The 50744-nt window shown below is 44.4% G+C and carries 29 protein-coding genes, 1 pseudogene and 8 riboswitches; of the genes and pseudogenes, 14 read left to right on the forward strand and 16 right to left on the reverse strand.

What is annotated here, in order from left to right; all coding sequences use genetic code 11:
- The 5 genes and pseudogenes from NBH16_RS17355 to NBH16_RS17375 all read left to right on the forward strand — a co-directional run.
- Positions 1 to 189: pseudogene (locus NBH16_RS17355) on the forward strand (hypothetical protein); the annotation flags it as partial.
- 17 nt (positions 190 to 206) lie between these two features.
- Entirely contained in the window at positions 207 to 2588 is a 2382-nt protein-coding gene (locus NBH16_RS17360; protein WP_083434092.1) for a TonB-dependent receptor, read from the forward strand.
- Between the two features lie 63 nt (positions 2589 to 2651).
- A complete protein-coding gene (locus NBH16_RS17365) occupies positions 2652 to 4067 on the forward strand; it encodes a DUF4374 domain-containing protein (RefSeq protein ID WP_044545610.1) in 1416 nt (471 codons plus the stop codon).
- Positions 4068 to 4076: 9 nt separating this feature from the next.
- Positions 4077 to 4907: an alpha/beta hydrolase gene (locus tag NBH16_RS17370; protein ID WP_122145070.1), complete on the forward strand. Its 831-nt coding sequence runs from the start codon at positions 4077 to 4079 to the stop codon at positions 4905 to 4907.
- Positions 4904 to 6007 (forward strand): PepSY-associated TM helix domain-containing protein, encoded by a 1104-nt coding sequence (locus NBH16_RS17375; RefSeq protein ID WP_250788909.1) that lies wholly within the window; start codon positions 4904 to 4906, stop codon positions 6005 to 6007. The genes NBH16_RS17370 and NBH16_RS17375 overlap by 4 nt, the downstream gene beginning before the upstream one ends.
- Positions 6008 to 6121: 114 nt before the next feature.
- On the opposite strand, the gene fldA is transcribed toward NBH16_RS17375, so the two are convergent.
- Positions 6122 to 6631 (reverse strand): flavodoxin FldA, encoded by a 510-nt coding sequence (gene fldA / locus NBH16_RS17380; RefSeq protein ID WP_005859688.1) that lies wholly within the window; start codon positions 6629 to 6631, stop codon positions 6122 to 6124.
- A gap of 171 nt (positions 6632 to 6802) precedes the next feature.
- A riboswitch (cobalamin riboswitch) is annotated at positions 6803 to 7005 on the forward strand.
- Positions 7006 to 7212: 207 nt separating this feature from the next.
- On the opposite strand from fldA, the gene NBH16_RS17385 reads away from it, so the two are divergent.
- From NBH16_RS17385 to NBH16_RS17415, 7 genes are all read left to right on the forward strand, one after another.
- Complete coding sequence (locus NBH16_RS17385) at positions 7213 to 8880, forward strand: Ig-like domain-containing protein (RefSeq protein ID WP_229040457.1); 1668 nt, start codon at positions 7213 to 7215, stop codon at positions 8878 to 8880.
- Positions 8881 to 8897: 17 nt separating this feature from the next.
- The gene (locus tag NBH16_RS17390) at positions 8898 to 12986 is read left to right on the forward strand and encodes a DUF5074 domain-containing protein (protein ID WP_250788910.1); all 4089 of its coding nucleotides are present in this window, start codon (positions 8898 to 8900) and stop codon (positions 12984 to 12986) included.
- A 148-nt stretch (positions 12987 to 13134) separates the two neighbouring features.
- Positions 13135 to 14178 carry a PHP domain-containing protein gene (locus tag NBH16_RS17395; RefSeq protein WP_009016831.1) on the forward strand — a complete coding sequence of 348 codons (1044 nt, stop codon included), beginning with the start codon at positions 13135 to 13137 and terminating at the stop codon, positions 14176 to 14178.
- Between the two features lie 338 nt (positions 14179 to 14516).
- Positions 14517 to 14720, forward strand: a riboswitch (cobalamin riboswitch).
- Between the two features lie 200 nt (positions 14721 to 14920).
- On the forward strand, positions 14921 to 16588 hold the full coding sequence (locus NBH16_RS17400; RefSeq protein WP_009016832.1) for an Ig-like domain-containing protein: 1668 nt from the start codon (positions 14921 to 14923) through the stop codon (positions 16586 to 16588).
- A 14-nt stretch (positions 16589 to 16602) separates the two neighbouring features.
- A complete protein-coding gene (locus NBH16_RS17405; RefSeq protein ID WP_048927101.1) occupies positions 16603 to 21507 on the forward strand; it encodes an Ig-like domain-containing protein in 4905 nt (1634 codons plus the stop codon).
- A gap of 32 nt (positions 21508 to 21539) precedes the next feature.
- Entirely contained in the window at positions 21540 to 22823 is a 1284-nt protein-coding gene (locus tag NBH16_RS17410) for an Ig-like domain-containing protein (RefSeq protein WP_227154235.1), read from the forward strand.
- Positions 22824 to 23169: 346 nt separating this feature from the next.
- Positions 23170 to 23727, forward strand: a complete 558-nt coding sequence (locus NBH16_RS17415) for a DUF2284 domain-containing protein (RefSeq protein ID WP_009016835.1) — start codon at positions 23170 to 23172, stop codon at positions 23725 to 23727.
- 108 nt (positions 23728 to 23835) lie between these two features.
- On the opposite strand, the gene NBH16_RS17420 is transcribed toward NBH16_RS17415, so the two are convergent.
- The 10 genes from NBH16_RS17420 to NBH16_RS17465 form a co-directional block, all read right to left on the reverse strand.
- Complete coding sequence (locus NBH16_RS17420) at positions 23836 to 25554, reverse strand: PD-(D/E)XK nuclease domain-containing ATP-binding protein (protein WP_009016836.1); 1719 nt, start codon at positions 25552 to 25554, stop codon at positions 23836 to 23838.
- Positions 25555 to 25628: 74 nt separating this feature from the next.
- Positions 25629 to 26729 (reverse strand): PepSY-associated TM helix domain-containing protein, encoded by a 1101-nt coding sequence (locus tag NBH16_RS17425; RefSeq protein WP_250788911.1) that lies wholly within the window; start codon positions 26727 to 26729, stop codon positions 25629 to 25631.
- A 14-nt stretch (positions 26730 to 26743) separates the two neighbouring features.
- Complete coding sequence (locus NBH16_RS17430; protein WP_009016838.1) at positions 26744 to 29083, reverse strand: TonB-dependent siderophore receptor; 2340 nt, start codon at positions 29081 to 29083, stop codon at positions 26744 to 26746.
- A gap of 76 nt (positions 29084 to 29159) precedes the next feature.
- Positions 29160 to 29356, reverse strand: a riboswitch (cobalamin riboswitch).
- A 114-nt stretch (positions 29357 to 29470) separates the two neighbouring features.
- Entirely contained in the window at positions 29471 to 30808 is a 1338-nt protein-coding gene (locus NBH16_RS17435) for a threonine/serine exporter family protein (protein WP_044544886.1), read from the reverse strand.
- Positions 30809 to 30861: 53 nt separating this feature from the next.
- Positions 30862 to 31061: riboswitch (cobalamin riboswitch) on the reverse strand.
- A 17-nt stretch (positions 31062 to 31078) separates the two neighbouring features.
- Complete coding sequence (locus NBH16_RS17440; protein ID WP_044544885.1) at positions 31079 to 32935, reverse strand: DUF5074 domain-containing protein; 1857 nt, start codon at positions 32933 to 32935, stop codon at positions 31079 to 31081.
- Positions 32932 to 34212, reverse strand: a complete 1281-nt coding sequence (locus NBH16_RS17445; RefSeq protein ID WP_044544884.1) for a hypothetical protein — start codon at positions 34210 to 34212, stop codon at positions 32932 to 32934. The genes NBH16_RS17440 and NBH16_RS17445 overlap by 4 nt, the downstream gene beginning before the upstream one ends.
- 9 nt (positions 34213 to 34221) lie before the next feature.
- Entirely contained in the window at positions 34222 to 35376 is a 1155-nt protein-coding gene (locus tag NBH16_RS17450; RefSeq protein ID WP_039848533.1) for a YncE family protein, read from the reverse strand.
- On the reverse strand, positions 35373 to 37388 hold the full coding sequence (locus NBH16_RS17455) for a TonB-dependent receptor (protein ID WP_044544883.1): 2016 nt from the start codon (positions 37386 to 37388) through the stop codon (positions 35373 to 35375). The genes NBH16_RS17450 and NBH16_RS17455 overlap by 4 nt, the downstream gene beginning before the upstream one ends.
- Positions 37389 to 37441: 53 nt before the next feature.
- Positions 37442 to 37650: riboswitch (cobalamin riboswitch) on the reverse strand.
- Between the two features lie 40 nt (positions 37651 to 37690).
- Positions 37691 to 38191: an anaerobic ribonucleoside-triphosphate reductase activating protein gene (gene nrdG / locus NBH16_RS17460; protein WP_009016844.1), complete on the reverse strand. Its 501-nt coding sequence runs from the start codon at positions 38189 to 38191 to the stop codon at positions 37691 to 37693.
- A 33-nt stretch (positions 38192 to 38224) separates the two neighbouring features.
- Entirely contained in the window at positions 38225 to 40432 is a 2208-nt protein-coding gene (locus NBH16_RS17465; protein WP_195319841.1) for an anaerobic ribonucleoside triphosphate reductase, read from the reverse strand.
- Between the two features lie 261 nt (positions 40433 to 40693).
- Positions 40694 to 40895: riboswitch (cobalamin riboswitch) on the forward strand.
- A gap of 49 nt (positions 40896 to 40944) precedes the next feature.
- Here NBH16_RS17465 and NBH16_RS17470 point away from each other — a divergent pair.
- Entirely contained in the window at positions 40945 to 43128 is a 2184-nt protein-coding gene (locus tag NBH16_RS17470; RefSeq protein ID WP_008779146.1) for a TonB-dependent receptor, read from the forward strand.
- Positions 43129 to 43161: 33 nt separating this feature from the next.
- Complete coding sequence (locus NBH16_RS17475) at positions 43162 to 44091, forward strand: sirohydrochlorin cobaltochelatase (protein ID WP_039848534.1); 930 nt, start codon at positions 43162 to 43164, stop codon at positions 44089 to 44091.
- Between the two features lie 73 nt (positions 44092 to 44164).
- Here the strand turns inward: NBH16_RS17475 and NBH16_RS17480 are convergent, their stop codons facing one another.
- The 5 genes from NBH16_RS17480 to NBH16_RS17500 form a co-directional block, all read right to left on the reverse strand.
- On the reverse strand, positions 44165 to 45262 hold the full coding sequence (locus NBH16_RS17480) for a sirohydrochlorin cobaltochelatase (protein WP_048927104.1): 1098 nt from the start codon (positions 45260 to 45262) through the stop codon (positions 44165 to 44167).
- Between the two features lie 22 nt (positions 45263 to 45284).
- Entirely contained in the window at positions 45285 to 47348 is a 2064-nt protein-coding gene (locus tag NBH16_RS17485; protein ID WP_158532454.1) for a TonB-dependent receptor plug domain-containing protein, read from the reverse strand.
- Between the two features lie 112 nt (positions 47349 to 47460).
- Positions 47461 to 47657: riboswitch (cobalamin riboswitch) on the reverse strand.
- A gap of 54 nt (positions 47658 to 47711) precedes the next feature.
- Complete coding sequence (locus NBH16_RS17490) at positions 47712 to 48509, reverse strand: TerB family tellurite resistance protein (RefSeq protein ID WP_008779150.1); 798 nt, start codon at positions 48507 to 48509, stop codon at positions 47712 to 47714.
- Positions 48510 to 48599: 90 nt separating this feature from the next.
- Positions 48600 to 49217, reverse strand: coding sequence for an HAD family hydrolase (locus tag NBH16_RS17495; RefSeq protein WP_121961568.1), 618 nt, complete (start codon positions 49215 to 49217; stop codon positions 48600 to 48602).
- Complete coding sequence (locus NBH16_RS17500) at positions 49210 to 49803, reverse strand: sugar O-acetyltransferase (RefSeq protein WP_121961567.1); 594 nt, start codon at positions 49801 to 49803, stop codon at positions 49210 to 49212. The genes NBH16_RS17495 and NBH16_RS17500 overlap by 8 nt, the downstream gene beginning before the upstream one ends.
- Positions 49804 to 50292: 489 nt before the next feature.
- Positions 50293 to 50493: riboswitch (cobalamin riboswitch) on the forward strand.
- Positions 50494 to 50744 lie beyond the last annotated feature (251 nt).

The following is a 50744-nucleotide window of genomic DNA, read 5'->3' on the forward strand; positions in this document are numbered from 1 at the left end:
GTGGGGCAAGGGGATATTGTGGGCAGAAGTGGGTATTTCAGCCTCAATTTATCTGCTAATTCAGTGATGAGAGGACGTTTAGACGCAAGAAGGACGCTGAAGAGCTTAGTTGCGGATTTGAGGGTGATTTTACCCATTCTTAGGTATTGTGGGGCGGTAGTCTCTGATCGTAACTTTGCAACGTTTTAAATAACATAATTGATTAAATGATGATGAAGAAAATCAGAGGGCTTTTCCTCTCCTTTTTACTGTTGCTTATTTCCATCTCGGCTTTTTCTCAACATAAAACAATGATATCGGGTAAAGTCCTGTCCACGGAAAAAACAACCGTGGATTTCGCTACCGTTTATCTAAAAGGTACGAATTACGGCGGGACTACGAATGAGGAAGGTATCTATCATCTTCAAGCTCCCGCGGGAGAATATACATTAGTAGTATCGGCTATCGGATATAAGACGGTAGAGAAACCCGTGAAACTGATGCGTGGGGAACGGACGAAGATGAATGTGGTAATCAGCCCTCAAGCTACGGAGTTGGATGAGGTGGTTGTCGTTTCTAATGGCGTGACCCGGCTCAAGCGTTCTGCGTTCAATGCCGTGGCCCTCGATACGAAAGCCTTGCAAAATTCAACCCAGAACTTGAGTGAAGCCTTGGCTCAAGCGCCCGGAATGAAGATCCGGGAGTCCGGCGGTGTCGGCTCGGATATGCAACTGATGATGGATGGATTTACCGGCAAGCATATCAAGATCTTTATCGATGGGGTTCCGCAAGAAGGTGTCGGCAGTTCTTTCGGACTGAATAACATTCCGGTGAATTATGCCGAGCGTATAGAGGTCTATAAGGGTGTGGTACCGGTGGGTTTCGGAACAGACGCTATCGGAGGTGTTATCAATATCATCACCAAGAAGAACCGGAACAAATGGTTCTTGGATGCTTCTTATTCATACGGGTCTTTCAATACGCATAAATCTTATGTGAACTTCGGACAGACTTTCCGGAGCGGACTCACGTATGAGATCAACGTTTTCCAGAATTATTCGGATAATAATTACTATGTGGATACTCCGGTGAAGGACTTTACGACCGGAGCGATCAATAAGAAAAAGATCGAGCATGTGAAGCGTTTTCATGATACGTATCATAACGAGGCCGTTATCGGGAAAATCGGTTTCGTGGATAAGAAATGGGCGGATCGTTTGATGTTCGGGTTTACCTATTCACATATGTATAAAGATATACAGACGGGCGTACGCCAAGAAGTGGTGTTTGGCGGCAAATATCGGAAGGGATACTCGATCATGCCGTCGTTGGACTATCGCAAGCGTGATTTCTTCGTTAGGGGCTTGGATGTGGTATTGACGGCGAATTATAATAAGAACATGACGAACAATGTAGATACCTCTTCCTATGAATATAATTGGCGTGGCGAGATGCGTCCGCTCCGGATGCCCGGTGAGCAATCTTATCAGAACACCCGGTCGGATAATAATAACTGGAACGGAACCTTAACGGCTAACTACCGTATCGGTAAGGCGCATACGTTCACGTTCAATCACGTGATCAACGCGTTCCGGCGTTCGAATCAGTCTCTTTTGAACGAGGACTCGGAAGCGAACGCTATCCCGAAGGAAACCCGTAAAAATATCAGCGGTCTTTCGTATCGCTTGATGCCGACGGAACATTGGAACTTGTCTGTGTTCGGTAAATATTACAACCAGTTTATCGCGGGGCCTGTCGCTACTTCCTCGGCTCAAGATGACTATATACGTACGACCAATTCGGTAAGCGCGATGGGATATGGGGCTGCGGGAACTTACTTTATCTTGAAAAGCTTGCAAGCGAAATTATCCTATGAGAAAGCCTATCGCCTGCCGACCAATGAGGAGATGTTTGGCGATGAGGACCTTGAGACCGGCGATATTTCCTTGAAACCGGAGAACAGCGATAACGTGAATCTGAATTTAAGCTACAACGAGACATTCGGTAAGCATTCCGTATATGTGGAAGGCGGATTGATCTACCGAAATACGAAAGATTATATCCAACGGAATATATCGGATTTGAGCGGCGGTAAATATGGCGCTACCTATGTGAATCATGGTCGTGTAGAGACCAAGGGTTACAATATCTCGGTTCGCTACGGTTTCGCTAACTGGGTAAGCGTAGGAGGAAACTTTACGCAGATGAATGTGAGGGATAACGTGAAGACGGTTACCAGCGGGACGAACCAAGAGAGCTTGACATATGGCGCACGTATGCCGAATCTTCCTTATCAGTTTGCCAACTCGGATGTGACTTTCTATTGGCGTAATTTGTGGAAGAAAGGCAATACGCTAAGTGTCACTTACGATAATTTATATATGCATAGTTTCCCGCTGTATTCGGAGGCAGTAGGCAGTGAATCCGAATTTGTGGTACCAACTCAATTCTCGCATAACCTGACACTCTCTTATGGTATACAGAACGGGCGTTACAATATCTCTTTCGAGTGCAGGAATCTCACGAACGAGAAATTATACGATAACTTCAGCTTGCAGAAGGCTGGCAGGGCTTTCTATGGTAAGGTGAGGGTTTATTTCGGTAATTAATTTAAAGTGTGACTATCTTTTATTTATCAATAATTAATTCAAAACATAATAGATTAAAACAACATGAAGAAGAATTATTTAATGACAGGTCTTGCCGCCGCGTTATTGGTTGGGGGAGTATTTACTTCTTGTAGTGACGACGATCCTGTAAACCCGGATAACGGAGGCAACGGGAATGGAAATGGCGGAGGATCGACCTCGGAGGCGGTTTCGAGCTATGTAGTCGCCGCTTCTGTCGGTGACGCAAATTACTTGTTGACAGCCGATACGCTGGGTGATGGCTCTATCTCCGCTAAAAACAACGGACTCACTACGGAAAGCGGTACGCAATGGATCTTCTATAAGGATAAATATTTGTATCGTTTGGTTTACAACCAGGGAAATGCCGGTGTTACTTCTTCATACGTACTGAATGCGGAAGGTAAGATTAAAGAGCGTGATAATACTTACGAGATCAAGCGATTTACTTCTTATGGTATCTACGGCGACTATATCATTACATCTTCTACCGGTGATCTGGGTGAGGAATATGCGGACGAGAATGGTTATCTGCCTAAAGGCTTCTTGCTCTCTTATCTGGATGTGGCCAAAGAGACGTTTACGACAAACACGAATACGATCTTGTCGGAGAATTATTTGGGAAATGGCGAGTTCGTTACGTTAGCGGGTATTCTCCAAGCGAACGGCCGGATCTATTCCGCGGCTATCCCGATGGGATTGAGTAAGTACGGCGTGAAAGCGGAGGGAGGTAAATATGTTAAATACCCGGAGCTGGTAAAGACAGAATCCGGAGGAAGCGGTAGTGGCGCTTACGAAAAAGGGGAATTGCAATGGACGCAATATCCGAACGAGGCTTGGGTCGCTATTTATGCGAACGAGAAATTCGAGAACCCGAAACTGATAAAGACGGATAAGATCAGTTATGCTTGCGGACGTAACCGTTCTCAATACTACCAGACCATTTGGACGGCAGACAACGGCGATGTGTATGTGTTCTCGCCCAGCTATGCCAAGACGATGACCGCGGAGGTCCAGAAAACGACTTTGCCGGCCGGTGTAGTTCGTATTAAGGCTAACGCGGAGGAGTTTGATCCTGATTATTATTGTAATTTGGAGGCACAGACGGGTGGTAAGGCATTCTTGCGTTGTTGGCATATCACGGAAGATTATTTCTTGTTGTTGATGTATGATCGTCCGTTGACTGAATCCGGATTCGCCGCGAAAGAGTTGGCTATTTATAAAGGAGAGGATAAGAGTCTTACTTACGTGAAGGGGCTGCCTTCCACGGATGTTATTTCCGGATTTGGCAATACTCCGTTCTCGGAGGATGGTATCGCTTATATGGCGGTTACGACTACCGATGGAAGTCAACCTGCCGTGTATCGTATCGATCCGAAGACAGCTACCGCAACAAAAGGTCTTACCGTTGAGGCAGAGCAAATCAGTGGTGTGGGTAAATTGACTGCCGCTCAAGAGTAATAAGCAAGTATGAGTCGGACTCACATTCTTTTAATATTCCTCCTGCTCCCGCTAATCCTGCGGAGCCAGGAGGATATTTGTATAGGAAAGGAACTGGCTTTGTACTCTACCGTATTGCAAGAAGAACGGAGTTATTGGATACACCTGCCGGAGCATTATAATATGGATACGAAACAACGCTATCCGGTTGTTTACCTGCTAGATGGAGATTCTTTCTTTCATTCGCTGGTAGGCATAAGGAAAACGTTGGCATCCGGTAGAGGTAAATATCTACCTCCCTGTATTATTGTCGGGGTATTAAATACGGATCGGACACGTGATTTTACGCCTACCGCTTCAGCCGCCGGACGGGATGGTAAAATCTCCATAGATGCGATTCCGCAAGGAGGGGGAAGTGAGGCTTTCAGTAAGTTTCTTACGGAAGAACTTCGCCCTGCTATCGATAGTGCCTATCGCACGAACGGCTGGAATATGCTTATCGGTCATTCGTATGCGGGGCTTTTCACCTTGAATACGTTTCTTCGTCATACGGAATTATTTGATACCTATCTAGCGGTCGACCCTAGTTTGTGGTGGGATCAGGGGCGGTTGGTCCGGGAGGCGGAGGCTTTGGTTGCAGGCCGGAATTTTAAAGGGAAAAGCCTGTATATCGGTGTCGCGTCTAAAAAAAGGACGGACCGGGTGGACATTCATCTTGACAAAGTGAGTTATCTTCTTTCGGAGGTTTTGCCACAAGCGGAGAACCTGCGTTTCTTTAGTAAATCATTTCCCGACGAGAACCATGGAACGGTAGCGGTTCCGGGTATATATGACGGGATTAAACAATTATTCGGAAAATGAGAAAATTCTTTGCGAAAGTACATTTATGGCTATCGATACCTTTTGGCATTATTATTGCGATTGTCTGCCTGACCGGGGCGATTCTCGTCTTTGAGACAGAGATATTAGAATTAGGCTACCCTTCCCGTTATTTTGTAAAGGAAGTAAAAGGGGAACCTCTCTCGCCTGCCGCCTTGATAGAATCGGCGCGCCAACAATTACCCGATTCGGTTCGAATAAACGGTATTCGGGTATCGTCTGACCCGAGACGAACTTATCAACTGGTATTACCGGGGAAAAAGGCTGCGGGTTTTATTGATCCCTACACCGGGGAGGTGACCGGGATGGATGACGGACAAGGTTTTTTCCTGAAAATGATGCATCTTCATCGTTGGTTACTTGATGAGTATAAACGGGATGGAAGTTTTTCTTGGGGAAAATCAATAGTTGGCTATGCGACTTTGGTCTTGGCGATTATTATTATAAGTGGAATCGTAATTTGGTATCCCCGTAATAAAAAAGTATTGAGAAACCGGTTGAAAGTAAAGACCAAGGCTGGTTGGTTCCGTTTCTTCTATGATTTACATGTCTCCGGGGGATTCTATGCGGCATTGCTCCTGCTTATCTTAGCGTTGACCGGATTAACATGGTCGTTTGGTTGGTATCGAAATGCCTTTTATAGTGTCTTCGGTATTAGTGCAAACCCGCCTCAAGCGCATCATGCTCCAGCTTCTTCCGGCGCGAAGAAACCCGCGAAGAAAAAGACGGATTACACACAATGGGCTGAGGTGTTATCGGCATTGAAAAGCCATTATCCGGACTTTAACTCAATCACGATCCAAGATGGCTCCGCTACGGTTTCTACGGCCCGTTATGGGAATACAAGAGGAAGCGACCGTTACTCCTTTGATCCTGCTACGGGTGAGATTACGGAAGTTCAATTATATAAAGATCTCCCAAAATCGGGGAAGATAAGAGGATGGATTTATTCCGTACACGTCGGCTCGTGGGGGGGAATGACTACCCGTATATTGACTTGCTTAGTTTCCTTGTTGGGGACGATCTTCGCGATAACCGGCTATTATTTTTGGATAAAGAAACAATTCAGGAAACTGAGATGAAAAGAAAGAGGTATGTTTGACCCACATACCTCTTCATAAATCTAAACCAATCAAGTTGAATACGCAAACGTTGTAATATTAAGGTTAAACAGTTATGTATGTAAAAGTGTGCGTCTATTCAATTCCTTCTTTCCTTATAGATGCCAACCACTGGTCGATCCGCCCTTCTGTTTGATCGTCTTCATTCATTTCATCCAGAGGAAGTCCGACGAACATACCGTTTATGCAGGCGGTGGAACTGTCAAATGAATATCCCGAGGCATCTACAGCGCCGATGAACTTGCAACCTGTATTTCGCAGGTCGGAATAGATCGTACCGATGGCGTCACAGAAAGTGTCGCTAAAAGAGGCTGAGTCTCCGCAACCGAATAATGCGACGGTTTTCTCACTTAAGTCCAGCTTTTTCAGCTTCCCTAGATAACTATCCCAATCATCTTGCAAATCTCCGGCGCCCCAAGTGGAACAGCCCAATAACAAGATTTCATAAGGCGCTACATCAGCGGGAGAAGCGTTAGATACGTCATGAATATCTTTGTCTTCCACACCCAGCTTCTCTGCGATACGTTTCGCGATCCCTTCCGTCGTTCCTGTAGACGAGCCGTAGAATATTCCTATAGTCTTCATTTCTATTTGTTTTTATAGTTTAATAACGAAGACAAATATCCGATATCTTATTAGTCTCGGCAATACCTACAAATATGTATTTTGAGGGTCGCGAATACCCACGAATGGCCAGCGATGGTTGAGGGAATAAAGGTTTTGATAAAATTGTGTATATTTTGAATTGTTTTTTTATAAATTTGCCATCGTATTGGTTCGCCTACCCTATTCAGGTACGGCGATTAAAAGGGAATCAGGTGAGAAACCTGGACAGTCCCGCTGCTGTAAGCTCCAAAAAAGCTTTAGACATCAACTCATTGCCACTGTTTCCGGAAGGAACGGGAAGGAAGTTCTAAAGTGGAGTAAGTCAGAAGACCTGCCAATGCCGGATAACCGCCGTGATTTTACGCTACCGGGGTTTAGCGTATGATTCAAATATGGAATACAGAGGACATTGCTCTAAAGAGGTAATTTTGATAGGGTAAGTTATGCCATAGTTCGTGGGGAACTATGGGTAATTTATTTTGTGTTAACCTGTTAAAGCCATGTCTTTTTATATCATTCAGTGTATTTGTTTTTTGGAGTTTTACATTAATATTATGCTTATGAGAAAGTTTTTATCTTTTTTCTTTGTAATGGCTTTTTACGTAGTTGGAGCCTATGCGCAAGTATTGGTCCAAGGTCAACCGCATCCTTCCGCAAGGAATATCTCAACAAAGCAGGAGTCTCAGTTAAGAGCTGATGCCAGTTTTACTTTCGATGACATCCAATATTGGGTTGGTAACGGTAGCAATAAAGCCGCTTTAGTGATTGAATGGCATGATGGGAATCGCCCGGATGCCATAGTTTGGGGATATCGCTGGGATGGCGAGGCAACCGGACATGATATGATCGTGGCGATTGCTCAAGCAGATCCTCGATTGGTATTGCTCACCCAATACACTGGCTGGATGGGATATACGATCGATGGAATCGGGTATGGTGAAAGTAGACTTAATATTTCTTATGATCTAGAGGGAGCGAAGTCTGAGCCTAAAAATGCGTTTAAATTTGAACCTCCTATCACAAATCCGCTGTTGGGGCAAACTTCTCATCCAGAGCATCCGGCAGAGGATGTTGCGGCCGCCATTCGGCAAGGGGTTCAAACAGGAGTTATTTATCACCCGATAAATGCGGAAAGATATGGATATCCATCTTATGACTATGACTATTGGAGTTGTAGCAATGGCATTCATTGGCAAGCCGGTTGGTATTATGGCTATTGGAGTTATTTTGTGAGAAGTAGCCAAACCTCTAATTTTAGCTATTCTGGTTTAGGTGCTACAAGCCGTGTATTGACGGATGGTTGTTGGGATGCGTGGAGCTGGAATGGAAATATGAATACATCAGAAGGAACTCAGCCCGGGGATGTCTTTGTCGCTGCGACAATACCCTCTGGAGGTGGAGGGGATGAACCCGAGATCCCAGTGATACACGTAACATCCATTTCTCTCAATAAGTCTTCTTTGCGTTTACAAGCAGGAGCAAACGCAACCCTTGTAGCTAGCATCTCTCCTGTAAACGCTGATAATAAGCAGGTTACTTGGAGTAGTTCCGATACAGGCATAGCAACGGTAGAAGATGGGGTCGTAACTGGTGCCAAGCCCGGTGTGGTGAAAATAACAGCCCAATCGGTAGATGGCGGATATACCGCTGTTTGCGAGGTAACGATAACGGAAGTTGTTATTCCGGAAATAGATTTCAATGGTCCTGATGCTGTTTTAACTTTCCCGAAAGTAGAGGAAGCCACCTCTTATGAAGTTCGTGTTTATAGAAATGAGGATAGTGGTCATAAAAGAATCGCTACTTATGTAATCGATGCCGAAGGTAATATAATCACAGAATTAAGAGCGGTGAGCTTACAAGGCTCTTCTGGGGAAATTTTGGTTCCATTGAAAAATTTAGACATAGACGGTGTTTATACGATAGAGATACAGGTGCTGAATGGATTGGATATAATAGATACCTATACAGTAGAAACAATATCGAATCCAGTAAGTAATGAATATTTATCCGTAAGTGGTAGTCGGGTAATTTATCAAAATGGGACATTGTCTTTGGAGCATTTGGATGGATATCATTTTTATTTAATGACAATGGAAGGAAAAATATTGAGAACCTTTATAGCTCGAGTTCCCCACGAACTTTATCCTATATCGCTTCCCTCCGGGAATTATCTGTTGACAGGAGAAAAGGATGGAGACCGAAAGGTCTTTAAATTCCGTATTAATTAATAATTAAATTCATTTGCATGAAAAGAACACTTTACTTAAGTATGGTTTGCTTACTATCGGCCTTTTCGGCTGTGGGGCAAATCGGTTTGCGGGGGCTGAATCCGATAGAGAAGCAGAAACTGCAATTGCCTGAACTTCCGGCTTCGCAAAGCCGAGTCACGCTACTACGTTCAAGTGAAAACGTAGATTATACACAGGGAGTTTTTATTTTGAACGAGGACTGGTTTGGTCATAACAACAGTACTATTAATTTTATGACTTCTTCTGGTGATTTTGCTTATAGGATTTTCCAGACAGCAAACCCTGGTAAAGAATTAGGTTGTACATCTCAGTTTGGTACTATTTTTGGAGATAATATGTTTATTACTTCTAAACAGCCAAAGGATGGTGGAGCCAGTATTGAAGGAGGTCGCCTGAATGTGGTGGATGCCAAGACAATGAAAGTGAAAGCTCAATTTACGGATATAGGCGGAGGCGATGGGCGTGCTTTTTTAGGCGTGAATGACTCTGTTGGCTATATTGGCGCTTCAAACGGTATTTTTTTGTTTGATATAAAGAACTTGACGGTTGGAGATCAATTGAAAGGTGCCTCAAATTCCGGGGGACTTTATAATGGTCAAGTAGGAATGATGGTCCGAACAAAAACATATGTGTTTGCAGTTCAGCAAAGCAAAGGCGTTTTAGTGATAGATCCTCTAAAACATGAGATTATCAAATTGATAGAAGGAAGTTTCAGCACTTTGACACAAAGTAAGGATGGCAGTGTTTGGGTAGGTGCTGGATCACGCCTGTTATGTATTGATCCGGAGACTTTGGAAGAAACTTATCTATCATTACCCGATGGCTTGACTATTCCGGATTCATGGTATGCTTGGACTGCGGGTGTTCTTTGTGCAAGTACGCAAGAAAATGCTATTTATTGGACAAAGGGAGGTGGTTTTAGCAGTGGTAATGAGATTTATCGTTATGAGATCGGTAATCCTTCTTCTATGGATAAACCATTTTATACCATTCCGGAGAAGGGACGCGTATTGTATGTGGGTGCCGGTTTACGTGTAAGTCCAGATGACAAATTGTATATTTCCGCTTTTGAGAATTTTGGCTCTATAAACTATTGGCAATATGTTGTAGATGCTAAAACTGGCCGTCAATTAGGGTGTTATCCGCTAGAACCCAGCTATTGGTTCCCTGCCATGCATATCTTCCCTGATAATGAGGCTCCGGTTGTTAAAGATTTTACTTCGATAGAGGCTGGTATTAATGATGCGCCTATAACTGTATCTTTAAAAGATATGGCTACGGATAAAGACAATATAGCTGAAGCTATCTATAAATCCGTTAAATCAGTATCGAATGAGAGTCTGTTATCTGCATCTATCTTAGGTGATAATCTGACTCTAACATTGAAGCCGGATCAAACAGGAGAAGCTACCGTCTCCGTTAATTTCGATTCGAATGGAAAAATTGTCACAAAGGATTTGAAAGTGACGGTGAAAGGAAAAGCAGTTTATTTAGATAAGCATGAGTTATCTCAGAATGTGGGTGAAAAATCCACATTAAAGGTGACTGTTCCCGAAGGTGTTTCTGCCGTATGGACTTCTTCGAACAGCAATGTGGCGAGTGTGGTAAATGGAGAAATAACCGCTGTTGCTCAAGGTTCTGCCAAAATTATCGTGTCAGCAGGTAATGAGAAGGACACTTGTCTTGTAAATGTTTCTCTTTCAGTCCAAAGTTTGACTTTAGATGTCGAGAGTGATACGACCCGTGTACAGCGTGATGGTACACTCCAGTTAAAAGTTAAATTACATCCTGAAGGAGCGGTTCTACCTGAATTGCTTTGGAACTCCTCGAACACAAAGGTCGCTCATGTGAATAATAAGGGATTGGTTACGGCTTTTGCGGATGGACTAGCTGTTATTAAGGTTATGAGTGCAGATTCATCCAAAATGGATAGCTGTGTTATCAAGGTTCTAGCCAATATTCAATCCGTGAGTTTACCGGAATCAATATCCCTAAATACGAATTCGAATGGAAAGCAACATACTTATACATTGAAACCTACGTTTATACCTGCTAAGCCTACAAATACGGTTGTTAGTTGGAAATCTTCGAATGAGGATATTGTCACGGTTTCAGAGAAAGGCTTAATTACGGCTATTAAAGCAGGTGAAGCTACCATTACGGTGACTACGGAGGATGGATCGAAAACTGCGGAATGTAAAGTGAATTGTGTACAATGGCCGGATGCGGTTAAATTGGATTTGACATTTGTTTCTATGAAACCGGGTAACACGCAGCAATTGACGATAACGACAACACCAGATTCGATAGGTGCCGTACCAATGAAGTATGTTTCTGATACGCCGGATGTTGTTACGGTTGATAAGAATGGTGTATTGACCGCAAAAAAATATGGTGAGGCAATCATTACGGTGTCTCCGTTAAGTGGTGCGGATGTAAAAGCGACTTGTAAAGTTGCGGTTGAGATTCCTGTAACGAGCATCCAATTGGATAAAGATACGATTTGCCAGAAACCGAACACTTTCGCTCAATTGACCGCAACTATTAATCCGGGGGATGCTACATTCCAAGAACTGACATGGAAGTCTACCAGTATGAGCCCCGTGCGCGTGTCTAGCGATGGCAAGGTTTCTTTCGTTCGTCCGGGTAAATCAAATGTCGTCGTTACTTCAAAATACGGAGGAATAACCGATACTTGCGTAATAATCGTTGATTCAATCCATGTGGAATCTTTTGAATTAAAACAGCATGAGATGACAATCGATATCTCGAAGTCTGGTCGCTTAGAATGGATTTATGCGCCTGATGACGCATCTCAGACAATGCCCGATATAACGGCCGCTGATGAAGATATATTATATATTTATTATGATGGACGTATTCGTGGAGAAAAGGCGGGCTCTACTTGGGTCTATGCGAATATGGAAAATGGCAAGTTTGTCGATTCTTGTTTAGTCCATGTCGTATGTGATATAGATACTGTAACGTTGAATAAGAATCAAGCTACGATAGAACTAGGTCGTACGATAACGTTAACTCCGACAGTTAAAGTAAAACCAACCGTAGAGAATCCGGAAGAAGTGGATCAAACAGTTTATTGGAAAAGTGATAATAAGGAGATCGCTACCGTTGTGGACGGTGTAGTGACCGCTATTTCAGGAGGTTCTACTCGCATTTGGGTATATACGAATTACGGAGATATTCCTGCCTATTGTGATGTCACGGTAGTTCCGGTTACGGAGGCTCCTTCCTCTTCAGTTACAGGGGTTTCTTTAAATGCTTCTTCTTTGTCTTTAGATAAGGGCGAGACGGCTGTTTTAGCTGCGATTGTCACTCCTTCAAATGCGGAAAATAAATCCGTGTCATGGAGTAGCTCGGATATTACTGTTGCTTCTGTAGCCGACGATGGTACGGTTACCGCCGGAATTGCCGGTGTCGTTACGATAACCGTAACAACGGATGACGGTGGTTATACGGCCACTTGCGAGGTTACGGTAACCGACCCAGACTTGGATAAACCTGTGGTTGAGGCCGCTGATTCCACGGCTACGCTGACCTTCCCGAAAGTGCCAGAGGCTACCTTCTATGAGGTCTCCGTATACAAATATGTGAATGAGGTTCCCGTATTGTTTGGTGTTTACACGATGGATGCGGACGGGAATATCCTCACCAGCTTGCGAAGCGATCTGCGTTTAGGTACTCCGGATAAGATCGCTATATCCTTGCGGGATTTGGATGAAGATTCTGATTATATCGTGAAAATTACGGCTGTTAAAGAGAAAGACGGAAAGAAAGAGGTGGTAGGCACATTCTATAGTGAACCGTTCTCTACCTCTTCCGGGACGGTCAGCAATGAGACGATAGGTGCGGGTGAGGCCCGTATCTATTATTACGCCGGCTATCTGCATTTGAATAATCTGGAAGGCTATCGTTGCTATATCGTAGGATTCAACGGTACGGTATTGGATGCTTTTGAGGTGACCGATTTGAATGAGAGCCGTTTGATGAGTTTTTCCAAAGGATCTTATATCATCACTGCCATCAATGGCAATGATCGGATAACGAGGAAGTTCGTAATCAAGTAATATCGAAACAAGGTGAAGGAGAGTCAAAAGGCTCTCCTTCCTATCGTTATAACAATGTGATATGAATGACATTTTAAATTAATTAGCTTATGAGAAAATTTTGTTGTTTATTTCTATCTTAGTACCCCGTTATTGAGCAATTTTAAGCATGAAAAGATTCATAGTTCCCGCATTGCCGGACGAAACCTCTGAGGAAGAGGATGTTTACGAGCTAACGCATATCGATCACTTGTTTATAAGAGACCGGATCGAGATTCCGGGATTCAGTAATTACGAGACGTTAAAATGTGACTTTCATACCCATACGGTATTCTCCGACGGCTTGGTATGGCCCGATGCCCGGATATATGAGGCTTGGCAGGAGGGATTGGATGCGATAGCGATTACTGACCATATCGAGCACCGGATCAACAAGGTTATTTTGAAAGGAGATTTAAACGAATCTTACAAAATCGCTAAAAAAGCTGCTGACGACATGGACTTTATCGTGATTCCCGGAGCGGAAATAACACGTTCCAAGCCCTTGGGACACCTAAACGCCTTGTTTGTACAAGATGTCAATCTTATGGAGAAAGAAAATCCTGTGGAATCTATTGCCGAGGCAAAAAGGCAAGGGGCATTTATTGTGTGGAATCATCCCGGCTGGCCGAATCATAAGGCCACTTTATATCCCATACATGAAAAACTGATTCAAGAGAACATGATCGATGGTATAGAAGTCATGTCTTACAAGGACTTTTACCCGATTGCATTAGAATGGTGTTCCGGTTTTAAGAAAGCGTTTATGGCAAGTAGCGACGCTCATTGTGTTCTTTCCGGGATATACAGGAAAGGACTACGTCCCCTGACGCTGGTATTCTCGGAAGAAAGAAGTGAGAAAAGGATACGGGAGGCATTGTTCGCCGGTCGTACGGCCGCGTTATTCGATGGGAAAATCGCGGGAGAAGAAAAATACTTGGCCCCATTGGTCAAGGCCTGTATCCGGGTTAAGCGAATGAGGAATACGTGTTTGGAGGTAACCAATATATCTGATATTCCTTTCATTATATATTGCGAAAACAATTTATACCTGCTCCCGGAAAGAAAAACGATTATAATGATGAATCCTAAGGAAAATAGTTGGATAATGAAAAACTGTTTTATCGGCAGGAATAAGAACCTATCGATTTATTTCGATGATTTTTCGGTATGAGTCAATTTTCATCCAGCTCAGAGACCGGGCCCTAATGCGGCATATTACGTCTCTACAACTAGATATAAATTTCTCGGAAGGGCTAAACTTTTCGATCCGTAATTTCTCTAGTGCTTCCGACAATCCTCTGGCGGTAGCACGCTCATCGATCTCCCCTGTTTTCATCCGAACTGATCATGTGGGTATCTATATTAAATCGGATTACTATTGATAGTAACCGCATTTTTTATGGATAGTAGTCGGTATTTCCCTCGTCCTTATTTTTTAATTTATACAATATGCAGTATAGTCAAAAAAAAGCATTTAATAATATTGTGTATATTTTGAATTGTTTTTTATAAATTTGCTGCCGTATTGGTTCGCCTACTTTATTCAGGGTACGGCGATTAAAAGGGAATCAGGTGAGAAACCTGGACAGTCCCGCTGCTGTAAGCTCCAAAAAAGCTTTAGACATCAACTCATTGCCACTGTTTCCGGAAGGAACGGGAAGGAAGTTCTAAAGTGGAGTAAGTCAGAAGACCTGCCAATGCCGGATAACCGCCGCGATTTTACGCTACCGGGGTTTAGCGTAGGATTCAAAAAGGGGAAATATACGAAGTGAATATTGCTTTACATGAAGGATTGATCGGGTGAATCGTGACTTAGTACCTCCCGGACTATGGAAATATTCATGATTATTTGATCTTTCTTTTATATTCCCTCTTGATCGTTTTTTGGAGTTTTACATTTAATATAAAAGCTTATGAGAAAAATTCTATCTCTTTTCTTTGTAATGGCTTTGTGTGTAGTAGGTCTTTCGGCGCAAGGATTGGTTCAAGGGCAACCACATCCCTCGGCTCCGAATGTGCTGGCGAAAACAAAGTCCCAGTTAAGGGCTGACGCCAGCTTTTCTTTTGACGACATCCAGTTTTGGGTAGGAAGCGGCAGCAAGAGAGCCGCTTTAGTGATCGAATGGCATGATGGGAATCGACCGGATGCTATGGTTTGGGGATATCGCTGGGATGGCGAGGCTACCGGACACGATATGATCGTGGCGATAGCGAAGGCCGATCAGAAACTTCTTTTATTAACCCAATATACGGGTTGGATGGGTTATACGATCGATGGTATTGGATATGGGGATAATCTGGACGTCCGATATGATTTGGATGTGGCCAAGAATGAACCGAATAATGCTTTCAAATTTGAACCTCCCATTACGAATCCTTTGTTGGGGCAGACTGGTTTTCCTGAAAATCCGGCGGGGGACGTAGCGGCGGCTATTCGACAAGGCGTACAAACCGGGGTTATCTATCACCCGATAAATGCGGAAAGATATGGATATCCATCTTATGACTATGACCATTGGAGTTGTAGCAATGGCATTCATTGGCAAGCCGGTTGGTATTATGGTTATTGGAGTTATTTTGTGAGAAGTAGTCAAACCTCGAATTTTAGTTATTCAGGTTTAGGTGCTACAAGCCGTGTATTGACGGATGGTTGTTGGGATGCGTGGAGTTGGAATGGAAATATGAATACATCAGAAGGAACTCAGCCCGGAGATGTCTTTGTCGCAGCGACAATACCCTCTGGAGGTGGAGGGGATGAACCCGAGATCCCGGTGATACACGTAACATCCATTTCTCTCAATAAGTCTTCTTTGCGTTTACAAGCAGGAGCAAATGCAATCCTTGCAGCTAGTATCTCTCCTGTAAACGCTGATAATAAGCAGGTTACTTGGAGTAGTTCCGATACAGGTATAGCAACGGTAGAAGATGGGGTCGTAACAGGTGCCAAGCCCGGTGTGGTGAAAATAACAGCCCGATCGGTAGATGGCGGATATACCGCTGTTTGCGAGGTGACGGTAACGGAGACGGTTACTCCTGAGATCGATTTTGAAGGGACCGGGGCGGTTATCTCATTCCCTAAAGTGGAGGAAGCCACCTCCTATGAGGTTCGTGTCTACAGATATGAGAATGGAAGTTATAAAAAGATAGGCACTTACGTAGCGGATGCGGAAGGCAATATCATTACTGAACTACTGACGAAAGGCTTACGGGCTACTTCCGGCACTATATCCGTCCCACTGAAGAACCTAGGGAGGGATGACGCTTATCGGATAGAGATCCAAGTCATGAATGGCTTGGACGTGATCGATACCTATATGGTAGAAAAATCTTCTGATCCGGTGAGCAATGAGACTATGGCTCCCGTTATCCCAAAGGTTTCCTATCAGAATGGAGCGTTGCGCTTTGAGCATTTAGCCGGATATCAAATCTATTTAATGCAGATAAACGGGAAAATGTTGGAACGTTTTGTGATTCAAGTTCGGGAGGAACTTCATCCAATATCTCTTCCATCCGGGAATTATCTACTGATAGGCGAAAAGGATGGCGATAAAAAGACATTTAAAATTCATATTACTCAATAATTAAATTTATTAACATGAGACGAACACTTTACTTAAGTATGGTCTGTTTGCTATCGGCTCTGTTGGTAGTAGGCCAAACCGGTTCGCGGGATCTGAATCCGATAGAGAAACAGAAATTGCAATTACCTGAATTACCCGGTTCGCAGGCACGAGCCTCGATGCTTCGATCCAATGAAAGCGTGGATTACACGAAAGGTACCTTTATCGTAAACGAAGATTGGTACGGGCACCAAAACAGTTCGGTGAACTTCCTGTCGGATGATGGGACTTGGACATATAACGCGTTCCAAAGAGAGAATCCGGGACATGAATTGGGATGTACGAGCCAGTTCGGTACGATTTATGGGGATTTGTTGTATATCGTGTCCAAGCAATCAAAAGATGGTGCGGCATCTGTAGAGGGAAGTCGCTTAGCGGTAATTGACGCGAAAACGATGCAAGTGAAGAAGGAATTTCAGACGATCAACAGCGCAGGAGCTGATGGACGTTCTTTTTTAGGAGTGGATCTGACGAAAGGTTATATCGGAACGAGTAATGGTATTTATGTTTTTCATACAGGATACGATGAAAAGACCGGAAAATATGATGAAAACCAGATGTCTATCGAGGCCAGCGCAATCGGAGGAACGACGGGAATTTCTTCCAGCGATTTGTATCATTCACAGATTGGAACCATGATCCGTGTTGGAAAATATGTATTTGCGGTACATCAAACGAAAGGATTGTTGGTGATCGATCCGAAAGAAGATAAAGTTATCAATATGATATTGAAGCCCGAGGAGGATAGTAATCATGGCTTGGGCTCTATCGTGCTTTCTAAAGATGGTAATTTATGGGCTAGCGTGACATTCGAGTTAACTGGTACCGGAGCGACAATGCCTTATATGTGGAAAGTGAATCCATATACGTTAACAACGCAAAAGGTAGATATACCAACAACGGATGGTATTGAGGAGATTCCCAACTCTTGGTATGCATGGACCGCCGATGGTTTCTGTGCCAGTACGAAAGAGAATAAGATCTATTGGAAAGGACAAGGCTCCGGTAGTTGGTTCACGGGATATAAGATTTTCTGTTATGACATAGATAAGGATTCTTTTTATCAAGTATTCGACTTTACAAAGCTAGATAAAGGAGATTGGCGTCTTTATGGTACGGGATTCCGTATTGATCCGGTGGATGATAATATGTATTGTTTCCTTTATCATGAATTCTTAAACCCGGAACATGAATTAGCGGTAATTAAAACAGACGGAAGAGGGGATACGAACGGAACAATGGTAGGTCGCTATCCTTATGAGAAAGTGAATTATTGGTTCCCTGCTTTGCCTGTGTTCCCGGATAACATGGCTCCGACAATCACAGACGGTTTACCTAGCGAAATTACGTTTTCCGCTGAAAATACGAAGTATAGTAAATCAATGGATGAGATTATAGAAGATGGTGATAATATGATTTCAGCGGTTGTTACTACGATTGTGAATCCGAATCCGGAACTAATTAGTGCGGAGGTGATAAATAACACGTTGACTATTGCTCCGATCGTGGAGAGTATCCAAGAAGTGAAAGAAATTCAACTTAATTTTGAGTTTAACTCAAATGGTAAGATCGTAAATAAACAAGTTGTCGTAAAGTTGACAACTTCAACAGTAGCTCCTTTTGAGTTTAATGAAAAAGAGGTGACACTGGAAGGAAAAGAAAAAACTTTAACATTGGCTGTTACAGGATTAGCGGAAGAGACAATAGAATGGAGTAGTTCTCATCCTGAAATTGTGAGGGTTTCGGAAGATGGTACTGTCATTGGTGTCACTTATGGTACTGCGATAATTACAGCGAAGAGTAAGATACGCCCGACACTTTCTGCGAAATGTTCTGTTACTGTCAAGCGTCCAGCAATGACATTAAAGGAATCTTCTGTAGAATTATATGTTGGAGAAACAAAAGAAAGAGTGCTGACTCCTGTAGATAATAGAATAGAATTAGGAGAAAAGATAGAGTGGACTTCATCCGATGAAAATATCGTAACGGTGGAAGGAACGGCATATTATGCGAATGTTACTGCTCATTCTGCTGGTGTCGCTGAAATTATTGCGACAATTAAATCGGAAATAACCGGAGAAACTTTGTCTGTAACTAAACGTAAGGTAACGGTAGAAACATTTATACCTGTCGAAAAAATAGAATTGCGATTCGCATCTTCAGGAGAGTTGCTGCCAGAAGATGTCATAACGATGAACCTGAATGACAAGCTACAGCTTTCCGCTATTGTTAGGCCGGACAATGCCAGTTCGAAGGATTTGAAATGGTCTTCTAGTGATGAAACTGTTTTTTCTGTTAGTAATGCAGGAGTGATACAAGCAAAGGGTAGTGGTGAAGTGACTATTACTGTTTCAGCTGCGGGTAGTGATGCTTTAGCTTCGTGTCAACTTTCTTGTTCGTTTGAGTATGAAGGTGCGGCCTTTAAAAATAAGACTGTAAAATATAATTATAATGATGGTGCCGGAGAGTGGTTTTTGGAAATTCCTGTTGTTTTTAAACCAGCTAAGCCTGATTATATTGATATTATAGATGCTAGAGTTGAAGGAGATTTAGCGGATCGTTGGGGATTTGACAGTTTTGACGGTGAGAATTTAGTTTTGAACTGTTATGATGATACTCAAGGGACAGGAACACTTATAGCGACAGTCCAGGACTCGCAGACAGGGGAAACGAGTGAAATCTCTTGTCTTCTGTGTAGTGCAAATGATTTAACTAAGTTCGAATTGGAAAAAAGTTCATTGTTTATGAAAACCGATGAAACTTTTCAGTTAAAACCTCAAATAGAGTGGGGAGACGTAGAACCTGTAAAAGTCTTATATGTTTCATCGGATGAAACGATAGCTTCTGTTGATGATGGAGGATTGGTTACGGCCCATAAAGAAGGGAAAGCAAATATTGAAGTATATCTTGAAAATGGTTTGGCTTCTACAGAATGTCAGATAACTGTTGCAAAAGTTGCTGCTGCCAGATTAACAATTCTTGTACCAGATAGAATTGTGAAAGTGGGACAAAATGAAAGGTTTCAGTTCACCGCAAAAGTTTATCCTGATGATGTTAGTTTCTCTTCGGTAAAATGGAGTGGTTCTACTTATATTGATGAAAATGGTTTATTTCAATGTCGCAATATGTCTAAGCATACAATCATAGCAACATCGGAAGATGGTCAAGCGTCTGACACGTGTATGGTTTATGTACAAGGAGAAATACCTCTAGAATCCTTTAGTGTAGAACCTAAAGATATATTATGGGATATAAATGATGGACAGGTTTATGATTTGCGCTCTAAATTTAAATTTAATTATTATCCAATGAATTCGTCTTGCGCTTCTAGTACAATGCTTCCTGAAGTGGTTATCGAAGATGAGGATATTATTACTTATGTAAAACCGGATCCCTCAGGATTGAACGGAGGTTATAAACCATCAAAGGTTGGGACAACAGGAGTTGTGTTTGAGGCGATAGATGGCGGTTTTAAAGATTCTGTTCAAATCCATGTGACTGATAAGAGCTTAGGGGTTTGGGGTGTGACTTTAGAGTCTTCTCAAAGAGTAGCGGCTATTGGTGAGCATTTCACTTTATCTTATGAAGTACAAACTGATCCAACAAAGCCGGATGTGGAAAAAAGTGTGACATGGACTAGCAGTGATGAAAATGTTGCGACAGTTAATTCTAAAACAGGAGAGATCCAAGCATTAGCTGACGGTGAAACGGCAATTCGAGTGAAGACTGATACTGGTGGGTTTGTTGCGACGTGCACATTGTCAGTGGGAAAGGGTATTATAAAAGTGACAGGTGTTTCTTTAAATCAAGATCGGCTGGAGTTGCTAATAGGGCGTTCTGCTCAATTAATAGCGACAGTTCTTCCGGAAAATGCTAAAACAAAAACTGTAAACTGGTCAAGTGATAATCGATTGGTTGCGGAAGTCGATGAAGATGGCAATGTTTCCGCATATGAGGAAGGAACTGCTACGATCACGGTAACAACCCTTGATGGAGGCTATACAGCTACTTGTAAAGTGATTGTTTCTGCGGAACTGGAAAAACCGGGGGCAAATGTTACGGGTGTTAGCCTAAATGCGTCTTCTTTGTCTTTGAATAAAGGTGAGGAGGCTGTATTAGCAGCGGTGGTATCTCCATCCAATGCGATTAATAAATCAGTAACTTGGAGTTCTTCGGATGCCACGGTAGCCACAGTAACTAACGACGGTACGGTTAAGGCCGGTATCGCCGGTGTAGCTACAATTACGGTGACAACAGATGAAGGTGGTTATACCGCTACTTGTGAAGTAACGGTAATAGATCCGAATTTGGAAAATCCCGTGGTTGAAGTAAAAGATTCCACGGCTATATTAACATTTCCGAAAGTTCCGGAGGCTACTTTCTACGAGGTGTTTATTTATAAGTACGTAAATGGGATACCTGTATTATTTGGTGTTTACACGGTTGATGCAGAGGGTAATATCCTTACTGGCTTGATGAGTGAGCTTCGTTCTGGGGAACAAGAAAAGATCAAGGTCTCTATTCCTGAATTAGATGGAAGTTCAGAATATATCGTAAAAGTTACAGCTATCAAGGAAGGTGATGGTAGGCAAGAGATATTAGGAACATTCTATAGTGAGCCATTCTCCACATCCGGTCCGGTGGGTAATGAGGCTATCGGTGTTGGTGAAGCGATGATTTATTACTATGAAGGTCGATTGCATTTGAATAATCTGGAAGGTTATTCTTGCTATATTGTAAATATGAATGGCGCTATATTGGATCTTTTTAAGATATCGGGAATTAACGAGTCTCATCCAATCCAATATTCAAGAGGTGCTTATATTATAGTAGTGGTAAAAGATAATGATCGGATGAGCAAGACGATCGTTGTTAAATAAATAATGTATTAACAAATTAAACATTGATGAGCATGAAAAAGCTTTATCTTTTTCTCGCATTAATCTTAATGGCGGGAAGTATCAGCGCACAGCGTATGGTACAAGGTGTGTTACGTTCGGATTTACCGGCGGAAAAACAGAAAGCGGCTTTGATGTCCGCAAGGAGTAACCGTACTTTTTCTTTTGACAGTATTGATTTCTGGGTAGGTGATGGTGAAAACCGTGCGGCTATAGTTTTGACTTGGCATGACACTGATAAAACCGTACCCGATAATATGGTATGGGGATATCGATGGTCTGCTGATGTAGATACCATTTCTGGATTGAGCCTATTTGAGTCTGTGATGAAAGCTGATCCCCGTTTGGTTGGATTGGTTCAATATACAGGTTCAATGGGTTATACGATTAATGGCATTGGATACTGTGAACCAAGAGCGACTTCAATGCAAATATCTTTTCAGTTAGACAGCGCTAAAGCTCATGTTAGTTATACTTATCCAGATAATGCGGCAACACTTGCAAGAACTGCTATAAACCAAGGAAAATCATCAGGTGTTATTTATCATCCATTTGGTTCAAATGGAACAAGTTATCCTGCTTATGATTATGACTATTGGGTGGCTACGGCTACGGCAACTAACCACTGGTTCGCTGGTTGGTATTCCGGTTATTGGAGTTATTTCGTTCGTGATTCCTATACTCAAGATTTCTCTTATTCCGGATACGGGGCATCAAGCCGAAAAGTCCAGAATGGTACTTGGGATGCTTGGAGCTGGAATAGTTTTATGGGAACGACATCGGGAACAGAACCGGGTGATAATTTAGTAGCGGCAACTCCTATCATTTGGCTTAATAAGAAAGCTATTTCTTTGAGTGGAAGTGGAACCTATCAATTAGTTGCGTCTGTACAATCTGCTTATGCTTCTTTAACGGGTGCGGTATGGTCTTCTAAGAATACTGCTGTTGCGACAGTTGATCAAACGGGTAAAGTTACGGCTGTAGCTCCGGGTACAACTGAAATCAAATTAATTACAGCTAATGGTAAATATAACACGTACTGTAAAGTAACCGTAACCGGTACAGCCACGAAATCAGCGGCCGCAACCGCAAACATCTCTTATTCCGACAATACCTTGCATGTAAAAGATCTAGCCGGTTATACCGGTTACATCACGAACACCGCAGGTTCTGTAGTATCTACTTATGCGATCACCTCTTCTGATGACGTGAAAACAGTAAACTTGAATAAAGGTGTTTATGGCTTTACAGCGGTAAAAGGTACAGAGAAAGTCTCTGTTAAGTTTGTCGTGAAGTAAATCATCTCTTGATTTCGCTAGAGCGCTCTCTCTTACTCATGAGAGTACTCTAGCGTTACAGATTCCGTGAAAGATGTATGATCTTACGGCGATAAGATTATACATCTTACAACGGTAAGATCATACATCTTATAATGGTAAGATCATATATCTTTTTATCGGACTACAAGCTAGCTTCTTTTGGGTTAATTTGCGTTCCTTGCGACGATCCCGGAGTATATCACCATAATACCATGCCATTGTTTTTTCATTGAAAGCTTCACGTGTAGCTGTACTGTGTTCCCTGTATTATAATGTATGTAGTTGCTGATTTTTTTATTTCTTTACAAGAAAATTTTCTTTTCATATGATCGAATATAAAAGCTACGATTATACAAGAACCATCCCTGTGGATGATTATATCTTACGTTATCGGGATGAGCGGCGTTTCATGGCCTATTGCCGGGAGTGTCGTAGGTATGGAAACAGTTGGAGTTGTCCGCCTTTTAATGATTCGGAGGACTATTTATCCGGGTTTCGGAATCTATTGATTGTTTGTACGCGGATTACTCCTGTCGTATTGGATGTACCGGATGCGGTGGAAGCGGGGCAAGAGTTGATGCACCGGGAAAGGAGCCGATTGGATAAACGTCTTCTTGCGTTGGAGGAGGAATATAATGGACGGGCGTTTTATGCCGGTAGTTGTATCCTTTGCCCTTGGGAAGAGTGTGCACGTAGATCTGGTAAGGCTTGCCGCTACCCCTCGCGGATTCGTCGTTCCCTTGAAGCCTGTGGGTTCGATCTGGGACGTACTACCTCGGAGTTGTTCGGTATAGAGATGAAGTGGTCCGAGAATCGGAATTTGCCGGAATATTTACTTCTGGTTAGTGGATTCTTATCTGATAGGGAAACCCCGATTTGGTAAGTTAACTTACTTCGTCGATGGAGTTAACTTACTTCGTCGATGGAGTTAACTTACTTTACCGATGAAGTTAACTCCGTGAAATGGAGGAGTGGTACGGCTAGGCTTTATTTATTCGGTAACCTCCCAGCATTTCCATCCTTTATTGGCGCAGATATATACAATGTACGAGCGTACATTATATATAGGGAATTTCAGTTTGGTATCCTTGGCGTAAGCACGTACTTGCGCCACGTCCTCGGGGCGAGGATCGTTTAGCGCCAGCATGTGTTCGGCCTCTTTCGCCTTGAAATACTTGAATTCCACGATGCGATCGTCTTTGTAATAATCCGTGCCGGGTATGCCGGTCATCTCGAAATCGGAGCGGCCCGCCGAGTTGTTCTGTTCGATGGCGAACGTATAGTAACTACTCAAGTAGCGTGAGCAAAGCTCGAAGAAGGAGCAACGGATGAAGTTCTCGTTGATCTTGTCGAATACCTGCGCCGGGAACTGCCCGAGATACTGCTCGAAGTAGTTTTGTACCAACGGTTCGAAACGGCGGTCTTCCGTGAAGCGTTCGTAGGTGGGTACATAACGGGGAGCGCCACCTTCTATATGGTTCATCTCGTTGTAATAGTCCATGTAGATGCTGCGCATCGTGAGGTTGGGTAACACCATACGGTAATTATTCCTCAGCGTGGTCATGCCCAGATAGAAGAGGCTGACCGGATAGAAGTTCTTATCGAAGAATTTCTTCTTGTTGAACTTACTGGATAGGTCGGCGATGTTGTAAGATAACTCATCATTGATAACCAAAGCATCAAGCATTTCTTTTGCGTTTTCCATGGATAGGGTCAGACGACGGATCCAGCTGATATCGGTACGCAGGTTCTCATCGACCAGTTCAGAGGGGATAAAGCCATTCAGCGCCGCGAAGTTCTTAAAGAAATAAGTCAATATCGTAGAGTTGAACAAAGGCTCGGCTCCCGGACGGAAACGATAACCATCATAATTATTTACGATGAGTTGCCAAAGCTCCTCAAAGGAGTCTTGCCCCATACCATATTTGTCGATGACATACCTTAGGTAAGCGTTGGCCTCCTCATAGGTAAATCCCAGCATATTTAGGAAGCGTGGCTGCAAGGTGAGGATCTCCGCTATATTGTACCCGCTCGTCAGGTCGTCCATCGTTACGGGAAGGACACCCGTGCAGAAACAAGTTCGGATACTGCCTTCGCCAATACCTTTCTTTATTACCTTGAAGAAGGTACGCAGGAAGCTGTCCTTCGTGGTTACTTGCTCATAGAGCGGATCCTTATAGGCGGTTAATAATTGATTGGTGAAATTATCATATTCGTCTATCAATATGTAAACCTTCGGGAGGTCATGCTCACGGGCATACCCCAAGGCCTCTTCCAGCATTTGGGAGGCATTGCCTTTGGTGGTAAACTGGAAGTCTTGGAATAAGTCCCGGTTGTGTGTCACCATGATCTCCACGGGAGAGCAATTCAAGCGGTTGAAATTCCGCTCCAACCCCTCCATGTCATCTGCCATGGCCATAGCGGAGAAATCATAGCGTACGATCATGTAGCGGCTATGTTCCTCCGTCGGGTGTTCCCCGATCCAAGTGCCGCCGAACAATTCCTCGAAACGATCGGCCTTGGTGCGATCGTAGTAACAGGCAAGAGTGGATACGAGTAGGCTTTTCCCGAAACGACGGGGACGCAGGAAGACCGGGGCGTTGTAGTTCTCCAATCCGGGGATAAAGCTCGTTTTATCCACATAATAGAACTTACGCTCCCGTAAATCTATAAAATCCGCTACCGCATAAGGAATCGTTATTCGTTCCATGACATTTCTTTTTTCGTATATTACACAATACTACAAATATATAAAAATTCCTTATGCGATGAGATTTCCTGGACTTATGTTTTCCGGAAAGGGTATTGTTTCTGCCGATGGCGAATAACCCAAATGTAAAAACCAGTGAAATAGAGAAACGGTACGGCTAGGCTTATGAGGATCCATAGGATTCTGGAGAAGTGCCCGAGGAAAGTGCCGAAGTGGACAAAGTACATGGAGCGGACAAGCTTCTCGGCGGCCGGTTTGTCTTTCCATAGGTTTGTGGCGACGACCTTTCCGGTGATAGGATGGATGTAGATATGGTTGCTTCCCGTTCTTTCGAAGTCCCCTTCCTGATACATCCGTACGGAGAAGACAGACGTGTTGTCTTTCGGGAAGAAGATCATTGTCGGGGTTCCCTCTTTGAACTCTTCTTGGGCGGTCGCTAAAACGGAATCCAATGATACCCAATCACCTGTGTATTTATCTGTTTTTGGTGCCGGTGCGACTGCTTTTCCTGCGGATATGGATTCAAAGAAAGATTGATATTCTTTCTTGAACCCGAAATAAGAGCCGGTAAAAGCGATGACCAGCAAAAAGAGGGATGTACATATACCTATGATGGAATGCGACTTGAAAAGCTTGGCTCTCAAGCCCATCTTTCGGTGCACGGAGAAGATACGACGCTTGGGTAATAATAGAAAGCCGGAGAGAGTTAGGAAAATCAACAGGAATCCCGATAAGGCGACGATGGTCGCTCCTTGCTTTTTCAATAGCAGGTTCACGTGAAAGTCGTATAACCATTGAAAAACCTTATGCCGGTATCTGTCCACTCCCGTAACTTCCCCTGTATAGGGATTGACATAGATCTGGATACGGCCTTTCTCATCCGGGAATGTAGTACGGAAACTGTAGGCGCAATCCTCGCCTCCGTATAAGACCATATTATTGATCTTAGCTTGTGGATATTCGTGCCTTACGTTCTCTAGCAAAGTTTGCGGCGACACGGTTCGGGAGGCTGGCTTGACAAAAGCGATATCCTTGACAGATAGTTTTTCAAGTTCCGGCTTGTACACGATCGCTGTGCCGGAGAGGCATATTAGGGTTATTATTAGCCCTAATATGAGTCCGGTGTATAAATGTAACTTTACTATGATCTTTCTAATGATCGAATTATGCGACATGTCTTGTGCCTTTTTTAGAAGTTGACCGCTAGCATAACCATCAGCGTCCTGGCCGAGCCGGGGAATAAAAGATAGTTCCCTTGGGATCCGGTATAATATTCTTGGTTGAATACGTTTTTCAAGTTCGCCGAGATCTTGTAGAAACTGCGCTTGTAAGCCACGAAACAGTCAACCAGATGATAGGCGTCCAGATCGATCGTATGTGCCATGTTTCCGTAGGATTTACCTTGGAAGTACCAACCACCGCCGAAAGATAAGCCTTTAACCGGGCCTTTACGGATTAGGTAGGAGGTCCATAGGTTGAACTGGCTTGGTGAGATATTGGCCAGTTGCGTACCTACGGGATAGGTCTCGTCGTTCGTTTTCGTTACCTCGGCATGCGTATATGCGTAATTGAAGGCTACGCTCCAACTGGGAGTGATCTCTCCGTTTACCGAAAACTCTATACCTTTGCTGGTCTGCTTGCCGATCAGTATCTTATATTCCTCGTCTTCTGGGTCTATCGTCGGCAAGTTGGTCTTCGACAAGGTATAGAAGGCTAGGCCGGTGCTCAAGCGATCGTTGAAGAATGATTTCTTGACTCCCGCTTCCCATTGTTTAGAGGTAATCGGGTCGAATGCCTCGCCATCCTTCGTTTGCCCGGATTGAGGGACAAAAGACTGACTGTAGGTAGCATATAGGCTCAAGTCGGGCATGGGCAGATAAACAAGACCCACACGAGGCGAGATGGCAAAGTTGTTTTCATCCGTTTTTTTATCCTTAATATAATTATCTTGTTTATCGTTCACCCAGTCCGCACGGGCACCAAGCAATAACTTCCATTGATCGGAAAAGCTTACTTGGTCTTGTAGATAGATTGCGTAGGTACGTTGGGTGATACGTAAGTCTGTACTCTGTTCCATCTCGAAATCAACTGGTTCTTCGGAATATTCCGGATGAACATAACTAATCGGGGTGTACATATTCCCTTTTACTTTCCTTCGGTTGGTAAGCCATCCGTATTCCAAGCCCGCTATTACTTTATGCTGGATGAAGCCCGTCTTGAAGCTGCCGTTCAATTCCTCCAATACATTGGTATAATTGATTTTTGCGTCCCAATGTGCCAAACGGCGGGTAATCGTGCTGTCCTTCTGAGGGGTTTTCATCTGGAAATACAGACGATCCTCATGCGTGAAATATTGGCGGGCGGAACTTCTGAATGACCAGTTCTGGTTGAAACGGTGGGTCAACTGGAAACCAACGCTATTATTGGTAAACTTGCCATAGGCCCACGGTTCGCCAAGGAATGTCTTGAATCCGTTATCTATCACCTCATTGTTGATATGCAAAACGCCCGGATCCTGTGTCCTTTTATCCCGGAAGATATCGGCATCGATATTAAGGGTGGTCTTGCGTCCTAAGTCAATGTCGATGACTGGGGTGATGTCGTATCGTTTGCTGTTTTGCGGTTTCCTGAATTTGTCGGCATCTTCATACATTCCGTTCAAGCGGTAACGGATGGTCTTTTTGGTGTTCAGCGGGCCGGAAATGTCGATAGAGGCTTGCTTATAGTCGTAACTGCCGTATCTGATCGTAGCGCCATACCGGGGCGTATATAAGGTCGGCTTGGTGATAAAGTTGATGATACCTCCGGGCTCTACCGCTCCATAAAGGACAGATGCCGGGCCTTTGAGGATCTCTATACGCTCGATACTGGATAGCGCGTCGTTCGAGAACTTTAGGTATCGTACCCCGTTCCTGAAATAGTTACGGGAGTTCGTCATGGAGAAACCACGGGAAGAGAAGACCTCGTTGATGTTGGAAGCCTCGCCGGAAGGTCCGCCTTTCACGCCGCCCAGGTTCCTTACGGCCTCGGTCATGGTGGTAGCCTGTTGGTCTTCCAATAATTTCCGGGTCGCTATGCCTACGGTTCCGGGTATTTCCATCACGGGGATATCCATACGGGTAGCCGAATTAGCGATGTCGGAGTTATAACTCTGTGGTTTTGCCCCGACGATATCTACCTCGGGTAATCCTAATAGTTTGTAAGATAACTGAATCTCCATCTCGTAATTTCCTTCTCCCGCGGGAATATCCCGGATCGCCGAGACGGTGTTGTAACTGTTGGTGATTAGTACGTGGTCCTTCGTGTCCTTTAGTGATAAGGAGAAATACCCATCCGTATCTGAAATAACCCGTATATCCGTACCCTTAATGTAAATGACAATGTTTGCCATCGCCTTGTTGTCTTCATCTACGACCGTACCGGATATGACTCTGGAACTTCCCTCGGATGGCCTACTTTGAGCGACCGTCCGGGTGCCACACAAAACAATCCCGCTAACAATTAGCAGGAACAAATAAAAGTGTCTCATAATGTATAAAAATTAATTACGCAGTTTACATCTCTAATGTAATCGTTCCACTAGTTCCCCAAATCCCGGGAGAATCTATTTCTTTTTTTATCTGGCAGGTTTCCTGACTAACCCGGAAAGCGACCTTCCCATCTTTAGAAAAGACAGTGGCATGAAGAAGCTTTCCTCTTTACGGGTTTTACAGTAGCGGGCTCTGTTCCGGAATCTAACCGAAATTCCCTTTTATAGACTTGCAGAATGCAACGTCTATCACCAAGACATCACAAAAGTATAGTATTGATAGGGCTTTTTTTAATGAAATATGTTAAATATATTGAACGTGTTAAACAATTTGGCATATCCTTATGCGATAGTTTTTCCCGGACTAATCTTTATGGAAAAGTTTTTTCACCATTCAATGAACTTTCCTCTTTCCCGGCGCTTTTCCAGTTCCTCTTGTAAATGTCGTTGGCGATCTTTGGCGATGTAACGACGGGCGAAGATGTTCGGGACAGCTACACCGAGTGAGATACAAAGAATGATGAGTGCGGAATTGATCCCGTTGAAGAATGCGTTTGTGACCTCACCGACTACTCCATGCAGGTTTATAAATGCCAGTAATGAGCGATACATGAGTACTCCCGGAATCATAGGAATGACAGATGGAATCGTCAATACGTGATTGGGAACATGGCACCAATGAACCGCTTTTACGGCAAGGAGGCTGACTACGAAGCTTCCCATAAACGAGCCGATCACAGGACCATAACCTAATTCGAAGTTCACAAAGTTACGGGTACATACCGCAATGATACCTCCTACGGCTACCACCCATAATAATCGGCGTTGAATATTGAATATCATGGAGAAGCCTATGGCGGAGATAGCTGCCGCTAATGCATATATGTAGTACGGGTCATGTGGAACCATATTTAATTCACTGAACTTATGATCTATCTCGACATCATTCATGACAAGTACCCGCATGGCGAATGCGATACCGAAAGTCATGGCGGCTACCATCATGACCGTATTGGAGGCCCGGGTGATGCCGACAAGCAAATGATTGTCTAGCATATCATCCACGAAGTTAATCAAGGGTACGCCCGGCACGATAAATAAAGCGCAGGCTAATAATGGATGATAAGGAGTGTCGGATAGCCCGGAGAAGGAGGATGCGTATGCCAAGCAGGTGGATACGAAAGCGGCCGCGGCGATACTCATATATACGTTAAGTCCAGCCTCGACACAGCGGGCCCGTACCCTAAACCCGACGAAAGCGCAAATGGAAGCGAATAGGAATGCCATCCAGTCGCATCCGAATAGCTTACAGAATCCTCCGCATGCGAATCCCGCTCCGATAGCTACGATATAAGGGGTATAATTCCGGGGTTGGTGAACGATCTTCTCCAGTTCTTCCTCATATTTATCCAAGGAATAATCTTGCTCGATCGCCCGCCATGAAAGCTTGCTTACCTGTGAGATTGTCGTCATGTTAATGCCATGCTTCTCGCATTTCTGGAATTTGGAGAATGAGTTTCGCTCATCGCTTACGTTTACCATGATCATGGTCCACCGGATATCGATATGCAACTTCTCCTCGGGGATCCCCATAAAGGCGGCAACTCGTTTCATGTTTCGCTCGATACGATTCGTGTCGGCGGCGCTTTCCATCAACAACTTTCCTGTACGGAGCAAAAGATCCAGTTTGCGCCGTAACAACAATACTTCCTTGTCTGTCATCATTTTCTTTTTGTTCTTATATTGTCTGTGTATCCTATGTCCTAACCCACGAGGACATGAATCTGAAATGAATGGCAGGTCTTCTGACTAGCTCCCATCCTAATGCCTTCCCGACCCTATCGCGTCAGTGGCGAAAGTAGTATTAGAATGTTCAACAGAGCTTCACAGCAGCGGGACTGTCCCGGATTCTCACCGGATTCCCTTTTAATCCGTACGCCCGAATAGGCACTACGGAACCAATTCGGGCGCAAATGTACGGAATTTTTTTTATATTTACTTCTTAATCATCCGTAGAGACTCTGTCTTTCCTCCGGTTATGATACGGATGAAATAGAGGCCTTGGGATAGATCGCTTACGTTGATGGATTCTCCGGGATTGATCGTGGATTTCCGGACCATTGTTCCGCGAGATGTATAGATCTCTATCTTCGCCGGGGTATCGATATTGATTTGTATCGAGTTAACCGCCGGGTTCGGATAGATTTTCAAGGTCGGCTGCGAGACCTCTTCTATGCTTGTCGGTGCTTCTTCGGTTGTTACGACCATGTTCTTGGTGACGATCTTTCCGTTCGAGTTGAAGCGGACGGTTATTGTAGCCTTCTGATATTCCTTGATATCTGAGGTCGTACTGATGATTAAGGAGTCATTACGAACGATCGCGTTAATCGGGCTGGAGGGAGTAACGGATGAGACTGATTTTACGATGGCGGCATCCATATTGTCCTCATCGGTCACCATATTGCCTAAAGCGAGTTTATAGACTGGCTTTTCCTCGGTTAATACGATAGAGGAAGGGAAACCGGAAGATACTACCGGTGCGGCGTTATCCGGGAAAACCGGGATAGCCGGGAACCAATAGTTGACGATCATCGAATATTCTTGTACCACTTCGCCTTTGTTATTTATACGAGCTAACATGTGCGTAGGATCTTGGAACTCATGATACAAGAAGGTGTATAGCTCGTCGGTTTTTGGGTTAAGGCGAAATCCGGTTCCGTACAAGCGCCAATCCCAGTCCTGTTTTCGGAGGTCGATTAGCTGGAAGAATTGTTTCTTGTCAATATCATACCCACAGATTTGATACCCCGTGAACCAACTGCCTTCTTTCGGTTGTCCGTTCCAGTAAATCTTATTTTCTTTGGCACTGGCGCAGAAACCGTCGGCGGTCCATGCGTACCAAGAGTTTGGAACGACACCGATGGTCTCGCTTAACGGGATCTTTACCGTGTCCACCTTAAAGGTATAGGGGTTCAAGTTCAGCATATATTCCAAGGCGGAACCATCCCCGGCCGTATTCTGGGTCATGCTGATCCAGAGCGTACCATCCTTGGATTGAACGATAGAGCCGAAACCTCGTTGAATCTCCTTCTCTAGCCCTTTTACAGTCTCTTTCTCGATCGGGGCGGCGATGGTACGGATAATTTTATCGGTTTTCGGATCTATTATTAATAAACCATATTGTTGATGGACGGCAAAGACAAGGTCGTTAGCACGTACCATGGTACCGATCTGGGCATAATACAACTCACCGTATCCATCGGCGTTCGGATTTCCGGAACCTTCTATTTGTTTGCCGATCGCCATCTTATCGCTATCGTAGATCCAGATACCGTTGCTGGTTCCTATATAGCCTTTGTGCTCGTCTACCGGAAGATAGGAACGGCCGTCGGCTATGGATTTGCCCTCGGCGTTTTGGGCGATATACTTGAATTCCTTGATCACCTTCATGGTCTTGGCATCGCATACGGCAAACCGGCTTCCGGTGATTTTTGCCCCGGGATCTCGTTCTTGCTTAGAGACTAGGTAGAACTTATCGCCATAGATCGTACCGAATTGCGTGGTACATCCTAACTCATGCCCCGGATTCTCGGTCTGGAAGACACGATAGTGCCATTCTCCATCTTGAGTAAGGAAATTGACGGTACTGTTCTGATGGCCGTACCAATCCTCGTTTACGATAAATGTACCTTGACTGTAATCCATATCCGTGGAACGCAGGATGGAAGATTGTGACGGTACATCCCTCATTTGGACCCGATCGATGCCGGCGGCGATCCATGAGGTATTGCCTTGGGCCATTAGGCCGCTCGTGGCGAACGTACAGAGAAGTAAGGTAATCGTCTTTTTCATAAGCCTTTTATTTTTAAGATTGCTTGATCGTATTGTAATTTCATTTGTTCGCTTACCGGATCGGGTACGATGATGGAAGGGGTGGCGATGTGTAAATCCTGCGCACGGATAATCTCCGTCGAGGTCTCTCCGATCCAACCGCAATATTGGTTTACCGCCGTGTATACCTTGATAAAGTCCACGCCGGGTAATTCCACCTTATTGCCTTCCGCGTCCACGGCCCATTCGATATCGAAGCTGTTCAGATCCTTGTAATCGTTCGGATGGTTATCCACGTATCCCCATGGATACGAATAGAGTACGTAGTATTTACCCGTATCACTCTCGTCCGTAGCGTTATCCTTTAACCGGGTACCGGAGAAAGTCAAGGAATTCTCTTCAATCCATTTCGGATAATAACTTTGCGTATGATATATATTTTTCGCTATATAACCGGTATTGCCTTGATTATCTTTCCATGGTACATAAGTAGCGTCACTCCATTGCTGGCCCATGTCTGGCTCGGGGATCTTGTTGGGATCTGGACGATCATAGGTAATGCGATAATTCTTGATGGTTTCCGGTTTATAGTATTCACTACCGGCCAGTTCGTACCATTCATCGTCCAGTAAGCCGTTCAGGTTCGTGTCGAAAGAGACCATGACAATACCGGGCTCGCAGCTGCCTCCCTTTTTCTCTTGATATTCCGGCAGGTCGGAATAGAAAGAGTTCCCAAGGATCATAAAGTCCTTCTTCCCTTTGACGTTGATGACCGTATGGTCGAAGCCGAAGATAACGTATCCTCCGTATCCTCCGAGGGAGATCATCACGTCATTCGTACCGGAGATATTCTCCTCTACCTTTTTCAGGATGGTTTCTTTCGTATCGCCTTCCTCGTATTCGGGCATCGTATTGACGAACTGACCCGGTGCGGGACAAAAGTCGTATACCTTGGATAGGTAAGGACTGTACTCTATATCCTCCTGCATCACCTCGAAACGAAAATCGTGCTTATAGGGGGTCTCCTTATCGATGATCTCGAAGGTCATCTGATAGGTGCCCGTATCTTTCGCAAGGAAGATATAAGAACGTTCGGTAGATACGAGAGAGTCCGTCCCGTTCCGGTGCAGTGTCCACCGATACTCGTCGCCGGTAAAGGCCGGGCTGAGTAGATAGGTTTTCATGCGGGGCAGATAATAGACATCATCGATACCCAAGCTAACCATCTGTATCTTGTCTTGGGTACAGGATAGAAATGCTAGGAAACCTGAAATGAATAGATATAAAACTTGTCTCATAACGCTGTTCTATTTATAAAGGAAAACCATATGGGCGGGGATATCCCCGGTACGTACGCCCCATTTTCGTATCCCGTTCTTATCGTAGCAATAGAGGGTCCCGCTGGATACGTAATTCTTGGCATCGGTGACGAAGATGTCTTTCGTATAGGGATGGACCATGATCCCGTATGGGATACGAATGTCTTTCTCGCTACCGTCGGTGATAAAGTTCGTGCTGATCACCTCTTTGGTACGGACATCTATGATTCCGTACGAGATGCTGTTACTCTGCGTATTCACGTTCCATTCCGTACTGTAATAGAAGAGGGAATCTCCGCTGATGCAAAGGTTGGAGCAAGGGATATTCAGGGTATCGGTAACCACCATCTCATTATATCCTTTTCGCTTTTCCAGTACATACAGGTTGGAATGTACCGTATCGTAATCTCCCCGAGAAGTTACCCATAATTTACCGTATTTATCCGCACGGATACGGTGCAGATTGATCCCTACCGGAATCTTTTGGACTTGCTTGAAACGGTTTAGTTCGATGACGGAAACCGTATTGTCGTACTCCGGGGCACGATAGCCTCCGGAATTCACTACGTAGATATATTCACCCAAAATCTCTAATTCATCCGGCTGGTAGCCGACAATGACTTTAGCGTCTATTTTCAGGCTGGTCGTGTCTACCCGATATACGGCTCCTTGTGGAGCATTCGGGTCGATTTGCACGGGGCCGACATAAGAGGTTACATAGGCGTTTCCCCGGTAAAAACGGATGTACCGGCAGTTAGGAATGTCTATTTGCGTGATCCGCTCACAAGTCCGGGCGTCCAATACTTCTACTTTATGGGAACAATTGACTACAACATATAGCTTACTTCCGTAAATCTGGATATCATTGCCTACATCGCCCAACTCCTTGACCACGTTTGGGTTCCGTTCCGAGTAGAGGTTACGGATATAATAACCGTTCACGTAATCCAGATAATCCAGCGTACATTTATTGCTTCCCATATTCCCCTCGTTCACTAAATACATCCCTTGAGGATTCGCCTCGGGGTGGATACCATCGGAGACCAGCTCGTATTCCGATGGAACTACGATCTCGATCTTACGGCAGGATGAAAAAGCGCAACCGATCAGGATACCTATTATATATAATGTATGTCTTTTCATATCTCGATCGTTAAAGACACTTTGTAATTTCGTTTCGGCATCGGATAATTCAGGATCACGTCGTAGTCTTGGCTTAACAGGTTGTTTACCTCTACGGCAGCCTTGATAAGTCCGAATTTGAATTTCAAATCTTTCGACAAGGAGATGTCGCTGGTGTACCACGGTTGCGTATAATTGTATTTGATATTTTCCTGCTGGTTATACCGCTCTCCCACATATATGAAACTATAGTTGAGGTTCCATCCCTTGAAAGAGGCTTGTGCGATGGCGGAGCCGCTATGCCAAGGGATATAAGGGATTTGATCTCCGTAATAGGTATCCGAGGGATCCGTGAAGTCTTGGGCCTTTTGATAGGTGTATTGTACGCGTAGCGTGACGAACAAATCTTTTACCGGATTGACGGTCGTTTCCGTACTGACATCTATACCTTTGATTTCTACCTTACCCAAATTCAGCATCGTCCAACGGAACTGCTGGCCTTTGGGGTAAGCGATGATCTTGTCTTTCACCTTGTTGTAATAACCATCCGCCTGTATCTTGAAGCGATAGAAAAGATGGTTCTCCCATGTTTTCGTGTAAGCGAAGCCGGCATCATATTGGGTTACGTATTCCGGGTTTAATTTGGAGTTTCCCATATCGGCGTAATACAAATCGTTGAAGGTGGGCATGCGGAAGATCCGTTTATAGAAAGCGCGTACATTAAAGTCTTGTTTCTCGAACGGCTTATAGGAGGCGAACACGGCGGGTGTGAGGATTTGCCGGGCTTCCGGTGCGGGGCCTTCTTCTACACGGTCGTTGATAAAAGTCGCCAGTCCGCTGGCCTGTAATTTTACTTTTCCTAACCGGAGCGCCGTAGCGACCGAAAGGAGGTTGGTGAAGCGTTCCGGGTAAACGAATCCATACATATCGGCGTTCATCTTGTTCCATTGCAAGTCGTAAGAAGCAGAGACATCCCAGTTCGAGAGGATGGAGTAGACATTAGCGGAAGATAGGTAAATCTCCCGTTGCTTATACAGGTTATCTACATGAATCAGCTTGTCGTCGTTGTTCACATAATGCGTACGGTAGAAAGCGTATTTCGCATTGACCTGTGTCTTGAATTTACTATTGATTTCTTTGATATAGGAGCCTTGCATGAAAGAGTTCGTATCCCATACTCGTTCGCCGCGTCGCCATACGTTGTTTACGATAGCCCCCGGGATACCTCGTTCGGAATTGTAGTTGTAGAACTTAAGATTCCAAGTACCGTCGCTCATCTTGCCATACAATCCGGCCTCTAGGCGGGTGGCGTTGATATCCCCGTTTTCCCGGACGGCGGTCGTATCGTAAGCGATCTCTCCGGCAGGGTTGATACGGCGGTAACGAAATTTGTATTTACCGCTTCCGCTTAACCATTCGGCGCTGAAAGAGGCGGCTACGTTTTCTGATATCTTATATTCGAACAGGGCCGAGGGATTGATAACGTCGAAGGAACCGACTTTCATCGTGGCACGGATATTCGTTGTTTTTCCTTCTTCGAAACGAGGACGACGAGAACGCAGATAAAGCGTACCGGCCGCACCGAAATCTTTCGCGGATTGGAAGATATCGCTCTTCTGGCCATTGTATAAAGAAATCTCCTCGATATTGTCTAAGGAATACATTCCGAGGTCTACTTGTCCGTTTTGCGCGTTGCTTAATTCGATACCGTCGTAGAAAACACCCATATGGTTCGTTCCCATGCTTCGGATGTTTACGGTCTTGATACCTCCTACGCCCCCATAGTCTTTCAATTGGACGCCCGAGAAGTAGCGCAAAGCATCCGCTACCGTGTGGCTGTTCAAATTTTGTAATTCTTTCCCCGATAGTTTTTGGGAAGGAATTACCTCTTTAAAGCTGAAACTCCGGGCCGTGACCGTAACTTCGTCCAAGTGTTGGATAGAGTCGAGTTTGCTTTGTCCATGGGACATACCTATCGCCAGCATCGATAATACGCAAGCGAGGTATCCCTTTCTAGCAAAGGATAACACCATTATTTAAAACCTGTTTAGAAAATGATTCGTACCAAGCCGCTCTGTCCTCGCGAACGACTTCTCCCTAACTGGCAGGTCTTCTGACTGACTCCCATCCCGAAAGCCTTCCCGATATATATCCTTATATACCAGTGGCGAAAGTGTTTCCGGAATGTTTGAAATAGAGCTTCACAGCAACGGGACTGTTCAGGAATTACACCTGATTCCCATTTAATCCGTAACCCCGGTTGGGTGAAACGGAACCAATTCGGGACAAAGGTATGAAATCTTGTTAATATCCGGGCTATAATTGGAGAATTTCCTTAAATGAAAGGGTTGTACTTGTATGTTACGATTTCCTTTTTATTTAAAGAAGCTTGTACGTCAATTAACCGTTGGTTGCTGCTTCCCCGGAATAAAAGGCTCTCATCCCGAAGGGTTTGTTTGTAGCGGCCATCTACCAATACGTCGATATAGGATAATAAGGCGGCTTGTGCCGGGTTCTTTATCAGGTCCTCGAATTTATATCCCGTGTAGCACCAGATCGTCTTTTGGCTTTTTTCCTTGATCGCCTTGGCTACCTCGGTGAAGCCTTCCGGCTGGAACATGGGATCTCCACCACTGAAGGTGACGTTGGCGAACTCGTCAGCCAGCACTTTCTCCACGATCTCTTCCGTTCTTACTTTCTTTCCTTTATGGATGTCCCATGATTCGGGGTTGTGGCAACCCGGGCATTTGTTCGGGCAACCCGCCGCATAGATGGCGGTCCGGAATCCCGGACCGTCTACGGTGGTATCTTCGATGATATCTATGATAGACAACATGGTAATTGAAAATTGACAATTGACAATTGAAAATTAGTTGTGGGTGATGCGGTCGTTCAGCTCGGATAGCTTGGCGTTGTTCCAACGGTCGGTGGTTCCTACCAAGTAACCGGTGATGCGTTGAAGTTTGTCCAAGTGTTTGCTGCCGCATTTTGGGCAGGCTTCCAGATTCGGGGTGGAGTTCTCGTAGCCACAATCCAGACAACGGTTACGATTATGGTTTACGGAACCGTATCCGATATTGTATTTATCCATCATATCCACGACACGCATGATCGCTTCGGGGTTATGGGTAGCGTCGCCATCCATCTCTACGTAAAAGATATGGCCGCCACGAGTCAAATCATGATAAGGAGCTTCCACTTCGGCTTTATGACGGGCGCTGCACTTGTAATATACCGGGACGTGATTAGAGTTCGTATAATAATCCCGATCCGTGATACCCGGAAGCGATCGGAACTTCTTACGATCTTTTCCCGTGAACTTGCCGGACAAGCCTTCAGCCGGAGTTGCCAGTACGCTATAATTGTGTTGATATTGCTCAGAGAATTGGTTGGCGCGATCCCGGATATACGTAACGATCCTTATGCCTAAGGCCTGCGAATCCTCATCTTCGCCATGATGCTTCCCGGTAAGGGCTACCAAGCATTCGGCCAGTCCGATAAAGCCGATGCCCAAGGTGCCTTGGTTGATAACGGAGGCAATCGAATCGTTAGGCTTCAATTTTTCCGAGCCTAACCACAAGGAAGACATCAACAACGGGAATTGCTTCGCGTAAGCGGTTTTCTGGAACTCCATACGCTCATGCAACTGACGAGCCGTAAGTTCCAGCATATGATCCAGTTTAGCGAAAAATAGGGCGATACGCTCTTCCTTATTCTCCACTTGCATGCACTCGATAGCCAATCGTACGATATTGATCGTCGAGAAGGATATATTACCTCGTCCGATAGAAGTTTTTGGTCCGAAACGATTCTCGAATACACGGGTACGGCATCCCATGGTCGCTACCTCGTGGATATAGCGCTGAGGATCGTCCTCTTTCCAATCCTCGCTTTGGTTGAAGGTCGCGTCGAGATTCAAGAAGTTCGGGAAGAAACGACGGGCGGTGACCTTGCAGGCCAATTGGTAAAGATCGTAGTTACGGTCTTCCGGCAGATAGCTTACGCCTCGTTTCTTTTTCCATATCTGGATCGGGAAGATAGCGGTCTCGCCGTTACCTACGCCTCTGTAAGTGCTTTTTAATAACTCCCGGATGATGCAACGACCTTCCGCCGAGGTGTCGGTCCCATAATTGATGGAGCTGAATACCACTTGGTTACCTCCACGGGAATGGATCGTGTTCATATTATGGATAAAAGCCTCCATCGATTGATGTACACGGCTTACCGTGCGGTTGATGGCATGTTGTATGACGCGTCTATCACCGCTTAATCCATCCAAGGTCTGTGTCTGGTAATCGTCGATAGGCTTATTATATAAGTGGGAGAAATCCTGTCCGTATAAATCCTCTAAGGTCTTTACTTCCTCGATAAAGCTATTACGTACGTAAGGAGCTAGGTAGAAGTCGAACGCCGGTATCGCCTGTCCGCCATGCATCTCGTTTTGGGCGGTCTCTAGAGAGATACAGCCAAGGATACTGGCGGTTTCGATTCGTTTAGCCGGACGTGATTCGCCATGGCCGGCAGAGAATCCGTATTTCAGGACGCGATCCAACGGGTGTTGTACGCAGGTCAAGCTTTTAGTCGGATAATAATCTTTATCATGAATATGGAGATAGTTGTTTGATACGGCTTCCTTGACCTCTTCGCTCAATAAATAGTCATCGACAAACGGCTTGGTGGTCTCGCTGGAGAATTTCATCATCATGCCGGCGGGTGTATCGGCGTTCATATTCGCGTTCTCACGGGTGATGTCGTTGGATTTGATATTGATAATCTCCAAGAACATATCCCGTGTTTTCGCCTTGCGGGCTACGCTTCGCTGATTTCGGTAAGCGATATATTTCTGCGCTACGTCCTTCCGGCTACTGGCCATCAATTCCAGTTCCACGGCATCTTGAATCGCCTCTACGGTCATTTGAGGTTCTCCCTTGAATGAGATATGATCTGTGATCTGGCGAATCAGTTGCATATCTTCTCCCTTATCTGTATGCAACATGGCTTTACGGATAGCGGTTACTATCTTCTCCTCGTTGAAGCCAACGATACGCCCGTCCCGTTTAACAACTGTCTGTATCATGATGTCGATTAATTTGTGATTGATTATGCGTGCAAAGGTATCTTATTACACTATATGATTTTCTTTTTGGAAAACTTTTTGCTGATTAAATTATGTTAAGGTGTTAATTTGTAGTGCGTTGTGAAAAGTTTTGGAAAACTTTGTGTCTTGTATGATTGCTTTTGTTTTCCTTTTTGGCGATGTGATGTGTTATAAGCTTCTCTTTGTAAAGCTTTTAAAGAACATAAGCCGGGATATATTTTTGTTTATATAAAATAATTCATACTTTTGCCCCCGTTTTGGTGATGACGTAAAACCATCCGGTTTCGTCATAAAGAGGGAATCCGGTGTGAATCCGGAGCAGTGCCCGCTACTGTAAGCTTTTGTAAAGTAGAAAACATTTCTCATACCACTGTCTGTAAAAGACGGGAAGGTCGTTTTCTACGAGGTAAGTCAGGAAACCTGCCAAGCGTTTTTATTGCTGTTTTTCTCGGGGTCAGGAAAGCGGAAATATACATAATAACAAATCGTTTATGAAAAGAAAGTGTTTGTGCGCGGCTTTAGCTGTAAGTTGTGCGATAAACGTATCATTTGCGCAGGTACGTTTACAGGGTAAGGTCGTGGATGAAAGTAATGAACCAATTCCGGGCGCGAATATCCGCGTGTCGGAATCCTTGAATGGTACAACCACGGATGCCAGCGGAAAATTTGAGCTGAACCTTCCCGATGGTAGACATCGTATTCGTGTGACTTACCTTGGCTATGAGCAAGGCGTGTATCAAACGGATCACTCGGAAAAAGATGTCGTTATTAAGCTGAAAGAAAAGTATGTGAATATCGATCAAGTGGTGGTAACCGGTACCGGTTCGCATCGCCGCATGAGTAATTCCCCTATTCCCGTGAAAGTGCTTACGGGAAAAGACTTGAAAGAGGCGAGCGTAACCAATTTCCAAGATGCGATGACCAAGCTGAATCCGAGTATCGTATTTATGGAAAACGGACAGGGGGCTACGATGAATATGAACGGATTGACAGAGAAATACGTGGTTATCTTGGAAAACGGTAAGCGTTTGGCCGGCGATGATACCTATTCCCGTATCGATATGTCTAACGTAAAGCGGGTAGAGATCTTGAACGGGGCCGCTTCCGCTTTGTATGGTAGCGACGCGATCGCCGGCGTTATCAATATCATCACGGATGATTCCCGCAATAAGGTGAACGTGACGAGCAATAGCCGTTATGGTAGCAAGAACCAATTCTTGCAGTCGGTCAACGCGGACGTGAATGTAGGGAAGTTCGGTTCATATACTTCTTATCAATATCAACGGGCCGATGGTTGGCAATTAAATCCCTATACGGAGAGTAAAGGCGAGTTGGTTCCTACCAATAAGCAAGCTTCCGAGGGATTTCACCGGAACGTGATCAACCAACGTTTCACGTACGACGCTACGGATCGTTTGTCTTTTTATGTGCGTGGCACTTTCTTCGGACGTTCCAGCGATCGTCCGATGCCGATGGATAAAGTGAATACGACCAACTATGATATGAGAAAAGAGACGTTCACTTATGGGGCGGGCGCTCAATACATGATTAATAAGAACTCTTATTTGAACGCTGATTATCTGTCGGACAATCATAGTACGTATAAGGATTTCTTTGATGGAAAGAAAAGCGGAGAGAGTGATATGACGAAACGGATTCATTACCATAACTTGAATGTCAAGGGAATCTTTCGTTTGGGCAAGTATAATAAGCTTTCGGCTGGTACGGAGTTCATTAAAGAGTTACTGAGTAGCGAGACGGATAACATAGCGGGTAAAAGTATGTACACGACCGCGCTTTATGCTCAAGACGAGATCAATATCAATGAGCATTTCCAAGCGTACGCGGGTTTGCGCTATATTTACCATGAGAATTTTAAGAGTTATGCGACTCCTAACGTGGCTTTGCTGTATAAGGTAGGCGGTTTTAATTTCCGCGGATCGTATGCGGCTGGTTTCCGTACACCTGAATTGAAAGAGCTGTATACGGAATCGGAGAAGAAAGCGTCCGGAGCGACTCGCCTTACGATCGGTAATCCGGATCTGGACCCGGAGAAGAGCGACAATTTCACGTTGAGCGCTGAATATACGATGCGGTATTTCTCTTTGTCCGTATCCGCTTTTATGAATAACGTGCGTAGCATGATTAACTATAAGATGTTGGATACGGCGGAACGGGATGCTTATAACACTGCCCATGGTACGGACTATGATGAGATACAGATGCGTGCGAATATCGATAAAGCGAAGATCAAAGGTATTAACGTGACCTTCAATAGTTATCTGGGAGCGGGCTTTACCTTGAATGGTGGCTATAGTTTCATGGATGGAAAGAACGTATACGAGGATGAACCTTTGGATAAGACCGTTAAGCATAGTGGTACGGTAGCGGCTATGTGGTCTCATACTTGGAATAAGTATAAGCTGAACGTGAATTTTAACGGACGTATCCAAGGGGAACGTTATTCTACTTCTTATGGATACGCACCGAAATATTCCTTGTGGAATCTCAATACGAGCCATACGTTTAGAGCCGGCGATTTCTTGTTGGAACCGGGAGTAGGTATCGAGAACCTTTTTGATTATGTAGATGATCGTCCCTTTAATTACAATTACGCTACATTGACCCCGGGCCGTACCTATTACGTCAGCCTTCTGGTCCGTTTCAAGCAGTAAACTGTCACATGTCAACTATTAACTAATATAATAATGTATAGGGGATTTTTACGATCCATGTTTGTTTGTTCACTCCTGCTTGGGCTCGCCTGTTCATTATGGGCGAAACCCGGGCGGGAGTTTTACGCTTCCGATATCCGGGAGAGCATGGAAAAGGGAGATAAGTTAGCGATCTTGATGGTACATTTCGGGAGTGCTTACCCGGAAGCTCGTACCCAAGTACTCGATGTGATGAACAAGCGTGTCAAGGAGGCTTTCCCAGACGTGGAAGTCCGGCAGGCTTATAGCGCCCGTAGCGTAGTGAGTCGGTTGAGGGCGCAAGGTGTTTGGGTTCAGTTGCCGGCGGACGCCTTGGTAGAGTTGCGTGATCAAGGGTTTACCCATGTGATAATCCAACCGACTATCATTATAGAGGGTGTGGAGATGGAAGCGATCCGCAAAGAGGCGGAACAGCGAAAAGGTTTGTTTAAGGATTTGCGTGTAGGTAATCCCTTGTTATATGATGATACCGATTATGAGGCGGTGATGAAAGCGGTTTCCTCACCTTCTGGAGTGACTAAAAATGGGGCTAAGTTATTGGTGGCGCACGGAACTTATCATGCCAGTAACTCGGCTTATGCGAAATTGGGGTATATGTTCCAGACCAAAGGAATGAAAGATTATTATACCGGAACCCGTGAGGGTTTCCCTACGATCGAGGATGTAGGTGAGCAAATGCGCCAAGCCGGTCATAAGCGTGTGCAGTTGATTCCTTTTATGTTCGTACTGATTCGAGGTACGGAAAATACGGTTACGGATTTCTGGCAGAAAGGGCTACGTCAACAGGGTTTCGATGTGGATATTTATTTAAAGCCTCTAGGTGAGAATCCGGCGATCCGGTCTTTATTTATCGATCACATCCGTTTCGCCATGAAATATAAACGGGCGACGATTTTTGATCGAAAGAAATTATATACACACTGAACAATTGAAAATTGAGAATTGAAAATTAGTGAGTACTTACTGAACCAATTTTCAATTCTCAATTCTCAATTATTTACTGGTAGTCTTCTCCGGTTTCCCAAGCCTCCGCATCATTATATAATGCTTTTAGATGGTTCACCCAGATCTGACGAACAGCGTCGTAATCGCCTAAGCCTATGATCTTACAGTTCTCTAAACTTCCGTTATGGCTTTCTTTCGTGTCAATCTTGAAGCCCATCTTCAAAAGTTTTAGTCTCCAGCAAGCGTCGGCGTTAGGAGCGGCAGCGCTGAAATCATCATCCTCCTCGATACCCCAAAGGTCATTATGCGCATGGTCTCCGGCGATAGACATGAACGGAGCTAAGGAGATCGTGATCTCTTCCGGTTTTAAGTTATGATCCTCGCAGTATTTGGTAAGTTTGGAATAGACACATTCCTCATTAGGTTCGCCTTCTTCCGGCCAGAACAACATATCTCCGTAATCAACGGTACCTACGAATACATTTTTGTTAGCGGCCAAGGCTTGCATAGCCTCTTCTGTTTCCGTGTATTTCGTATTTGCGTTATAGTTTTTATCCGGGTTACCATGTCCCATTAATAAAAGGATGTTCTTGTTATCAGCCAATTTATCACTGTAGTGGCTGTATAGGACTTTCGCTACGGCTTCCACATCATCCTCGTCGTATACCAAACAAGGGCTTTTTACGACTTGAACACTCGGGAAAGACTCGATCATGAATTTCTTCTTCACGTCCGTATTCATCAAGCTTAGGTATTCCTCACCCGGGATGATGTGTAAGGACTGTACCGCTACCTTCTTGTAACCGGCATTTCCTAGAGCTTGTAACCAAAGGTCCGGTTGGTAACGTGCGATACCGGTCTCTGCCTCTACACGATTCACGCAAGTACGGGAGGTAAATGACAAATAGATGTCCGCATCGGGAAATGCGTTCTGGAAATCGGCCAATGTTGCGTCGTAAGTCTTGATAGACTCCTTGAATGTGCTACCGAATGTACACAACAAGATCGCCGTGTCATGTTTCTTACTTGTCTTTACGACTTCTTCCGCCGGGTTTGCGGTATTGTCGTCGTCTCCATCATCACAGGAGGTAAAAACTGCGCTTGAGGCAAATAGACTCGCCGCAAGCAAAAGGTACTTAAATTTGTTCATCGCATTTAACTTTTAAGATTGTTTATAGTTTATGTTTATTCTGAAATTTCACGATAAAGGAGGCGTACCAAGTCCGTCCGGGAGACGTAGTTCCACGATGGCGTCCGAACGGGGTACGATCCACATAATCGAAGATATTATCGATACCGACATTGATATCTAGGTTCCATTTTTTCTTTTTCAATACGTTATGACGGGTATTCAATCGCCATAGCTGATAACTTTTTCCATCACCGTCCGTGATATAAAAGCGGGTGGATTGGTATCGGCCGAACAAGGTGACATCCAATTTATACTTTTTCCACGCATGGTTCCATGCTAGTTTCCAATTGGCATTATGGAATGAGGTTCCGTTGATCGGGGTGTAGAGCATATAATTCGGGTCGGCTGGATCATCCGTATATTGCGCTTTGGCATCCGTATAGCTATAGCCTCCACCAATAGCCAAGGAAGATAGGATTTGATAGGTGAGCGATATATCTCCCCCGAAAGAGCGGGCTTTGGATAAGTTCTTGTGTTGCATGCTGGCCTCGATCTCATCCAATCGGTCTTCGGCGCTTGTCGGGATCTCGGTCAAGGCGATCATGTTCTTGATACGGTTGTAGAATCCTGTTACCGTGATCTGCAGGTTCGACGCATGATATTCTACGCTCGCCGAATAATAATTGGACTTTTGCGGTTTTAAATCCTTATTACCATAATAATGTTTCCACGGGCCGCCGCCGATCTGCGTGATATAATCATCGTGCAACTCCTTTAAGGTAGGAGCCTTAAATCCATTTGAGTATGTGGCTCGGATATTGAAGTCGCCTAGTTTGTACATGGCGGAGACTTTAGGGGTAAACGTAGCCCCGAACTCTTGGTGCACGACGAAGCGCCCACCTACCGTCACATTCAACCGATCCGTCGGATTCCATTCGTCTTGTACATAAGCGGAAGCCGTAAATACGGAGGCTTTCCCGTTCTCGATACGCCGGGGAGATTTCAAATGATCGTATTGATATTCGAGTCCGGCGCTTAGGATATTGTTTTCCCCGAGGTGGAATACGCTTTTGGCTTGTCCTAGGAAACGTTGTTGAGAGGTTTCCAGAATATGTTCCCCCGGATAACGGGTAATACGTAAACCCGTCTCCGGATCGAAGAAGTTCGTGACATCTTTATGATGGTAATTATAGAAATAGCTATAGTTACCATACGTTAGATCTACCGAAAGGAAGTTCTGCCCTCCCAATGCGTATTTAGCTCCTCCGGCTACATCGAAGTTCCGGTAGAATTGATCATAGGTATAATACTTGAATGCGCCGTGCGGACGATAATTCCATTTCTGGTAAAAAGAGCCATCGGCCGAAAGGCTCAGCCGGTCGTTCACTTTGTAGGTTAAGTTCTCCCTTAACGTAAAGTTCGTGGATCGGTTTACGGTTCGTGTCACGGTTCCATCCATTACCTCGTGATGGTCCCATTCTTGGGTCGTATTTCGCCAGCCGTCCGTGTGGGTCGTACTAAGTGAGGTGGTGGAATTCACTCTCTTATGCCCAAAGCCGATTTGTACGCTTTCCAATATATCTCCATATGATCCGACACGAGTCGTATTCGATAGGCTCACTTTATCCCGGTTCTTTTTCGTGATAATATTGATAACACCGGCGATAGCGTCCGAGCCATACAGGGAAGAGGCGGCACCTTTTACGATCTCGATACGTTCGATATTGGCGGGGTTGATAATACTCAAGTCGTTTTGTCCGCCGGTATCTCCGTTGATCCGTTTGCCATTGATAAGGATCAAGATGTAATCGTTACCTAATCCGTTCATCTGGATGCCACTACCCATGTCGCTCGGATTAAAGGTGATGGAAGCGTTCAGCCCTTCCAGAATATCTTGCATACTGCGTCCTTGGTAACTGTCAAGGGCTTTGCCGGTGATTACCTCTGTTTGCACAGGGGCGTCTTTCAGATAGTGTTCGGTACCCGTACCGGTGACCACGATCTCGTTCAATAGCACGGAAAGTTCCTTCGGATCTTTCAATATGCTTTGGGCGCATACGGATTGTACGCATGCCACCAGAATAGCGAATGCTAAAAGCCTCATATAGTGTTTTATTTATACACGAAATAAAACAACAAGCCTCTATCTGGTTATGTCTCAAAAAATAAATTGAATCGTTTTTTGTATGACACATACTTCTATCCTGGAAGCTTGATGTTATTGTAAGACTTTAGCAGGTATTCTGGCTCTCCTCTGGTTAGAAACCTTCCCATTCCAATTCTGGAACAGTGGCTTTTGAACTTCTAACCAACTTAATGAGGATTACAGCTGCAGGAACAGCTCCGGATTCACCCCGGATTCCCTCTCACCAAACTATGTGATAGCTTGATTACTAAAATCGTGGGCAAAGGTAGGTCTTTTTAATTAAATAATACAGACATTGAGAAAATATTTCCATTTTCTTATTTACTTCATGCCTCTCGCTTTATAGATACGCTCCTTAGCCTCATTGATCTTTTGGAGTTTCTCATTGGCGGCCTTGCGGATATCTTCACCAAGGTTGGCTACTTTGTCCGGATGATGTTTGATAGCCATGCGGCGGTAAGCGGCACGCACCTCATCGTCCGTAGCCGTGGGTTCTATCTCTAATACTTTATAGGCGTTATCTAGGGAGTTTTCCTGAAGATTTAACATGGATTCAACTTCCTTTTCAGACATTCCCATCGCTATGGCTACCTCTTTTAAAGCGTTGATCTCGGTGGCGCAAACATTACCGTCGCTCTTAGCGATCTCGGCGAGGAACGCCAGCAGTTGCAGCCGCTCCTCATAACTTAGGTTGTATGCGATCTGGGTTCCGCATTCCCGGATGGTATTCTTGAATCCTATGCTATTCTCTTGCTCCATGCGTTTGGCTTGGTCGAAAAGCTTTAGCAATATCTCTTCACCTTGGCCTACGGCGATCTCGCCGAAGTTCCTTCGGAGGAATTGACGGACATATTCCATCTCGCTGTGCATGATTTTCCCATCGGCACGGATGATATAGGAGGCCATTACCAACATGGAGAAAAGGAAACTGTTACGCTCCCCGGCGTATGGGTCTCTTCGTGTATATTGATCATCGTAATTGGTTCTGCCACCGAAGGGCTGTCCCGTCATGTTTGCCTCTTCCTCAAAGAAAGAGCCTAATATAATACCGGCTAAAGCGCCCAGTGGTCCGAATGCCATAAACCCCAAGACACCGCCTATCCATTTTCCGATACCCATATTCTTCTTTGTTTTATTTGTCGTTAATCAATGGTGCGATATTCGCTATTCTCTAAACGCATCTCCGGCTGTTGCAATTTCTGGTATTCATCATTGTTCAATTTTGATACCGCAAATTCGCTCTATTTCAAAAATATATTCTTTGGGTGTTGTGAACAATACAGCTTCCATTCCAATCGCCTTTGCACCCAACACATTCACCATTCTGTCATCCGTAAACAAACATTCCGACGGTTTAAGGCTATATTTGTCACAAAGGCGAAGATAAATTTCCTTTTCAGGCTTGATGAAATGTTCCTCACACGATATTACCACACCGTCAAGCAACCGGAATATGTCGAATTTCTCCATGACCCGGTAGATTGTGTCGCTCCAGTTCGTCAACCCATATAGTTTGAATCCGGATTGCTTTAATTTTTTTAGAAGTACACGCATACCTTCAATCTCTCCTGTTATCTCTTCAAGATAATTATCTTTGAAAAACGTGAAGGCATCACTATATTCAGGATACCTTTTTATCGCTCCGTCAATCATTTTCTCAAACGGGATTATTCCACGGTCGCACATGTTTATAAATTCCGGATCTGATAGAATCTTGTGAAAACCGATTAGCGACACTTCATCATCCCCGAAATGTCGTTCAAGCAAGGGTTGCAAATCGTGATTTACAAGGACCTTGCCAAAATCAAAAATGAGGTTTTTAATCATTATCTTCGATATTTTTAATTACACGGAAAGGATTGCCGACAGCTATGGAATTGGCAGGAATATCTTTCACGACAACACTGCCTGCTCCGATGACAGAGTTTTGGCCGACAGTCACACCCGGAAGGATTGTAGAGCCGCCTCCTATCCATACACCATCTTCTATAAGGACAGGTCGGGCAATTGTGTCGCAGATGGACGCTCCGGGACATGTCCTTTCCGGCATCCTTTCTGCGAGGTGGACGGAATGAGTTGCGGTATATATTTTCACATCGGGGGCTATCATCACGTTGTTACCGATAATGATATTGTTATTATCGAGGAACGTACAGTTCATGTTCACGATCACCTTGTTCCCGAAATAGATGTTTTTCCCATACTCGCATCGGAAGTCTATGTCGATGTAAACATCCTTGCCGATACTTCCGAACATCTGCCGATAGATGCGCTGCTTTGCCTCATTGTCGGCATAATCCGTTTCTCTGAGTTGGTGTAGTAGCCTTTTGTTACGGACAGTCATTTCCGTTATTTCGGGCGATGAGCCGTCGAAAGGCTCCTCATCCATACATTTTTGATATTCAGTTTTCATGTGTTCAATTCATCTCATTGTAGAGTCTTATTCTTTATTTGAGCCAATTATTACGACAAGGTAACGCAAGCAAGAATAGGCAGCTTCAAATTGATATGCCTTCAAGCATACGCAAAGTTACACAAAATAGCTGAGAACACGAACAAACGAAATGTATAAAAACTGTACTTGCCTGTTGACTCTACAAAAAGTAAGACTTTTTCATTTAACATCTCATTTAAGTGGAGCTTCTTGTAAATTTTAGCATGCGCTATTGTTTTCGGTGGAAGGATTCAGGAAAACACGTACGACCTTTCCAGAAAACACGTACGACTTTTTTCAAAAACATGTATGTGTTTTCGCAGAAAGATTATCCTGTTTTTTTAATTTTGATTTTTAATGCTTTATGCATAAGCTTCTCTTGTGAGCTTATTGTACGGAATTTTACTTGGGATCCGTGTATTCCGTATATTCCGGCCTGGCTGAAGTGGATAGTTAAATAAAAAATACTATCTTTGCCCCCGAATCGGTTCCGCATATACCATTCGGGTATGTGGATTAAAAGGGAATCGGGTGTGAATCCCGGACAGTCCCGCTGCTGTGAAGCTCCGAAGAACATCTTGAAACAACACTATCGCCACTGGTTCTAGCGACCGGGAAGGCCTCAAGATGGGAGTCAGTCAGAAGACCTGCCATTCATTAAAGGCTGTTTTTGCTCGAGGGATTAGGAAAGCAGTACGAAAAGAATAAGAATCAATAGTTAATGATTTATGGAGAATTTATGTCCTCGTGGCGACATGATCCGTAAAGTGCTTGTTGCGAATCGAGGTGAGATCGCTATGGCTCACCCGATAAACCTGGGGGATTAAGCATACAGCTTTGTAAGTCTGAAAAGAAAGAATTTTATATCCGTTACTCCTCTTAAAGCAGCTCTAAACGCCTTAATTTTAGCATTAAAAGAC

This window comes from Parabacteroides sp. Y3-G-102, from assembly GCF_023656845.1.
Taxonomy (GTDB): Bacteria; Bacteroidota; Bacteroidia; order Bacteroidales; family Tannerellaceae; genus Parabacteroides; species Parabacteroides distasonis.

Excerpts from the sequence above, each read along its gene's own strand:
- NBH16_RS17360 (WP_083434092.1), top strand. The coding sequence starts at position 207 with ATGATGATGAAGAAAATCAGAGGGCTTTTCCTCTCCTTTTTACTGTTG.
- NBH16_RS17365 (WP_044545610.1), top strand. The coding sequence starts at position 2,652 with ATGAAGAAGAATTATTTAATGACAGGTCTTGCCGCCGCGTTATTGGTT.
- NBH16_RS17370 (WP_122145070.1), top strand. The coding sequence starts at position 4,077 with ATGAGTCGGACTCACATTCTTTTAATATTCCTCCTGCTCCCGCTAATC.
- NBH16_RS17375 (WP_250788909.1), top strand. The coding sequence starts at position 4,904 with ATGAGAAAATTCTTTGCGAAAGTACATTTATGGCTATCGATACCTTTT.
- fldA (WP_005859688.1), bottom strand. The coding sequence starts at position 6,631 with ATGAAGACTATAGGAATATTCTACGGCTCGTCTACAGGAACGACGGAA.
- NBH16_RS17385 (WP_229040457.1), top strand. The coding sequence starts at position 7,213 with ATGAGAAAGTTTTTATCTTTTTTCTTTGTAATGGCTTTTTACGTAGTT.
- NBH16_RS17390 (WP_250788910.1), top strand. The coding sequence starts at position 8,898 with ATGAAAAGAACACTTTACTTAAGTATGGTTTGCTTACTATCGGCCTTT.
- NBH16_RS17395 (WP_009016831.1), top strand. The coding sequence starts at position 13,135 with ATGAAAAGATTCATAGTTCCCGCATTGCCGGACGAAACCTCTGAGGAA.
- NBH16_RS17400 (WP_009016832.1), top strand. The coding sequence starts at position 14,921 with ATGAGAAAAATTCTATCTCTTTTCTTTGTAATGGCTTTGTGTGTAGTA.
- NBH16_RS17405 (WP_048927101.1), top strand. The coding sequence starts at position 16,603 with ATGAGACGAACACTTTACTTAAGTATGGTCTGTTTGCTATCGGCTCTG.
- NBH16_RS17410 (WP_227154235.1), top strand. The coding sequence starts at position 21,540 with ATGAAAAAGCTTTATCTTTTTCTCGCATTAATCTTAATGGCGGGAAGT.
- NBH16_RS17415 (WP_009016835.1), top strand. The coding sequence starts at position 23,170 with ATGATCGAATATAAAAGCTACGATTATACAAGAACCATCCCTGTGGAT.
- NBH16_RS17420 (WP_009016836.1), bottom strand. The coding sequence starts at position 25,554 with ATGGAACGAATAACGATTCCTTATGCGGTAGCGGATTTTATAGATTTA.
- NBH16_RS17425 (WP_250788911.1), bottom strand. The coding sequence starts at position 26,729 with ATGTCGCATAATTCGATCATTAGAAAGATCATAGTAAAGTTACATTTA.
- NBH16_RS17430 (WP_009016838.1), bottom strand. The coding sequence starts at position 29,083 with ATGAGACACTTTTATTTGTTCCTGCTAATTGTTAGCGGGATTGTTTTG.
- NBH16_RS17435 (WP_044544886.1), bottom strand. The coding sequence starts at position 30,808 with ATGATGACAGACAAGGAAGTATTGTTGTTACGGCGCAAACTGGATCTT.
- NBH16_RS17440 (WP_044544885.1), bottom strand. The coding sequence starts at position 32,935 with ATGAAAAAGACGATTACCTTACTTCTCTGTACGTTCGCCACGAGCGGC.
- NBH16_RS17445 (WP_044544884.1), bottom strand. The coding sequence starts at position 34,212 with ATGAGACAAGTTTTATATCTATTCATTTCAGGTTTCCTAGCATTTCTA.
- NBH16_RS17450 (WP_039848533.1), bottom strand. The coding sequence starts at position 35,376 with ATGAAAAGACATACATTATATATAATAGGTATCCTGATCGGTTGCGCT.
- NBH16_RS17455 (WP_044544883.1), bottom strand. The coding sequence starts at position 37,388 with ATGGTGTTATCCTTTGCTAGAAAGGGATACCTCGCTTGCGTATTATCG.
- nrdG (WP_009016844.1), bottom strand. The coding sequence starts at position 38,191 with ATGTTGTCTATCATAGATATCATCGAAGATACCACCGTAGACGGTCCG.
- NBH16_RS17465 (WP_195319841.1), bottom strand. The coding sequence starts at position 40,432 with ATGATACAGACAGTTGTTAAACGGGACGGGCGTATCGTTGGCTTCAAC.
- NBH16_RS17470 (WP_008779146.1), top strand. The coding sequence starts at position 40,945 with ATGAAAAGAAAGTGTTTGTGCGCGGCTTTAGCTGTAAGTTGTGCGATA.
- NBH16_RS17475 (WP_039848534.1), top strand. The coding sequence starts at position 43,162 with ATGTATAGGGGATTTTTACGATCCATGTTTGTTTGTTCACTCCTGCTT.
- NBH16_RS17480 (WP_048927104.1), bottom strand. The coding sequence starts at position 45,262 with ATGAACAAATTTAAGTACCTTTTGCTTGCGGCGAGTCTATTTGCCTCA.
- NBH16_RS17485 (WP_158532454.1), bottom strand. The coding sequence starts at position 47,348 with ATGAGGCTTTTAGCATTCGCTATTCTGGTGGCATGCGTACAATCCGTA.
- NBH16_RS17490 (WP_008779150.1), bottom strand. The coding sequence starts at position 48,509 with ATGGGTATCGGAAAATGGATAGGCGGTGTCTTGGGGTTTATGGCATTC.
- NBH16_RS17495 (WP_121961568.1), bottom strand. The coding sequence starts at position 49,217 with ATGATTAAAAACCTCATTTTTGATTTTGGCAAGGTCCTTGTAAATCAC.
- NBH16_RS17500 (WP_121961567.1), bottom strand. The coding sequence starts at position 49,803 with ATGAAAACTGAATATCAAAAATGTATGGATGAGGAGCCTTTCGACGGC.